We start from the raw sequence: 51,552 nt of genomic DNA, 5'->3' as shown, positions 1-51,552 counted from the left end.
CCCCGAGCCCGAGCTGGGCACAAAAGCGGATTCCCAAGGCCGCGGGGCACGACCAATGCCCACTCGGCTATGTCAACGACCTGGGTAGCTATTGCGTCTCGCCCATCTACTACCAAGTGGCACCCACCAATGGCCAACCCTGCCGCTCCGGCTGGATGAACATCGGGGCGGGCTACTGCAAGAAAAAGACCCTGGGCATCTTTTAAAACCCGTCAATGTGCCTATGGCCTTTCGCGAAGGCACAGAGCCATAAAGGGTCTGGAGGCGGTCGAGTACCAACCCGCTCTCCAAACGGGGGCCGCCCCCCCTTGAGGCCCCCAACAACAACCCTCTAGCGCTCCCGCCGAACGCTGGAGGGTTTGTTGCAAGGGCGACTGCCGGACCTTGGAGCGCCACCATCTAAGCCAATGTGCTCATGCCAACGCAGCGTCGACGTTTTTAGCCCTGGAGGAGTTCCACCCTCCAGGCCGCAATGATTCGATCGCCTGAGCATCAGGTCCACCCCGAAGGCCACCTCCGCCATGAGGTGATCGACACCTTCAAAGGTGTTCTGCCCTTACTGGTCGCCTTGACCGCCGCCTGGCTGGCCATCGACCTTGCCACCCACCTGGTGACCTAAGCGGGATCCTTAATCGTCAGATTGGCGCCGCTGATAATCCATGCAGCCCTGGTAATCACTGGCCTTGAGACAGCGTTCATGGGCCGGCAGCCTCCCGTCGCTGGGCTTACCAAACAACTGGTCGGTGTCGTCTTCTGACAAGCCAAAAAAGGCGAACAGGACCGGGACCAGGATCAAGCCGCTGAACATCTGCTGGGGGAAGAGGGCTTCACAACGCCAGTGACGCTATGGGGGTTCACCGTTCGAATCACCCCCGTATCCACGCAGGCGTTCTGAAAAAAGCTGCTGCCGTTGTCCCTGGCGCCAGCACACCCGCACTAGCGCTTTGGTGTCGTGCGGTCAGCCTCGGCCAGGTTGCAATCCACGCGGGCCAGGCGCTCCATCACCCGATGGAGATCCAGCTCCGAGAGCTCGCCGCTAGCCGTCCACTTCATGCAGGTGGAACCCAGGCAATCGCTGGGCCCTGGCTGACCAACTCCAGGCTTGTTCAGGGCTTTCATCACGCCCTCCTGTCTTCTGATGGATTCACTCTCGAACCGCCGAAGGCGGAGGGCCTACCCCCAGATGGGGGCAGTTCACTCGGCGTAGGTCTGCGCCAAGGCCGTGAGCAACTCGGAGATGAATTCACCAGGGCAACCCAGCTCCTGCTGCAGCTCGTCGCACTCATCGCGGAAGAACTCCAGCGTGCGCGCGATCACTCCATCCCGCTGCTCAGGGGTAGGCGTCCAATCAGCCATGGGCAACACTCGAGCTGGGGCAATGATGATCAAACCAGCCCAGCGATCCCCCGTGAGTCAGCCGCCCCAGATGGTTCTGGCTGGCGTTTCTCAGCATTTTTAAAGATCTGGTTGTAGCAATGAGCACACTGCCCCAGCTCGAAGCGAGGCCAAGATCACAGGGCTGGCGGAGCGCCTTGGCGCCCGCAGAGGAAGACACCCTGCGCCGTCAGCATCCATGAGAACGCGGGCCCGACAGAGCGGGCCCGCCCCTCAACCCCAGGCGTCCTCAATACGGAAGCGTGAAGCCCGACTGCATGTTTTTCACGTCGAGCATCACCCAGGTGAGCCAGACGATGAGGCCAATCACCCCAGAGACAGCCGCAACCCTGCCGGAGAGGCGCAGGAGCCATTCCCAAAGACTGATCTCTTTCACCGGCCTCGCCGCAACAGCTGCATCCTGCCTGGTCAAAACACCAACCGACGCGGCAGAAGCCAGGCAAATCTGGCAGGCTTAAGCGACTGCAAGGGAAGTCCCCATCAGCCTTCCGGCCTCCGATTTAGCGCATCTGGCGCGCTGTGCCTGGCTCCGGCAGCAGTGCGCCAGCGATAGCGAGCGCGCCAACCGCGAGTTCGCGACCTTGCTGATGTGGCACCAGGCCGCCAGCTCCTTTGTGGCTAATGCGGGGGCTGGGCCGTCGTTGTCAAAACCGTCGTAGGGGAACCCTCTACGCCCGCATAAAAGACCACGAGCTCCACCGGTTCAGTCCCCAGGGCACGCCCGGTGTGGACGGTATTGACCACCTCAACCAAGGCCTCTCCCTGACGGAAGGTATGACTAGAGCCATCGAGTAATTCCAGGGTCAAGGCACCCTTGAGAACCACCGCAGCGTTGATCACGGGATGCCAATGCAGCGGCAGACGCACCCCCGAAGGAATCGTGATTTTCAGCACCTTGATCTGGGGCTGACCGGACGGATAGCGAGGCAAGGTCTGTCCATCCCACTCCCGACTGGAGTTGGCGAGTTCCGTGACCTCGACACCAAGGGCCCCCGCGCCATGGTCATCGTGGGCCTTGACCTCAAGCGTCAGGGTGCTGCAGAGGACAGCCAGGGCTAAAGGGGTTAACCACGAGCAACGGTTCACGGGCATGCGTCCTAGAAGGGAGCCATGGAACACGTCTTATTGGCCTTTCTGGCGTTTGGAGCCGCTGTGTTGAGCCTGATGGCCTGGATGGTCGCCTCCTTCACGAGCGGCCGGGTGCGCTAACTCCATCAGCTCCGCATCAATCGCCACCAGGGGCCCGCTCAGATGGGAACGCCGCGCCAGGGCGATCGCCTGCTCACGGCTTTCCGCCTGCACTGAGCGCGTGCCACCGGCGGAGGAGTTACAGCTCCAGACCTGATAGCGCCGAAGCATGGCAAGCAAGAGGTGGACCCTCGTCCTAGCCACAGAGTCACCCAGCGACACAAGGGGCAGCAAAAGCTGAACAGAACCCTGCCTCCCCCAACCCAGATGCATTGATGTCGCTATGGAGAGGGGCCCAGCCCTGCTTCCGTGCCGCTCCTCACCGATCCCATTGAACTGATCTGGGGAATCGCAGGCCTACTCAAAGCCTCCCTCTGGGACGAACCGAGCTCAACGCTTCGGAACGACCGTCATCCCAATGGGAGCCAAGGCAATCAGCGCCAACTTGATGTGCTGCAGCCCAAAGGGAATGCCCACAACCGTCAAGAAGCAAGCCAAGGCTGACGCCAGATGACCAACCGCCAGCCACCAACCCGCTACTAGAAACCAAATCACGTTCCCCACGCTCCCCAGGGGCCCAGTCCCCCAATCGCGGCGGCCCGTTAGAGCCTGGCGTGAGATTGCCTCTTGACCAAAGGGCCAGAAGGAAAAGTTCCCGATCACAAAACAAGAGCGGGCCCAGGGCAAGCCCACGACACTGATGGCGCAGAGCAAGCCAGCGAACCACCAACCCAGGCCCATCACCAAACCACCCAGGACAAACCAGAGGAGGTTGAACAGGAAGCGGAACAAGACCGAGGCGCATCAACTGATGGGACTGTCGAGGCGATCCGGACGGCTTGCCAAGGCCGGTTACAAACGGTTACAGTCGCTTTACGTTTCGCAACACCGCCATGGAATCCGATTACGGAATGGCCATCACAGCGATGGTTGTGGTGGGTGTCCTCCTCACCGCAGGGGTGGTGTTCGTTCTCTCTCGGCCCACCGATCTGGGCCCCACCCGCAAATAACGATGGCACTGACCGCACTGCTTCTCTTTGCCAGCTGGATCGCCGCTTCTCTGCTCCAACCCACCCCTCAACAACCATGAACAACAACCAAGTCACTGATCAGTGGTGCCAGCACCGCGCTGAAGAGTCCATCCACCAGCAACAACTCCAAGACGTCGAGCGCTTCAACGGCCGGATGGCGATGCTGGGCATCGTGATCGGAGTCATCACTGAAGGCCTCACCGGTCAGGGCATTGCTCACCAGATCGGCCTTGGTCCTCTGATCGACGGCTACGCCACCTGCCACACCCAGTACCTTCCCTTCTGCTTCTGAGTCAGCCAAACCCGCTCGAGATGAACAAACAGGAGTTCCGCTACGAACCGGTTGAGTCCTTCGGCAAGAGCATGACGTCACCAAGGCCTTGGGACGTCTCGGCTCTCAGTGGCGTCGAGCGACTCAATGGCCGAGTCGCCATGCTCGGTTTCGCCGCCGCGCTGATTGGTGAATGGCTCACCGGCTATGGCCCTGCCGGCCAGGTCATGGCGCTCGTGCGCTGGTACCTGAGCTGAAAGACTGACATCGCTCCCATTGCGTAGCTAGGCCTAGGTCAGAGCCCAAGGACGCGATGAACCACATTTTTGAGGTCTTTCACTCCGGGCCGGCAGACTTCGGCCGGTTTCATGTCGTCGCTGAAAATCGGCAGCACGCCAAAGCCATGGCTGAGGCGGATTTTCCGCAGCACCAATTCGCGGTGTTTCGCAGCGAACTGATCAGGCCGGAATGGCGCTACCAGTTGCTCAGCGAGTGGCGCTCAACGCTCTAGCGGCGTCCTTGGAATCCCCTCAATCACAGCTGGTGGAGCGGGAATAAATCAACCCCAACTCTGAGGCCCAAGCCAAGAGATTGTTGGTGGCGGTCAGAACCTCGAGGGATCGACTCCAGGCCTCATGCAGATCCGAGGCCTCGAGCACATAGCGCTCTGCCCAGTCGTAAGAACGCACCAATCCACAAGCCTCCTTGAGGCGATGTGGAGTGAGATCGTGGGACTCCACGCGCTCGATCAGGCCCTTATCCCAAAAGGCCCGGCCGACGCCACGCTCACCAGCAAAACTCTGGTGAAGGGTCGAGAGCACAGTCTCGAATTCTGGTCGTTGGATCTGGTCCATGAACCAGGCCTAACACTCTCTAAATAACTCGCGCAGGCGAAAAAAACACTGGCGAGGACCAAGGCTTGCCTTAGCCAGTCGACCTGAGCCATGACAAGACCGGTGGCAGGGGCAGAACCCGAAACCCCGCCAGCGATGGCCCTCGGACCACCCGGGGGCTTTTGCATCCCAGGGCACCGACGAAACGACGAAGCGATGGAGCGTTGCGCGATCAATCAAGAACGAATCCTGGTGATCACCCCGAAGGGGTCCACCATTGAGGCACTCAGCGATGGCGACTATCGGGTCTGCTGGGCCTCAGGGGTTTGTCAAACCGTCAGCGGATTGCATCGAGCCAATGTTCTGCTCTATTGGCATGAGGAAAACAACAGGGAGCGCTGCCACCCGAGCCACCCTTGACGGCGCATTCGGGACTTGTTTGATGGGCTCGACTGCGGATCCTTGATGAAGATCAAGACAACGTCCCTCCAGGTCGCAACCCGGGAATCCCTGAGCCTGCTAGACGACCTGCGCTCTGAACTCGCACCCAGCACGATGGGGACCGCGCAGTGGAGGCGGATTAACCAGTTAGAAGACAAATTGCTGGCACTCTTGGCCCTTGCTCAAGTCAGCTGAGGCACAAAAAGGCCCCCGGGATAGAACCCCGGGGGCCTTGGCTTTGAGGCCGGAGTAGACCTCAGGAATCAGCGCTGGTGCAGCGCTTGAGGTTTTGCCAATCCTCAATCACTTGTCCACAGCCATTGACCACGCAGTGCAGCGGGTCATCGGCAACGATGGTGAAGATACCCGTGGATTCCGTAATCAAATCGCTAATGCCCGGGATCAAGGCACCACCACCGGCGAGCACGATACCGCGGGCGTGAACATCAGCGGCGAGCTCAGGGGGAGTGCTTTCCAAGACACGCTTGATCGTGTCAACGATGGCACCGAGGGGCTGTTGGATTGCTTCGCGAATTTCACCAGCGGTCACGGTGATGCTCTCGGGCAGTCCGGTGCGGTTGTTGAAACCGCTGACCTCCATGTGGCGATCATCATTGCGAGCATTCGCATGGGCAGAGCCAATGCTGATCTTGACCTTCTCGGCGGTGGCTTCACCGATCACCAAGCCATAGGTCTTCTTCAAGTAATCGGCGATGCTCTCGGTGATTTCATCACCAGCAATTCGGATCGACTCACTCTCCACCGGAGAGCCCAGGCTCAAAACCGCGACATCGGTGGTACCACCGCCGATATCAACAATCATGCTGCCGACGGGCTCGGTGATCGGCAGCCCAGCACCAATGGCAGCGGCCACCGTTTCATCGATCAGATAGACCTCTTTCGACCCGGTGATTCCGGCTTCACGGACCGCCCGGCGCTCTACATCGGTGATGCTGCTGGGGATTCCAACGACCATCCGAGGCGCGGTCGACTTACCGGCATTGCCTCGGCGCATGAAGGTTTGAATCATGAGCTCAGCGGCGGCGTAATCAGCAATCACGCCATCGCGCAGGGGGCGAATCGCCTGAATCGCTTTGGGGGTTTTACCGATCATGCGTTTCGCGCCTTCTCCCACCTCCAGTGGGACGCCTCTCTCTAAATCAAGAGCGACAACAGAGGGTTCGTCGAGGACAATCCCCTTGCCTGATACGTACATCAGGGTGTTCGCCGTCCCCAGATCGACACCGATGGAAGAGGTAGTCCGGAAAGGCCAGAACATGGTTTTTTTGCTGATCAACCCAAAACTGATCAAATGCGAATATCCGTTGTTCGGACTTAATCAAGTCTTCCACTTCTCGATGCAAGTCGTCGAAAAGCGGCTCAGCGCCACTGATCCCAAAGCGCCAGCAGGTCATCCTGATCAGCGCTGGAGGTGCAGCTGCAGAGATAGGCGTCCGGTCGGATCAGGTAGGTCCTGCCTGCGGCATACCCGGGCCGGGGCTCAGCGCTAGCCGGGACCACCCAATCCCTGGCCAAAGAGAGCTCCAGGGACGGCAGAGGAGCGCCAACGGACAGCAGTACAAAGCAACCTCTGCGAAGGAGCTCATAAAGCCGGGTCTCCCCGCTGGGGGCCTGGCAAGGCAGGTCAGGCGTGCGATCCCCGGGTTGCAATCCCGGTCCTGAGCGAGCCAAGACCGGAGACAAGGCGCTGCCGCGGTAGTGCAGATCGGTTTCACAGAGCTGCTGCACGAACCGGCCTTGGAGACGGCGGCTGCGGCCCAGGTTCGAGAACAGCAGATTGCGCAAGCGACGCAGCAGGGGCTGCCGCAGCAGGGCCACCCGAGTCAAAACAGAGGCATTGCGCAGCACCTGATCGCCAATTCGGCTGCGTTCAGGGGAATAGGTCTCCAGCAGATGCATCCCCGCTTTGTTCTGAATCACCAAGGCCAACTTCCAAGCCAGATTGAAGGCGTCCTGCATCCCGGTGTTCATGCCCTGCCCCCCCGCTGGACTGTGGATATGGGCCGCATCCCCGGCCAAAAAGACCCGTCCGACGCTGTAGCGATCGACCTTGCGCTCGTTGATTCGGAAATGGCTCAACCAGATCGGATCGTGGGCGCGGAAGCCTGATCCCAAGCGCTGCTGCACCAGGCTTTGAACCTGCTCCAGGCTGGGATCAGCCGCCTCCGCTCCTGAGACATCGCCAATGATGCGGAAGCGATCCCCAACGATCGGGAAGAGCGCCAAGATCCCATCGGGGTTCCAGACCACCGCCACCTGATCGGCAGCCGCAGGTCCATCAAGCTTGACGTCCGCCAGGACCCAGTTCGATTCGAGGGTTTCACCGCTGTAGGCCAGACCCAGTCGGTGGCGCACAACACTGTGGGCACCATCGCAGCCCAACAGGTAACTGCACTGCATCGTTTCCTTGCTGCCGTCAGCGCGGGTGAGTTCGGCGCATACACCGCTCTCAGATGCAGCGAAGTCGGTGAGTTCCAGTTGACGTTCAACCTGCACCCCCCGCTCCGCCAGCAGCTGGGCCAGAACCGCCTCTGTGCGGTTCTGGGGAATCATCAAGGCATAGGGAAAACGACTCTGCACCTTGGAAAAGGAGAGTGCAACGAGCAAGCGCTGTCCCACCTGAATCCGAGCGCCATGGCCCTGAATGCCAGCCTTCAAGAAAGGCTCGACGCAGCCGTGGAGATCCAACAGCTCCAGGGTCCTCGGCCAGATCACCAAGGCCTTGGAGCGATCGCTGGGTTGAGGGGCAAGGTCCACCAGCCGAACGGCGATGTCCTGCTGTCTCAGGGCGAGCGCCAGGGTGAGCCCCACGGGGCCCGCGCCTACAACCAACACAGGGCCTGACATCACAACTGCAGCAGATCTCTGCCAAAGCTGCACAACAACTCGGGTTGCTCTTCGGCAGTTCCATTTGTTTTTTGGCAGTTGCTTTTGCTGAAAGAGCAACCGGCACAGTGCGTTAAGGTCAGTTCCTCAAGCTGAATACAGCAGCAGATATGACTCTCGGCCGATTCCTGGTCTTCTTTGTGATCGGCCTGGTGCTAGCGACGGTGCTGAACCTGACCTGGCTCTACTGGATCCTGGCTGCTGCTGCCGCAACGGTCGCGATCAAGCTCTGGCTGAACCGATAGCCCCATGAAGGAGACCACCACCCACAACGGGGTCAATTACAAACTGACACGGCTGCCCTCGGCCTTGGATGCCAGCAAGGCGGCCAATCGGATCCGTCCTTGGATGAGCCGCAGTGAAGAACAGCAGCGCGCTCTCGAGCGGATTGCGCGGGTTCGCCGCGAGAGCGGAATCCCTTCCCCCGACGAGTGGATGTGGTGAGCATGGAACGCACGCTCAAAGGGATCGCCTATGTCTCGGTCTGGGTGATCCTGTGGGGAACGGTGGCCTCCTTGATGGACTACGTCCTGCTGGAGCGAGAGCTCTACGCCACCGGAAGCTTCGGTCAAGCGACGACCTTTGTTGGCTACGGCCTTGCCACGCTCGTGCTCGCCTGGCGATTCGCTCCTCGCTTTCTGCAGTCCGACGACTGATCCTTAGGTCTGCGGTTCAGGAGCTTGCTCTTTGACCTTGGGCTTGCTCTTCTGCGGAACGCTGACCTGGCCACACTGGTCATCCAGCACGGGCTTGTAAGAGGCTCGCACCTCCATCCAGTCGGTGCTGGGATCCCGCTGTTCAAACACCGCGAAGTGTTCAATCAACAGCCCATCCATCGCCTGCATGGAGCGGCAAAGGCTGTAGAGATCACCGGATTCCTGAGCTCCTAAGACCTGCGCGTAATGGCCCATGAACCGGGCATAGGGATCGGTCTCCGCCGCGGTGACGGACCCGGCGAGCAAGGCGACGAAAGCAGCACAGCCACCCAAGAGCGTGGCCGGACGAAAAGCAACGTTCATGGCCACGACCCTACCGATCAGGGCCAGGGAGAGATCCCCGATGGCAAGAGAAAGCAACCAGACCAGATGATTTTTCTCTGAACAGAGATAACAAAGATGCCTGATTAGGAACGCAAAGAGAAGCTGAACTCTTGAGGATCGTCAGCAGACAATCGCTAGCGGTAGGACGATCTTTCCATGGAATTAGCCATGTCAAGACACCAACTTGAACTGTTCATGCGTAAAGCCAAGGGCAACACCACCATGCAGCGCGAGCTCGACAAGTGCGGCTCAAACAACAGCTGCGTGGCCGCTGTTGCCCGCAAGCATGGACACAAGTTCTCCCCAGCCACCCTGACCCGCTGGCAAAACGACCACACCGAGGAGGCCCCGCCGGTTCACTAGGGAATGGGTATTAAGCCTCATTGCGCCTTCTCAAGAGCAGATCGATGCTGATGACATCGATCTCGGAGGCGTTGATGGACGACACTCCACCCCGCCAGAACCCAGGAGCGAGCTGACTGAAGGCCCCTGCTCCAACAGTCTTTCGAAACCGTGGGTGGGTCCTCTGCCCCGCAGCTGGACACTCCAACCTGCACCGTCTCAGGTGCCCTCCTGGAGTACACCGCCCCACACCTGGACACCTGGCCCCAGGTGACCTCCCTCAGCAGCTCCGACCACAATTCAAGACTGAGAAAGCCGGTTCCAACAGGGACCGGCTTCTTTATGGTCAGTTCACCAGCTCATCCCCCGTTGAACTGCCGCTGGCCCCTGCCGCTGGGCATCCTCAGCCTTGCGCTTATGGCGACCCAAGCCGCCCAAGCCCAGTCTCTGATGGGCTTACAACAGGCGGCAATCCGCTGCTTGAACGGAACCTCTCGGGCCGACTGCAGCGCAGCACTGGGAACCTCCCATCAACTGAAGAACCGCGCGGATGCCGCCAACGAACTGCGCTGTTACACAGCCCTACTGGGACTGGAATCGCGCCTGAGCATGGCCATGCAGGGGAGCGGATCGGTGGCTCGTGACCACAGCAGCCTCAAGGAAACGATTTTCGAATGTCGGGCTTTGAATCCTGGCTAGCCAAGCCATCCGCTGCCAGCCTTGGGAAGACAGGGGAAGGCCAAGTCCATGCACTCTGCACAAGCGCTTCGAGAGCGTTATGCCAACGGCAGCAGCAGCCCTGGTGAGGTCAACGCGATCGCGCTGGTCTACGCCTCGATCAAGACACTGAGCTTTCCCCAGGCTCTCGAGGAGGTTCACGACGGACTGGGCTACGGGATGGCCGAAGACATCGACTGCAGCCAAGGGGGGTTCCCCTGGGTCGAGGTGGAACGGTCCTTGGTCCCCTCTGGTCGACGCTGGATTAACGGACTGGAGTCATCCGTGGCTATCTCTAGGGAGAGCCGCTGAACCCCGATGATCGGTTGGCGCCAGTGCAGCACGGCGTTCGCCGCCGCCGCACTGCTTGGTTTGGGAGCACAGGGACTGGCCGCAGAAGGATCGGTCTCAGCGCAGTCTCCCCTGAGCCGTCAGCAGGCCTGGCAGGAGGCCATGTCAAAACTCCCTACCGGAGCAGTGGTCACGAGCAGTCGCTGCAATGACGTGGAGATCGGCTACAGCAATACGCGCTATTACTGCGTCCTGACCTTTACTCAGCCCGTTCAAGAACGACCCCAAGACGACGTCACTGGAGAAGGAGCCGCAACGCAACGCTGAACGTTGCGGCTTGGTTTGATCGCTCAGCTCTTCGCCGAAGCCTGAGACAGGAAGAAGACCAGAAGCGCAATCAAGCCAGCACCACCAATGGCCGGCAAGATCACGGGAACGCCTCGGGGAGCAACGGCAGAGGCAAGCACGAGGTAATCCATTCCAGAGCATTCAGAACTGGAAATTTTTAGCACCGGCGGAGGGGAGAGCGAGAGAATCCGAGACCTGTCGAAAAGCAGAGTCCGAACAGGCTCTGATCCGTCCTGGCGACGCCCCTATCGGCCTAGAACCACTCGGTCTGAGCCTCTTCGGCGGTGTTCACCCGAGCGTGGGGAGTGCGACGCTCAAACTCCATCGAAATCGAGCGCTCCTGCTCGCCATCCGCAGCGATCGCGCGCACTGGATAGAGCTGCTCGCCATCTCGGAAGGGGACATGAATGCGGAAGCTGCCGTCTTGCTCAAGCTGAACCTGCTGGTCGCCAATGAACAGGCTTGCGGCGGGATCCGTCGCGCCGTAGACAATCAGCTCAGCGTCAGCCACCAACCAGAAGGACCGCTCACGCACGGCACCCGTGCCTGATTCGCTGCGACCGCTTGCCCAGACACCGGTACCGGAATCATTCAGAGGACCCGGGGAATCCAGGTCGTATTCATGCAGCACCTCTGAGCCGACGCGGCGGCTGCGGGTGGGAAGCGTCGCGCGCTGGTAGTGCTGTTCGTGCTGCACCCCTGCACCCATGACGGGAGCGACCACTGCTTCAGCCACAGCGGTCGGGCCAGCCTCAAGGGAGAAGGGCACAAAGGCATCAGCGATGCGCTCGGAGGGTTCCACACCAGGAACCTGGGCCACCGCAGAGAAGGCCAGGGAGTACCAACCGCCAGAGCGCAGGCGGTAGCCCAACTCAACGCGATAGTCACGGCCATCGAGGGGAACAGGCACGAACCATTCGCTGGCGTTCGCGTCCACCACCAACTCCTGAAGGGTGTGGGGGTGGGACTGCTCAGCGGCCAGGCCCGTGACATCCGCCAAGCGGATGCAGAGCTGGGTCGCCCCTGCCCGCTGGGCCTTCTTGCGATCCGCGGCAGCGATGGACCAGAAGCAATAAGCCCACTGGGGATCCCGAGGCAAAAAGACCACGTGAGTGGTGACCTCAGGCAGCCCCTCAGAGACCTCGACTTGACCAATCGCTGGTGGTGCGATCCCGGGGACCGACTGCTTGATTTTCAGCTTGATCCCTGAGGGGATCAGATCACGAAGCCAGCCGAGGGGACGTTGGTTGCTGCTCTTATCGGTGAAGTTGCGTTGCGTCACGGGTCTCCCCCTGCTGGCCATGGGGTCCATCGTCACCGACTCCCCTTGCCCAGCAGCCGCTCTGTCAGCAGATCGCTACCACATGCGCAGCACCTATTCCGACAACAGTTGCTCGCGAGCCCTGGCCAAGGCCTGTTTTGCCTCAGGGCTGACCTCGGGATAGCGCAGGTCCAAGGCATCCAGGCGCTCAATCACGGCAGCAGCAACCACCAAACGGGTAAACCACTTGTGATCGGCGGGCACGACATACCACGGAGCCTGGGCTGTCGCCGTCTCGCGAATCATCTCCTGATAGGCCTGCATGTAGTCCTCCCAAAACCCCCTCTCGCGAATATCAGCCGCTGAAAACTTCCAGTTCTTCTCGGGCCGTTCCAATCGCTGCAGGAAGCGGCGCTTTTGCTCCTTCTTGGAGAGATGCAAGAAGAACTTCAGAACGACCACCCCGTTCCGGTTCAGATACTGCTCGTAGTGGCGGATGTCCTCGAAACGCTGTTTCCAGAGTTTTGGCCCCAGCAATGCAGGCGGCAGAGACTGCTTGGCCAACAGTTCCGGATGGACCCGGACAACCAAGGTCTCCTCGTAGTAGCTGCGGTTAAAGATGCCAATGCGCCCTCGCTCTGGCAGGGATTGGTTCGCGCGCCAGAGGTAGTCGTGGTCCAGATCCAGAGCGGAGGGAGCCTTAAAGGAACACACCTGGCAGCCCTGGGGATTCACGCCACTCATCACGTGTTTGATCGTTCCGTCTTTGCCGGCGGCATCCATCGCTTGAAAGACCAGCAGCACCGCCCATTTGTTTTGGGCATAGAGCCGCTGCTGAAGCTCCGAGAGCATCTCAACGCCCTGCTCTAAGGCCTCACGGGCACCCTTCTTATCGGTGGGCAGATCCAGGGTGTCGCCAGGGTCGATTTGCTCCAGTCGAAATCCATCCCCGTTTTGGATCCGATAGGGATTGACGAGGTGTTGGCACTGCTTGAGGACCTGGCTCAATTCCATCTCCATGGGCACCACAGAACACGAACCGCCTGAATTCACCCTGCCCACCGCAGACGGCACTGTCAGCCCTCAGGCTTGAGCCGACTGGACAAGTGGTTTTTCTCTGGTGAGAGAAAAAAAAGCCCCCCTAGGACACCTCGATCTCACAGGTGAGTCCCATGGGTCGCGGTCTCGGTCAATTGCTGGGCGGATGCGCGCTCCTGGCCTCCCTTCTTCAGCCCGCCACGGCCCAAGACCTGGCCCTCAGCACAAGCCCAAGGTTGACCTTTGAGCGCACCAACCGCCGCCTGCCTCGCACCGGCGATCCGATCTGGGACCTGAGGGTCGAGATCCCTGGACAACCCGTGCGGCATTTCGAGGCAGTCAGTGGACGCGCGGAATTCCAAGGGGCCAACCGACACCAGATGGGCAGCGAGGCACCCTTACCCCCGGGCCAGTACGTCATCGGCGCAGTGGAACCCCTCGGCCTGGAGTACCCACGAGAGCTCGGTCCGGTCTGGATCGGCCTCGAGCCTCTCTTCACGACGGGCCGGCGCGTCCTGGGCATCCACCTCGATCCCAGCGCCGGCCGCAACTGGAACAGTGGAACCGGAGGCTGCATCGGTCTGATCCATCGAGCCGACATGCTGACGCTCGCTGAGCTGGTGCGCCGCAGCTCAGCCCAGAACTTGGTCGTCAGCAACTAGGGAGACGCACTGCTGCCAACTGCAACGATCGTGGCTAGATCAGGATTACCGCCGAGGTGGAACAGCGGCCACCAGCGCTCCACTGATTCATGCCGGCGGCATGGTCTTCCTGCACAGGTTGCACCATTCCTCACACCACCCGACCCCGCCTCTGGCGGGGTTTTTTGTGCGCGAGCAAACCACAGGCTGTGCGGTTGAACAAGTGGTTAAAGAGAACTGGCACAGTGCCAGTCCGCTAGCGACGGTTGGTGCGTGTGAGGAGTGGATTCGCCCCAAGGCGTGGAAACAAGGTCACACCCTTGGTACGAATCCCGACCAGCCCTGCCTTTGGCGGGGCCTTTTTTTGGCTCAATCAGCGATCAATTCGCGCTTAAGCAGAACAGCCCCGTGGGAGAGCAGCAGGCGATGGCGCTTCACCTCCTCATCAAGGGGAACCACAACGCTCTGGGCCCCGCCATTGGTCCAATAATGGAGCTTGACCTGAGGCGTGATGGATGAAGGCGACATCTCAATCGAACCCATCATGCGGCAACGAATGACTCTGCTAATTGAGCCGTATTCGGCTAAGGGTTGACGTAGTCAGCGTTACGCCCCAAAACAGTCGCTGAACGGCACAGCTCAGCACCCGTAATTGTCGGCCGAAGCAACTGAGCAAAATCCTTGACAGCGAGCTCTTCACCATGGCGGTCATGGGGGAGACCATTAATGGCTGGATCCAGGCCAAATTGCCGAACCCGGTCCTGGCCCGCCCGGCAACAGGTCTGGTCCAGGACTCATCGCCTAAGCAACCGAAGAGTCCTCCCTAAACAGTGGAGCGACGGTTCGGTTTAAGGCCTTGCTGGCGGGATTGGGAAGTTCAGCAAAGGAATCACGCCATTGCTGCACCCAGAGTTGCTGACTGCGCTCATACAGCGCAGTCAAAGAATCAACAGCGCGCTCCTCGAAATCCACCCGCAGATCCAACAGAGGGAAAGCGGCTTCACCACTGACCTGTAGGGCAGCAGAGGTCGCATGAGTGGAGCGCAGATCTCCACCGGCCTCCTCACCCGCCCGCAGGGCTGTGAGCAGGCGTCGCCCCAACTTCCAAGAGGGGTCACTCAAGAGAAAGGCCTCCTCCATCGCCAGCAGAATCGCTTCACCGGTGAGCAAGTTCCCCGCGACGGCCAGATCGGAATGGCAGCGATGACTGGCGTAGGGTCCGCAGGCCCTACCGGTCCAACCCGCCGTGCGGCCGCAGGCATCAATCAGGTGCAGTTGGCGGTGCTCGATTTGGGGATCGTCCCGCAGCAGGCTCGCCAGGACCGCCTCCGCATCGCGGTTCTGCTCCATCCGCTCCAGACCGCAGATGCCGAGGTGGGGGTTCGTATGGGCCTGGGTGGCCACGGCGCCGACACCGGAGCGGATATGGGGCACGGTCGATCCAACGGCGAGATGACAGGTGGCCACGGCCACGCCAAAGCGGCCGTTGGAGGGATCACGCGCCAGGATCGAAAAGGTCATCCCTGAAGCTGCGCGTCGAGTCGCAGGAACGCCGAAAGCAGCACCGATGTCCCGGCCACGCACTGCTCAAGGCTGGTGTATTCCGCCGAGGAATGGCTGAGTCCCCGATGGCTGGGGACAAAGACCATGCCCATTGGCCAACGCCGGCCGAGTTCTTGGGCGTCATGGCTGGCACGACTGGGCAGCGGGCTGTGGGAGAGGCCCAGTTCTCGGGCCGCGTCGGCAATCGCGTCCATCAGCACCGGGGCAGCCGGAGTGGGGTCGACGGAAAACTGAGGGTCCATCGTCACACTGCAAGCGGTCGCCTCAGCGATGAAGGCAAGGCGCCGCTGGAGCTCTGCCGTCAAAGAGGACAACACCTCGGGATCCAGATCACGCAGATCGACGCTGCACTGCACCTCGCCGGGAACGACATTGGCGGCATTCGGCCAGACCTCAAACTTGCCAACCGTGGCCACGGGATCACCGGGATGCTCCAGGGCCAGGGCCTGAACAGCCAAGACCACCTGGGAAGCAGCCACTAGGGCGTCCTGACGCTGATCCATCGGCGTGGTGCCCGCATGGTTGGCCTGGCCGCTCACCCGAATCGTGAAACGCCGTTGTCCAACAACGCCCTGGACAACACCAATGCTGTCCCCACGCCGCTCGAGCACGGCCCCCTGCTCCACATGCAGTTCGACAAAAGCTGCAATCGCGTCATCACTGCGGGCGGCGCTGGCAAGCCGTTCCCAATCCCCCCCCAGACGGGCCAGGTTCCGCTGGATCGGCTCACCGTTGCTGGTGGCGTAATCGCTGGGATCACCGCTAGCGGTGCCGGCCATCCCCTTGCAGCCCACCATCGTGGACTCCTCGTCGGCAAAGACGATCAACTCAAAGGGATGCCGGAGGCGAAGCGAAGCATCCTGAAGAGAGCGAACCAACTCCAAGCCCGCCAAGACGCCGAGGGTGCCGTCGTAGCGGCCCCCCGTTGGAACGGTGTCGAGGTGTGAGCCGGTGACCAGAGCCGGGAGGCTTGGATCCAGGCCCTCAAGCCGGCCAATCAGATTTCCAGCGGCATCGATCCGCAGGCTCAAGCCTGCATCGATCATCCACTCGCTCAGCCGTTCGCGGCCCTGGCGATCTTCTGCACTGAAGCCGCGACGGCAAATCGAACCATCAGGCTGCAGTCCCACCTCCGCCATGGCCTCCAAGGACGCCAGCAGTCGCATGGCATTTGGAGTAGGCCGCCGCTGTTGGGTGGTGACGAGGGTGTCTAAGCCCGGGGCAGAGAGAACCAACCGGAGACCTTTCCGTTCAAAAGAGCATCCCCACCATCCAGGAGAGGTCCCAGAGGCCCCGTAACGGTTGTGACCGTTACGGGATGAACGTCAGCAAACGACCGCAGCCTCCCGAGCTGGGTGCCAGCCGAGGGCATCGGCCTTGGCCCGGGCCTGGGCCGGTACATCCGCGGCAATGAACATCCGGTGCAGCATCTGCACCCCGAGAAGGTGGTTGATCATTGCGTCCATCTGTACCCGGTCGGCATCGGTCGTCGACGGGTCGTCATGGCGGGCGAAGAGGGCCCGAACACCCTCGACGCTGAGTAGTCCCGCGGCCTCGATCGCCTCATCGCTGAGGTAGTCATTGGCCAACTGCTTCATCTGCTCCCACTTCTCGGGCTCGGTGTGGGCCGGCGGAGCCATGAAGGCGAATTTTTCGCGTTTGTAGAGCACCTCCGGCAGCAAGCCGGCCATGGCTTCGCGCAGGACGTACTTCTCCGTCTTGCCCTTGATCCGTAACTCCGGCGGCACCTGAACCGCCGCTGCGGCGAGGTGGTGATCCAAGAAAGCCGGACGGGCCTCCATGGAGTTGGCCATGTCCACCCGGTCACCGCCCCAGGTCAGGATTTGGCCCTCCAACATCGTCTTGATCCAGACGTACTGGGCCTTGTCGAGGGCGTGGCGTCCCTCCAGTTGTTCGGGATCCAGGGTCTTGGCGATGGCCTTGCCCGGGGAATAGCCGCTGAGGGCCTGGCGATGGGCGTCCGCCAGCAGGGCCGGCACCAGCGGCGCACAGGCCAACCACGGTTGGAGACAACTGGGGGTGAAACCCACAACCGCATCGAGGTCCGGATCATCCACTTGATCCGCCGCCAACATCGCCCCCTGCACCAGAGCATTGGACTGCTGCAACAGGCCTTCCCAGACTTTGCGCTCCTGCTTAGGCAGGTCCTGCAGACCATGCAGAAACATGTCGCGGCGGAACGCCGGGTAGCCACCAAAGAGCTCATCGGAGCCCTCCCCGGTCATCACCACCTTGTAGTTGACCTGGTTGACGTGGCGGCTCATCAGGAATTTCGCCACCGCCAAGGTGTTGTAGATCGTGCGCTCGGTGTGCCAGAGGGTGCGCTCCATCCAGCCGTAGAGCTCCTTGCCCGACAGACGCATGACGTCCTGCTCGGCCGCAGTGGCCTCGGCCATCTCCTTAGCAATCGGCGACTCGTCGTAGCGGGCGTCGTCGAAACCAATGGTGAAGGCCTTCACCGGGCTCTGGCTCACGGCGGCGGCCAGCCCGAGGATGGAGCAACTGTCGATGCCCCCGGAGAGGTAACAACCCACCGGCACATCGGCGACCATCCGCAGCTCCACTGCTTCCAGCAGCGCCGCGCGAATCGCCTCAATGTGATCGGCCTCGCTCCTGGTGCTGTCCCGCTCGCCCTGGCGCGGGAAGTCCATATCCCAGTACTTCCACGTCTCGACCTGGAGACTGCCGTTCCGGCGGCGCACGCTGATGCCGTGGCCAGGCGGCACCTGGTGAATCCCTTCAAAGGCCGTGGTCCCGGGGACCATCGTTTGCATCAACTGGTGGAAGAGCCCTTCCGAGGTGAAGCGGCGCTCCACCGCCGGATGGGCAAACAGCACCTTCAACTCGGAGCCGAAGACCAAGCCCTGGGGTGTCATCGTCCAGTACTGGGGCTTGATGCCGAAGCGATCCCGGACCAGATGCAAAACATCACCGGCTTCGTCGTAGATCGCGAAGGCGAACTCACCCCGGAGTTGAGGCAGGGTCGCCTTTAAACCCTGCTGTTGATAGAGGCGCAGCAGGATCTCGGAATCGCTCTTGCTGCTGAAGCGAACGCCGCGGGCCGTCAGATCGGCGCGAATCCGCTGAAAGTCATAGAACTCGCCGTTGTGGGCCATCAAGACCCGCGCTCCCGACCCCGGCTCTCCGCTCAGGAACGGTTGGCGCGCCCTGGTCTCGTTGAGATCAATGATCGAGAGGCGGGCGTGGCAAAAGCCCACCCCAGACGCATCGAGCGTGCGATAGCCAAAGCCGTCAGGACCGCGATGCTCCTGGATCGCCGCCATGTTGACCAGCAGCTGCGGATCAACGGGTTGATCCGCCCTAGTGCTGAAGACACCACCAATTCCACACATGCGCGTACCTCCTCAGATCACATCCATGACCCGGTTGGTGCGGCCCACCATGCAGGTGAGCAGCGCCATCCGCAAAAAGACCGCTCCCCGGGCCTGACTGAAGTACCAGTTGTGGGGGGTGTCATCGAGGCAGGTGCTGAGCTCCGGCCCTCGAGCCAGGGGATGCAGAACGATGGCGTCTGGCTTGTAGGGCAGATCCCGAGTCAGCCGGAAGGCATTGCCGTGCACCTCGTAGCTATCCCCCACCCAGGCGATGGCATTGATGTAGATGACATCCAGCCCTGGGATCTCGGCCTGCAGGTCCCCGGACCAGCGCACCTTCAGCCCCGCCTGCTGCAGCTCCTCCAGTTGCCCGGGATCAAACAACTCATCGGTGGCATTCTTGGCCGGGTCGTGGATGAGGACCAACTCCTCCACCATCTGCGGGAATTTGGAGAGGATCCGCAGGAGCGATCGCACCGTGCGCATTCGGCTGGGGATGCCAACCACGCCAATACGCGCCCGCTGATCAGCGGGGACCTCAGGGGCCGCCAAGGCCGGACGCCACTTGAGAATCGTGTAAAGGTCGGCCATGGCCTGGGTGGGATGTTCATCAATCCCATTGCCGGCGTTGATGATCGGGATCCGCAGGGTGTCGGTCATCGAATAGATGGCCTGGGAGTCGTTGTCCCGCAGAACGATGCAATCGCCGTAGTTGTTGAACATGTGGGCGACGTCTTCTAAGGACTCCCCCTTCGCCAACCCGGTGGTAGCCCTGTCGGTGATGTTGATCGAGTCACCGCCGAGCCGGTGCCAGGCGCTGTCAAAGGACAAGCGCGTGCGGGTGCTGGGCTCGTAGAAGGCGTTAATCAGGATCTTTCCCTTCAGCGGCGTGTTGTGGGCCGTGTAACGGTCGGGATTGCTCTCGAACTTGGCCGCCAAACGAAACAGTTGCAGCAGGGTCTCGGGCTGGAAGGGCTGGATCGAGATCACGTGCTGACCCACCAGGTCCTGGAGTGCCTCGCCGTCCTCTTGAATCGCCCCCAACAGCGCCTGGGGTGAGGCCGCGCCGAACACATCCGGACCCATGGGCTCAAAACGCATGGATGCGTCGACGCCGGCGCTCGTCGTGAGGGAAGAGAGTGTCGTCATAGCGATTAGGGGACCCAGGCCCACTGCCGCAAAGCAGCACAGCGGAGTTGGTCGCACTGAGTCTCAATCCAAAATCCACCCTGCCACATCACTTTCTTCAAATTCAAGAGGCTTAAAACGGAGGCCTTTTGTGTAGCGATTACTACGCAATTAAGGGTTGAGTTGCAGCCGGAGGTCAAAAGGAAGGTGCTACCAAACATCACCGCGCCTCCACTCTTTCCACCAAATGATCAACAGGATCAGCACCGAGAGGGCCAGGCCCACAACACTTCCGTAGACGAGCAACTGCAGCAAGGGCAGATCCGCAAGCCAGCGCGGTGGCACGCTCGATTCGCCGGCCCTGGCAACGGGCAACAGGAAGGCCAACACGGCAAGGGAGAGGGCCCAGCTGGTTGTCATCCGGAACCGTTCCATGGCCTATCCCTCCTTCAGCGTGAGCCAGTTGAAGCGCTCGGGCTGCAGCTGGGTCCCCACAGCCATCACCACTGCTGAAACCGCTGCAGAGAGCAAAGCCGCGCAGTAGGGAGCGATCAGGAAATAGGCACCCAAACCCACGGCGCTGCCAGACACCATCGCGGCAATGGCGGCCCAACGGTTCGCGCTGGACCAATACAGGCCGTAGGCCACTGGCCAAATCGTGGAGGCCACGAGGGCACCCGTGAAGAAGAGCACCGACGCCAAAGAATCAAGCCGCGGCCAGGACAGGAGCAAGGTCAACAGCCCCAGGCCCAAGACCACCATGCGCGTGGCCTGCCGTAACTGGGCATCACTCAAGTTGGGATTCAGCAGCTTGAAGACCACGTCTTCGGCCACCAAATCCGCCGTCGAAGCCAGCAGGGAATCCAAGGTGGAGGTCAACGAGGCAAAGACCACCACAAAGACCAAGGCCGCACCCCCTGCCCCCAAGAGCTGAGAGGCCACCACCGGAAAGAGCATGTTCACCTGGGGCAGTTCCACCGACTGGGCCAAGGCCACCAGGCCAATGGAGCCGGTCACCAGCGGCACCGTCATCCAGGCCAATCCGCCCAGCACAAATGACGTGAAGACGACGGAGGCGCGACTGGAGAAAACCCGCGACCACCAGATGTTGTTGTGAAAGACCTCGCCCATGGAGAAAAGGGCGGAGTTCCAAGCGATCAATAAACCCGCCGGCAAGAGCAAATTCAGTCGCTCCGGGTGTTCCGCCGCCAAGGCGCGATGGAGCTCAGAAACCGGGAACTGCTGCAGCGCCAGCAGGGCGACCAAGACCAGCAGCCCCATGATCAATAGGGATTGAATGAAGTCGGTTCCCACCACAGCGCGCATGCCGCCATAGAGGGTGTAGATCGTGGAAACACCAATCACCAGAACCATCCCCAGGCGGTAGTCGAAACCCGAGAGGGCCTCCAGCAGAATCCCGGCCCCCATCGCCTGGGTCATCAGGAAGCCCAGGGTGTAGATCGCGGTGATCACCATGAAGACCCACCAGGCCGCGCGGCCGTAGCGCAGGCGAATGAAATCGCCGCTGGTGCGCCCCTTGGGCATCAGGGTTTTGATCCGCAGGGCCAACGGCGCGAACAAGACCAAGCCCAGACCGGCCAGGGCGTAACTGAACATCCCCCAGAGGCCGTTCCGGTAACCAAACTCCGGCGCCAACAAGGTGGTGTTACCAGTCACCCAGGAGGCCATCAAGGTGGCCGTGCTCAGGGCCAAACCGATGTTGCGGCCGGCCAGCATGTAGTCATCGGCATCACCTGAACCACGCCGTCCCCAGGAGACCCCGAGGGCAATCCAGAGCACCGAAAAGATGACCACAAGGGCCCAGGCAATACCTGGGGCCAAGAAGGGCTGCACCGCAAAAGTGAGGCCGGAAGTCATCACTTATCCCTGCCCCCAGGGATCACGGCCGCGCCAATGCAGATGGCCCTGAATCACCATCACGGTGGTGGCCAAGGTGACGACACCGCCCACCACAAAAATCACCACCGCGCCGGCGAAGGACTCCATGAGCGATCTCTAAAACGCGCCAAACAACAGCGACATGGATGAATCCAAGCTGGAGGGTTCCTCAAGAAAACAGCTCGACCGTTTGGGCTGTGTCTTGGCCGCAACCTATCGATGGCCTCTGGCCCTGTCAGTGCACATCACGTGACAGAGCGAAGGCACGAGATTCGCGGGTCTCCAACATCGAAGGCCAGGAAGGACTTCAGAGCAAATCTTGGAACTTGCTAAAGAAAGCGAGTTCAACGCCTCAGTGATGGCAAGGACCCAAGCGATGGCAACCTGGCCTCGCAGACTGAACAAGACCGTGGCCAAAAGCAAAGCCAAAGCCAAAGCACCAGCCCCCAAGCCCGCTAAAGCTGAGCCCTCGGCCATGCGCATCAAGCTTCAGATCGCTGGGGCCGTCTTCGTGCCGATGCTGGCCTTGGGACTGTGGCTCAACAGCAAGGGCTTCTTCGGTTAAACACCAAGGTCTGCCCTAAGGCCGACCGCCACTCCCCTGGCGCAAACGAGTGGGCATGGCCGTGGCCTGGAAGGAGCCAGGCCACATCCAGCTCCTGCAAGCGTTCCACCGAGCGGAGCTGCTCCTGGAAATCCCACCAGCAGTAACGCTCCGAAGCGACAACGACCGCTTGCGCCGGACGCCACCAGAGGTGATCACCGCTGAAGAGCACCTGCCGGCTCTCACCCAGCAGGACGGCCATGGATCCCGCCGTGTGCCCGGGGCAGGGGATCAACTGCATCGGCCCATCGAGGGCCACGGCCGTGAGACCGCTGACCTGATGCTCAGCCCCTGGAGCGGCATCGGCATCGGCCTGGTGAATCCAACGACTGCAGCCAAAGGCCTTGGCCCAGCGCTGGTGATCGGCCACGTCGTCGCGGTGGGTCAACACCATGGTTTGAAGGCCGCCCAACGCGGAGATGCGCCGAGCCAAGGGGGCACTCCAGCGGGGCGAGTCGATCAGGACATTGCCTTCGGGCCGGACCACCAGCCAACTGCTGGCACCAAAACTGCGGCGCGACGCCCAGCCGCAGTAGTACACGTCACCAGCCGCGTGGCGGGTGACCAGGGCAGGGAAGCCATCGATGGGGGTTTGCTGGCGCAGCTCCGCGGTCGTGCCGATGGCCGCCACCGGACAGGCCTGCAGCGCCAGCAGGGCCTGGCGCGATTCCACCGCTCCCTCGGGCTGGCGAATGACCTGGGAGCGACTGCCTGTGGGGGCGAAGTGCTGCGGATCGAATTGCCAACAGGTGCCGCAATCGATGCAGCGGTGGTTGACGGTAAAGGGACCCGGCGCGTTGGCCATCAGCAGCAGCTGGCGGCCGCCCCGGTCACAGCACGGTCCTGATCAAAGGGAATGGCTGAACCGCAGCCTTCAAACAGGCCGTAGTGACGCTCGAAATCGCCCATGAACTGGAAGTGGGGGGCGAAGCGGGTCTGCTGCAGCATCCGATAGGTATTGCCGCAGACCGGGAACACCTTCCCGACTTCGATGCTGTGGTGCTTATCGAACTCCAGCCGCGTGGGCGCTTGGTCGATGGAGCCCAGGTAGATGACGGCCTGACCGTGGTCTTCGCAGGCATCCTCCAGTTCAGGGATGTTGAAGAGCCGGTAGGTCGCGGAATAGAAGCGGGCCTCACCCACCAGGGCCGCCAGTTGGGGCTCGGTGATCTCAAGTGGACGGTCGCTGACCAGGCGCGGGTCCGTGAAAGCCGCCCCGCGGGCCATCCGCAGGAAATCATTCCAATAGAGCGCCCCACCCAGACATTCGCCGTAGAGCACCGGATGGCGCTGAACGGACTCAGGCAAACGTCGATCGACGTAGACGTCTGAAAAGTAGAACTCGCCGCCGGGCTTGAGCAGTCGCTGAATACCCCGAAGGACCGCCGGCTTGTCGGTGGAGAGGTTCAGGACGCAGTTGCTGACGATGACGTCAAAGCTTCCGGGCTCCAGATCCAGCTCCTCCAGTCGCTCGATCTGGCCCTCGAGGAAGCGGACATTGGCATAGCCAAATTGATCGGCGTGGAACGGGAGATACTCCCGAGCCACCGCCAACTGTTCAGGGGTCATATCCACCCCGACCACCTCACCGGAGGTCCCCACCAACTGCGAGAGCAGATAGACATCGCGGCCACTGCCGCTGCCGAGGTCCAGAACGCGGCAGCCCTCCAGCAGCGGCGGGCAGACCAAACCGCAGCCGTAGTAGCGGCTACTCACCTCAGGATGGACCCGGCTTAGCAGGGGCTTGAGCCAGTCCGGGACCGCATCGGCATCGCAGCAGGCACTGGTCTTGAGATCAGCGGTGCTCTGCAGTTCCTTGCCGTAATAGGCCTGAACGACGTCTTGCATGCCTGGGCAGTGGGCGCTCACTGAACGTAGGGCCGGCGACGATCCTCATCTGGGGATTGATCGGGATCCTCAGGCAGACCTTTCCATTGCAGGGCCTGCCGCCGAGCCCAGAGCAAAAGGGGATAGAGACGCCGGGCCTGGGGCGGTGCAGCGAAGAGCTGACGCAGCAGGGCCAACAGGGGATCGCTCGGACGTAGACGGCTGCAGAGTTGAGCGATTGCCTCGGCCCCATGCCAGGCCTGATTGCCCTCGAGCAGCACGGCCCCCCAGGCCAGATCCAATCCCCGCTGCTTCAGCTCGGTCCGCAGGGCGTGATCGCCTCGCCCATCGCGAATGACCAGATCCGGAAGCCCACCCACCAGCTCGCTACGCAACGCGAAGTGCCGGCAAAACGGACAACCGCCGTCGTACACCAGGGTCAGGCTCATTGCGCCATCCTGATCACCGCTCTGCCCCTGCCGTGACCACGTTGCTCAACCTGGGATTGGCGCTGCTGCTCTTGCTTCTCCCGTACCCCGCGATCGCCGCGCAGTACGTCTGCGAGGGGGATCCACTCACCGCAGAGGTCCACCAAGGGGCCGTCGATGCAACCGAGATCCCCAACACAGTTGGCGGAACCGTCCCCGGGGCCTTTGTGGTGATCGCCTGGCGCGGCGTCAGTCTGCAACTCCCTCGCACCAACAACGCCGGAGCTCCGAGCTACACCGATGGGCACTGGTGGTGGCAGGCCGCCGATCCAGAACGCCCGGACTTTGCTGAACGGAAGCGCGGTGGCGGTGAGATCGCCCGATACCGCTGTGAAGCCGCCGCATGATTGAAGCGCTGCCCCCCTGGAGGGCACTTCTGCGGGGAGCCCGCCAGCGGGAAGGACGGTCGCCCCAGGCCCGCTGGCTGCAGCTGGCCACCCTTGGGAGCGATGGAGCACCACGGGTGCGCACCTTGGTCTTCCGCGGCTGGGGCGGCCCATCCCAGCTGGACCTCCTAACGGATCGCCGCAGCGAGAAAAGCGCTGAACTCGCCCACGAACCCAGGGTCGAGCTCTGCTGGCTTCTGCCGAAAGCGAAATCACAATTTCGGCTCAGAGGCCATCGCCTGGCCCTGGGCGCCGAGACCGATCAACGCGCCCGGGATCAGCACTGGCAGCAACTCCAACCCGGCGCCCGCAGCCTCTGGGGCTGGCCCCAACCTGGGGCACCCTTTGATCCGCTGGGACCGTTTCCTGAGGCCCTCAGCGACGAGGTCCCGCAGCCAGAGAGTTTTGAACTCGTGCGGATCCAGGTGGAGCAGGTGGAGCTCTTGGAGCTCAAGGGCCATCCCCACCAGCGACGCCGCTGGCGTCTGGAGCAGGACTGGCGCGAGGAGCGACTTAATCCCTGAGCTGATCCGCCAGAGCCTGCAGACGGCCGGCATTCACCCCCAGGTCGGAATCCCCCAAGCGCGACACCGAGCGAGCCTGAAGCACCCCACGACTGGAGTCGGCATAGAGCTCAAGATCGTCGACGAAACCGAACAGAGCGCTGCTGGCCGTCGCATGCAAGTAGCCATTGCCCTGCTCAACGATCTCGGTCCGAGGTGTGGCTGCAACAACAGGCACCAAGGACTTCAGTGCAGCCTCTGGATCAGCCACCGTCCAATCCACCCGGGCGCAATGGGCCGGACTGGCACAGGGGGAAAGCGAGCCGTTCTGCACCCCTAGATCCGCAGGAACTGGTCCGACCACGTGAAACAGACCCAGGGTGAGCACCAGCAGGACCTGGGAGAACAGAGCGGTCATGGATTCGAGGGGGAAGCGACTGGGGGCTGGGCAGGGAGGGACTCTTCAATCCCCACATCAATCTCAGCAAACCAGAGCAGCAGGCTCCCGATGCAGGCCAGCGCTGCGATCAACAGCAGCCAACGTTGACGACGCATGTCCAGGTCTCCCTTGCTGGCCATTGTGGTGGATCCGTCAGCCGGCCTTCTTCTCAGCGAGGGATTCATCCCGATACCAAGCGGTGAATCGCTGGCTCTCGTCCTCCAGGCGATCCTTCAGTTTTCGTCCCTGGCGGAGTTTCTCTTCGGCCTCGATCACCGCCAACTCCAACTGGACAGCCGCCCAACTCGCAACCGATCGACGATCCTCCTCAGCCAAGGCCGCGAGGCGCCCATACAAGTCGGGGGGAAGACTGACCGAGACACGCTTGGCCCGTTCGGGTTGTGGAGACATCTGGGGCTTTGCGGCCATGCCGAACCCAGTCTGCAGCGGGAACAAATACCTATGGCGCTGGGGCAGGTCGCGTTCGTAGGAAAGAACTGCGCTTCTGACGAAGAGACGCACCTCCGCCGGTCAGCCGACCAGCGGAGTTTTTTATGACTCCGCCTGGTTCGTCACGGCACAAAAAAATTCCTGGTCAATCGCCAGGGTTGATGGCATCAATGGATTGAGGCTGCTCTCTTCGTCAGACGCGCCTCAACCGGGGCGAGGTGCATCTCGCCCCACCCATCAGCGAGGCTGAGGGGACGTTCAGGCGATCGCCTCCGACCCATGCACGCGCCCGACGTCCTCCTGGACTCCCTCCGCTCGATCCCTGGGATGGAGTCCGGTTCCAAGCGGCTGGTGATCCTGATGACCCAGCTGGGGGATTTCGATTCGCTGGGAAACTCCCAGTCAGCCCACGACTAAAACCCCTTGCGACTACAAGGACGTGCTCGGACCTGCTCTGACCTCTGTTGACATAGGTGACACCTGTTGACAACAATCGTTGACAACAGATCAAGGAATACTCCCAATGCCCCGCACCCTCGCCGGCGCCCCTTGGGAACAAGCCATCCGCAGCTCCGTCCGCAATAAGCCCGGCTTCACCGTCTCCCAAACTCGTGGCCGCGCCTTGCTGCGTTACCGCCCCCCTGAGGGCAAGCCCGACAGCTGCGTCTTGCCGCTCGACTGGGCCAAGGCCAACACCGAGAAGATCCTGCTGCTGAGCAACCGCATCGCTCAGATGATCCTCAGCAGTGACCAGGCCACCCTCAAGGGAGCACTGGCCGCGGCCCAGGACAGCTCCACCACCATGCGCCGTCAGGTGAATTGGGAGACCGTCACCGAAAGCCTGCGCCATTCCCTGCAATCCGGCGGCAACGAGATCAACGACAAGACCTGGCGATACAACTACGGGATCTACATCGACCACGCCATTTCCCTGGTGAACGCTGGCAAGGTCACCGATGGATACAGCCTGCTGCGTGAGACGTTGAAGCAGTGGGAGGGCAAGGCTGATTCACGGATTGCCTGCTGCGGAGCTCTCAAGGCCCTGACCAAGCACGGCGTCGCTCGTCATGGCATGGCCAGAAGCTGGGAGATCACCAGCACCGACGTCAAGGAGCTAAAGGGAAAGCGCCCGGCCAAGCGCATCAAAGCCACGCTCACCGATGCCCAGATCCTCTCGATGATCGAGAGCCTGGAGCAGCGCAATCAGCAATGGGCCAACGTGCTGCGCCTGATGGCGCTCTACGGCCTGCGCCCCATCGAGCTCCAACACCTGCAGCCCAAGCAACGTGAAGACGGCTCGCTCGGGATGTGGTGCAGCTATCGCAAGACCTGCGGCGCCACGAAGACAGCACCGCGCTGGATTGAACCGTGCTTCCTCCGTGATGGCTTTGGCGAGCCGCTTCGCTGGAACCTGGCCGCGGCCATGCAGGCGGGCCTCCTCGATCTACCGAAAGGTCGAGACGGTGAGCTCCGCAAGCTGGAGGGGAAGTCCGTCCTCCGCTACCTGGAGTCGATGCCGGAATGGAAGGCTCTGGATGAGCAATGCGCCGCCCGTGGCGAATGGCTGAGGCCTTACGTCTACCGCGACAGCTACAGCCTGCGAGCTCACCAGCAGGGGATTGAAGTTGGCAGCGTGGCGCTGAGCATGGGGCACAGCGTTGCCGTTCACTCCAGCAATTACCGCTGGGCCAGCGAGGAGAACACTGCGGCGGCATTTGCAGCGGCCTTTGCGGATGCAGGCTGACACCACCTGTAGAGGTGCCGTACCGCCCGGCACAACACAATTAGTGTGCAGATGCTTGCGGACCTCCGCTGACCCTGTTATAAATCGACAACCGATGGGCGGACCGCTGATCCCTCAGCCCTCCGCCCCAGCGACCTACACAGTCGCGGTCTGAGCCAATCCGCATGGCAGCGGGTTGGAATCGAGTCGGGGTTTGCCGCTACCGCAGTTTCTTCGCGCTGGCCTTGCCCCGCTCACGTTCTCGTTCTGAAGTTCGCTTGCCCAAGTCCGCCGGCTATTCCGCCGGTGAAGTGGAGCAGTTCCTGCAGGACGAGGAAGACAACGGTTTCAAGTCACAACCTCTCCCTGAGGGTTGCAACTTTGTGATCGTGTCCATGCCCAAGGCGGTAATGCGGGCCTACCGGCAACGACACCTCGCATGGATTAAGTCCTTGCAGGCGCAGCGATAGCGACAGGCAGCCAGACCATCTGATCTGGCTATCAATGAAAACTAGCGTCCGCGAGACGCTCAGCACCGAGGCGATGGCCAAGGCGCTCGGCATCTCGCAAAAACTACTGCTGCGGCTGCGCAAGCAACCCGGCAGCCCATTTCAACTCGGCATTCACTACCGCTTCCAGGGCATCAGCACCGCTGCGCCGGTGCGCTGGTTTCCAGCCCCGACCGATGAAGCCTTCAGCAGCTTTAAGCGGTTTGATCCTGCCGTCATCGAAACGATGCAGGGAGGTGAGACATGACAGCTGGCATCACCCCCTCCGCACGGCGAGCACAGCAAGAGCAGGCTGAGCGCAATGCCCATATTACTGCGGTTCTCGCCAACAAGCTCCAAGCCTTCTCCGCAACAACAGAACAGCAGGCTGCAATCAATGGCCTAATCGCCTGGTGTCGCCAGGACGGTGGTGGCACCTTTTCCTCCTTCAACGGCCCAGCCGGAAGCGGCAAATCCACCACCTCTCGCTTAATCCGTGAAGCCCTAATGGCTGCCGGTTACAGCGTTGGGCTCTGCGCTCCAACCCACAAGGCCTGCGATGTTCTCGCCAAGGCCTGCGGCGTCGCCAAATCAGAGACGGCCACCTTCGCGTCCCTGCTCGGACTCCGCGAACAGAAGAAGAAGGACGAAGTCGATTTCGTCCCTCAATACGGCTCCAAACCCCGCCTCGATGAGAACGACATCTGGCTGGCAGATGAAGCCTCGATGATGCACCCCAAGCTCCTCGGTTACATCGAGGACGCTGCGGACTTCTGGACCAAGATCGTCTTCATCGGTGATCAGGCCCAGCTCGCCCCCGTGAAGTTCGGGCGGGTTTCACCGGCGCTGCGCTGCACCCCACGCTTCGACCTCACCAAGGTGATGCGCCATGACGGGGCCGTGCTCGATGCCGCCACCGCCATCCGTCAGACCACCGGCAACACCTGGCGGCCCAAGTTCACCAAGTCCGTCATCGGCGACGACTCCTCGATCTTTGTCTACGCCGACAAAAAGGAATGGCAGCACGCCTTCCTGGAGATGGCTGCCGAGCATCACGAGAAGGATGACCCTGATGCCTTCCGCGTGATCGCCTTCACCAATGAAGAGGTCGCTCGCCTCAATGCCGGCATCCGCCGCCATGTCTACGGTCGCCAGGCTGCACCTTTCCTGGCAGGTGAACGGGTCGTCACCCAGGACGGCGTCAAAGCCCCCGATGACCACAGCGAACTGCTCTATGGCTCCAGTCGTGAGCTCGTAATTGAGCAGGCACAGCAGGCCGACTTCCTCCATCCCGCCTGCAGCGACGGCAAGCCCTTCCTCTCTTGGTATCTCCTCGTTCAATCCGATGACGGCGACCCGCCGCGCTGGATACGAACCATTGACCCCAGTCACCAGGGCCGCCTTCTGATCGCCATTGAAGCCCTCAGGGAAGAGGCCAAGGAAAAGATGGGCCGCGGCCAAGGCCAAGGCGCCTGGGATGAGTTCTGGAACCTCCGGGATTCCTTCGCTGAGCTCCAGCCCTACTGGTGCATGACCTGCCACAAGGCTCAGGGCTCCCAGTTCCACAACGTCTTCATTCAGGGCCGCGAAATGGACCGCGCTGCCGGTGGCGCAGCAGAACGCCGCCGCCTTTGGTACACCGCCTTCACCCGAGCTCAACGCGCCGTTCACCTGATCGCTGATGCGGAGGTGCAGGGCTGATGACCCTCTCTGATCAACACCGCCAGCAGATCCACAAGCGTGGTTTCAACGATGAGCAGATCAACTGGATGGTGGCCCAGGGCTTCCTCCGTTCTCTGACCTGGGAGGAGGTCGAAGCCGATTGGCTCGACATCTTCGGCCGGGCCCGTGAAACCGAAACCGGCGGCATCCTCATCTGCTTCAACCCCAAGGCCAAAGCACCCACCTACTCCCTGCGCTGCGATTCCCCACCATGGGACGCCGAACGGGAACGCCATGCGAAATACCTCTACCCCAAGGGTTCTGAAGATCCCGTCACCGGCGATCGCCTCAACCCTGACGCCGAAGTCGCAACCAAGACCGGCGCCTGCCAACCCTTTGATCCCTCCAACCTTGAGGGCCCGGATGGCAATCCGATCGGCCTTGCCAAGATCGCTACTGAAGGCTTCTTTGATGCCATGGCCTGCACCCTGCTGGCTGGCATCCCCTGCATCGGACTGACTGCCCCCGGTCACCTCTATGGCTCAGGGCTGCCCCGTTGGTGCAAGGGCTACATCGGCGATTGCGATACCGGCATTGCCCCCAACCTGCTCGGCACCGTGATCGGCCAGGCACGCCGCCGTGGCCTCAAGCTCCAAATCCTTCCCTTCCGCCAAGGGCACAACTACGCCGTCACCAGACACCGCGATCTCCACGCTGATGCCAAGGCCGGCATGGAGGAGCTCATCACAGACCTCGGTCCCGTTGCCGCGGCCAAGGTCATCGCTGACCTCTCCGAAAACCTCCTCGATCCCGTTGAGTTCCTTGAGGAGGAGTTCAGCCGCTGGCATCAAGAGCTCCACCTGGCCTGGCCCGACCATCGGGTCATCCTCAACAACGGCGCCTCCGCCATTGCTGATGCCTCACCAAGCAACAAGCTCAACCGCGGCGCTCTCCGTGATGTCCTTGGAGCCAAGCCCAATGGCCTGGGAGTCCCCAAGCGTGAAATCAACGCTCGGATCGAGCAGCGGCTCTCAAAGGTCGAAGCTCAAATCCGCGCTGATCTGCTCGTCACCACCAGCAATGACATCGATGGCCACTTGGTCGTTGAGCCCGAAATCGACAAATCAGCCCCGACCCTGCTGATGCTCCAGCAGTTCCTCAACTTCAAACACCAGATCCGCTTCAACGAACTGGATCGCGTCATTGAAGTCGACGGGAACATGGTCGAAAAGCCCCACCTCGCTCACCAGCTGCTGGCTCACGTTCATCAGATGGAGACCACCCGGTCCGATGCCATGAGCGCCATCGAATACCTGGCCAACGGCAACCCCTTCAACCCAATCCGTGAATACCTGCTCGGACTGGTTGATCGTCCTGACCTTGAGCTGGTCACCAGTGATGAGCTCGCCGATGCCTTTGGCTTCGATCGCGACGATGACCTCTCTATTGAGCTGATGTGGCGACAGCTCGGCGGTGCCGTTAATCGCGGCATCACCCCCGGAGCTCAGCACGACACCCTGCTTGTGCTCTCTGGCGCGCAGGGCTTCCTCAAGTCCTCCTCCATCGCGGCCTTGGTGCCCACCAGGCGCTGGGTCGATGCCGCCTGCAACGTCGGTGATCTTGAGGCCAAGGACTTCCTCTCTCGCATCAACTCCGCCTGGCTCTTCGAAATCGCCGAGCTGGAAAAGATGACCATCTCCCGCTCCGCTTCCGAGTTCAAAGCCTGGCTCACCTTCCATGAGGACAAATACGTCGAGAAGCACGAGAAGGTCGCCATCCGTCACCCCCGCCGGTCCGTCATGTTCGGCACCACCAACGAAGACGAGGTCCTGACCGATCCAACCGGAGCTCGACGCTTCTGGGTCTGCCTCGTGGAGAGAGAGGCCAAGCCTCAGTGGATCGCTGCCAATCGAGACGGCATCTGGCGCACCGTCATGACCCTGCTCGCTAATGGCATGCGCACCTATTTCCCGGAATCACATCCGCGCTCTGGTGCCATTCGCACCAGAGCCCTCGGCGCCACCATCGCAGAACCCTGGGAAGTCAAGGTCGCTGACACCCTCGAAGCAGCACGCAGCCTTGGTGAAACATTCGTCTCCTCCGATCTACTTCTGGAGCGGATCGGTGTGCCCCTCGATCGCCAAGAACGCGCCGACACGATGAAGCTCTCCCGCGCCATTAAGGCCGCCGTCGGCAAAGCCTGGAAGCCCAGAAGACGGACGGATCCCACCACGAAGATCCTCAAACGCGGTTACGAGTGGGTTGGCAACGCTGGCAACCAACCTCAGACGGATTCACCAACCTCTGACCAGGGTTGGCAAGAAGGTTGGCAAGACCTAAGCCCCCTGGCGGCAAGGGTTCTCAAGCCTGATGCCATCCTTACCAACCTTTTTCTTTAAAGGTAGAAAGAAAATAAAGAAGAGCCCTCCCAAATCGCAATTAATACTGGGGAACTTTCAGACCGCGAAAATGGTTGGCAAAAACAGCAAGGTTGGCAAGAGGACTGTGCGGATGACACTGCTGGTACCTCCTTCTGAAGCCCGGCAAACTGGGTCATGGCTACTCGCTCCACAAGAATTGAAATCGATCGCCGCGTAGATGCCCTAGCTCGGCTATTGATGAACGCTGCAACGACAAGCCAGGCCTTGCGCTATGCAGCGGTGGAGTGGGGTGTCAGCAAACGAACGGCCGAGACCTACCTAGCTCGTGCCCGGCAAATCATTCGAGACGACTACTCACAGGAGCGTGCTGACTACCTGGCCAGTCGCCTTGCCGTGCTGGACTGTGTCGCGCAAAAGGCAATCAAGTGCGGCCAGCTGAGTGCTGCCGTAGGTGCTGTCCGCCTAGGCGCTGAACTCGCTCAGCTGGTTTGAAGGAGAGATGCTGACTCGACATCGCGCTCATAGCGAGAACCCAGAGCTCATTGCTCCCTCTACCTTTCAAGGTCGCTGACCACAGCCAACTATCGGAGGTTTTCGCAAGCCTCTCCGTCGTCATCTCGGTCTAGGTAGGTGTGTCCGTGCTTTAGAAGTTCCTGGGCCCTGTGCCAATTGCCAATGGCAGAACATCGATACCTCTTGGAATTAGTACGATGCAAGCTGGAAGTCTCCTTAGAGCGAGACATTCTTCCCTTGCGCCAGTCCCATGGGCGCGTCACTCCACCTGGTAAAGACCACACCCCGGCACGAGACGCTTCGGCGTGGCGCTCTGCAGTCAGATATGCCTCACGATCACAACCTTGCAAATATTGGCGGTAGACAAATGCCTGGCCACGACGCACTAGCTCAAGATTGACGTTGGTATCTCCTCGAAAGATTTCTGAAACCGTACGACCGTATCGATCCTTTTTAATCCCAGGGAGTAGAACCTCAACACCAACTGGTGCTAATTGTTGAAGATAATTCTTCGCCTGTCTCCCGTAGGGGGCCTGGGCCGCTTCTGGGGCATCAATACAAGCAAGTCTGACTGTGATGCGCTTTGTGTTCAATGAGACTGCAAGCGTGTCACCGTCACCGATCGATAGGACTTTTACCGAACCCGCACCAGCACCAGCCGTGCAGGCAAGTGAAAACATGGGCACCGCTGCCAACAATGCACAACCCCGCAGTAGCAGTGATGCGGGCATTAGTAATCGGATTGAATGGATGAAATGAATCGTCGTATCGTCCAGAAGAGGCATACAGCGTGCAAAGAGTTGCCGGCTTGGATTAATGTTTTCGTCGACCCCTTTGACTCTGATTTAAATTACCAGCCAGGTCACTCCTACGGGACGAGTGGCTAGCATCACCTGTGCGAACCACAACCAGAGGGACGTCACCGGGCTCTCTTTTAGCCATAATTTGCGCTTCTATTCCTTGTTGACGCAGATTGTCCAGGGTTTGAGCATGCGCACTGCACCATTGCTTCTCAACTTCAGTGTCCCGCTGACGTTGTTGATCATTTGCGGGAAGACTGGGATCCCCATACCGGATCACCTGACTACGCAATCGCCCGTTTAGATCTTGCAGTTCAACCGCGTAGCCGCTATTACCTTCTTTCTGAATGACAATGGAGTCACCCTCTACCCATCCAGTCGCCATGCCTTCGCGGAGCTCATAGCCGAGGTCCCGAAGAGAACCGAGCACCACGCTGCGCATACGCTCGCCATCAACACGCCGAGCCTCCTCTTCACACCAACTCTCGACTTCTTGACGGAGCTCCTTGAGGGTTGAAACACCTTTCTTGCTTCTGCGTTGGTCAGCTATGGCATCCAACAGTCTCGCAGGGACAGTGTCAAATACACCCAACTGGGCTTCTAGATCATTGAGGGTGGCGAGACGCTCAGCAGCTTCTTTGCCTTGTTGCAGTGCTTCCGATATTTGGAGTGCAAGTGAATCCAGACGAACCCGGCGTTGATGTGGATCTAATTCCCCATCCAAAGCGTTAATAGCAGCATGCAGATTGGTAGCAACAGAACCAGTATCGAGTAGTTCCAGTTGCACAAGAAGCTGCTCGATTCTTTCCTGAGTTGGATCGCGAAAGTCGGCGTTTAAGTGGCGGGATATCGCGCTGATTCCCAGATCCATAAGCGCCTCATGCATCTCCTGATTGCTTTGTTCCTTCTGGAGATCTTGTTCGTAGGAAATAAGTATTTGAGCCGCACGCTCTATGGCACCAACGGATCGCTCCGCCAATAGCAGCTTGCGCTCATGCTGCATACCTGCTGCCTGGAGTCGATTGGCTAGGTCATTTACAGCTGCCTGCAGAGACCGAGCTCGCTGACGCGCCTCGAGAACCGAGTCTTTGATCTGTTGGTTAATCCGCTCAAGCTGTGCCTCCATGAAGGCCAACCGTGCAGCCCCACGGGCTTCAAGTTCCTGCAGAGATTGGTCTCCATTGAGCTGCGCAAAGCTCCGATCCATGTCGAAAATCGACCGCTCGATGGCTCTGATTACATCAGCCTCATTAAGCGATCGGATCTCTACCAGGGCAGCTTCAATACGCTGACGCTGCTGCTGCCACTGATTTTGCATCTGTTTGAAGCGTTCACGCATCAGGCGCCGCTGTCTCTCCTGAATGGCTTCAACTACGCGAATGTCTACGATTTTGGGTCCACTCATGCTGTTGCTCCTAGGGATGGAAGAGCCCGACGAACCGCCTCATTCAGTCGCCTTTGCTCTTTCGATGGTTCAGCGAGCCAGAGCCTTGACCAGACACGATGAACTTGTGGCAACGAAGACTGGAGCACTCGAGGTCGCCAAATTTCCCGATCCCTGGCATGCACTAAATCCTGGTGGCGCGGGGGGTCGCATTCAATCCCTATGGCAAATAGCCCCGTTTCGGGATTTCGTATTGCAAGATCAAAAGCGAAAGCATCGACAGCGGAAGGTACTTCCACAGTCAGCCCTTTGCTGCGCAAGTACTCAGACACAGACTGGACAAAGAAGCGCTGGGAACGATCACTTTGGGCGGCTGAACTTGAGGGACTGCTGCGGTGCAGCCGATTAAGCAGAAGCTCAGCTTCATCGAGATGTCCATCTGAGATGCTTTTGGCATACAGAAGATAAGATTGAAGAAAGTCGCGGGGGCTTTGTGGGGTCTTGCGCTGTCGGTGAGCGTCACTAATTTCCTCAATCGGCATTGAGGAAAAGATCACCACCTTGTCGCGTGCCCTTGATGTCGCCACATTCAGGCGCCGCTCGCCGCCCTTTTGACCGAGAGCACCGAAACGACGCAGGAATCTCTCGGATTCATCACGTCCAAAGGTAGTAGAGAAGAGAATCAGATCTCGTTCATCACCCTGCACATTTTCGAGGTTCTTGACGAAGAATCCACAGTCTTCGCTGTGGAATCGCCGCTGCCGCTCCCGCTCCAAGGCTTGGTGAAACAGAGGGGTTTCCTGGGAAAAGCGGTCAAGCAAATCTTCAATCAGATCCGCTTGGTTTTTGTTGAAAGTGACGACCCCTGTTGTGGGCAGGCAACTTGGATCAGCAGTGTTAGGGCCGCACCAAAGGTTTTCCAGGAATGCGACCACAGCCATTGCCTCATCACGATTGCTCTGGTTGATGTAAGTCCCATTGACGAGCTCCAGCTGCAAAGGTCTTGTGCGACGAATCTCATCGGCAGGGTGCAGCACAGGGATGCTCAGCTTGTTTTGGTAGAAGGCTGCATTGGAATGGGCGATCAGAGCCCGGAAACGAGAGCGATAGTGAATATCAAGGGAGACATGGGTCAATCCCGCCGCACTACCAAGTTCCAGCAGGTCGCTACAGTCTTTTACCTGCCTGCGTGTTTCGGCAGCTATATGGTTGTCGGCAATCGTGTCGGGATCTGCTACCTCCTCCTCAGCAATGATTTCCTCATCGCTTTCGTCAATGAAGCCACTGCTGAAGAACCTCGTCGGAGGCAGCTGTTTCTCATCGCCACTGATGACGATGCGATTAGCACGGTACATTGCCGGAATGGCACTTTCAACCGGTAACTGGGAAGCCTCATCAAAGATCACCAGATCAAAGAGACCCTGCCGCAACGGAAATATCTGAGATACCGTTTCAGGATTGGCTAGCCAAACAGGGCAGAGTTCGAAAAGGCCCCGGTCTTCACCTAGTTCTACTACCTCTCGCAGCTTGCGAGCACGTGGCCCTGTGAGCATGACAACGTCATCCCAACGAGGCCGAAGATGCACCCTCTCTGGTGCGGCAGGAGTAGCTGTGAGATGTTTATTAAGTTCGAGCAAACGGGCGTCCTGAGTTGCCAGTTGCTTGGTACGACGATCGACGTCCTGCCGTGTAAGAAGGAGAGCCGGCTCCTGAGCTTCCGATACTGCCTGCCACCCCAACAGCGCTTCCCGCTCAATGGTGAACCGAATGGCCTCTGACAGTTGTTCCGGCTTAAGAGACAGCCAATGGTTCCGTTTAGCCGCAAGCACAGCCATCACGGCATGCTCATTGGTACTCAAGGTGGCTGATCTACTCCTGTAACGCTGGAAATCGACCAGTGAGTCCCAGCTCTCGTGAATGCTGTCAAGTTCAGCAGTTATTGGCTCTCCACTGGTAATTCGTTGCTCTAAAGCCTTTAGCCATTTCGGATCGGTCCAGGGCGCAAGCTCAACCAAAGATTGACGGCATTGTCCTCGAAGCACCTGTCGACGCACGCCAGACTGCAGGCTGGCCACAAAATCTCTGATTTGTTCAGCCCGTCCACTGCAAAGAGCCTGATCGGCCTGCTGCCGCAGAGGGCAGTTGCGCATGGCCTCAACAACATCAGATGCCTGATCGAACTGATCCAACAGCCTGTCAACTGCTGTCAAAAGCTCCTGCTGACGGAGATTTGCAGAACTTTGAGGCAGTCCAAGGTCACGTCTCAGCGACTCGTAGCGACGGCAGTCACCCCGAAGTTGGATTTCATAGACCAGCGAGTTCTGTAGTGAGATGCTCAGATTGAAGTCGTCGCACATCACTTGGGGTACCTGTTGCTGCAACAAGCTTCTGGCGCGGTGGAAGGCAGGGTTGAGCAAACTGAGGAAAGAGCTACGCCCCCGACACCAGATCTCTAGAGCCTTAGCAACAGCCTCGAGGTCGGCGTCAGCAAGAGGCTGCAAAACTTTTTGCCAGCGCAGGGCAGCCCCGGGTTCCTGAACTACCCTTCGCTCACGGGCAAGGGTGTCTAACTGAACACGGACCTGATTGCCGCTGTCATCTGAAAACAGTGGTAACCAAATGGTGAGTAGACTTGCCAACTTGCCGTCCACATCCTGAAGAATTGCGCTGAAGGTGTTGATCCAGGCCTGAACAACATCAGGTTGAGGGCTTTCAATTGCGTTGGGAAAGGCGTTCAGGTCTGCAGCGAGGGCCCGATCATGCTGCCGAAGCTGTTGAAATGCTTGCGTGAGTGCCGAAAGAGTGCTCTCGTCAACTGAGAACCAAAGGAGTACCTGCAAAGGACTGTTCTCTGGACGAGCCCTTAACCAGAGTCCTGCAATGTCGGCGCACTGACGGGCGATGGTCCGAACCTCTTCCACGTGGCAGTTGTGTAGAACAGGTCGTAAAGCAGTGAGGGCTGGCGCATTTGGGTTCTTGCCCAGCTGCATCAATGAATCGATCACTTTCTGATCATTAAGGCCGCTACTGAGCAATGGAGTAGCCATAGCCCGATAGATGCCGTCAAGCTCGTTTTCAAGGCGGGTGAGATCTGTGGCAATTGCAATGCGCTCACGACTCAGCTCGTCGCGGCGTCGTGTTGGGTCCCAACTATCCAATTGATGGCGCAACTTTCTGAGCAGCGGCTTCCGGTCGCGTGATGGATCGGTGATCAGACAGAGGCGGTCTCCCAACTGAGCTGCCTCCAACCGGTTACATACAACTTCAAGGGCTGCCTGCTTTTGACAGACCACCAGCACACGCTCATGCCGGCCCAATGCATCAGCCACAATGTTGACAATGGTCTGACTCTTACCTGTACCAGGTGGCCCCTGGATGAGCACGCCAGGTTGTTGACGGGAAGCCCAAACGGCTCGCTTCTGAGAGGGATCTGCTGGAGTAACCAGGAAGCGATCACTTTCTAGTGGTGAACTGTGCTGCTCTGCCGTTAGGTCAGCGTTGTTGGAAAGTCGAAGCAAAGCAGCCATAGGTCCCTCCAGGCAAGGCCGCTGCTCAAGCTGCGCTAATTCATGCGCAAGTGTTTGTGCGGAAAAACTGCATAGGAACAGCACACCTGAGGGAACCAAGCTTTCATCACTACCGTCTGGTAGCGATGGGTTCGGGGGGCAGGGCTCCAGGACCCCTTCGCCATTAGGGAAGATTGTGCCAAGAGCATCTATTACCTGAGTACCAGTAAGAGCACTGCGCTGCTGCAGCTCCTCCAGTGCTTCCTTCAACTCTCGAAACTGGCGAACCGAAAGGACACCTTCAAGGGCGGGGTTGAGCTGAATACCATCACCACTCCCACGATCGCGGTCGTATCCCAACTGGGGAAGGTTCCCCTGAGCGGTGACACCAAGTCGTACTGGCCACAGCAGCAAAGGAATCAGCTTTGGCTTTCGCGCCTCGCGGTTCCGAGTGGGGCCGTCCCTTTTGAGCAAGAGAGGGTATCCCAGATGTAGAGCCTGGATCCCTGTCTCTCGTTGATATGCATCAGCCTCCTGCCGTAGACGTCGCAGCCTTTGGTTAAGGGCCGGATTGGTCTCCAGCAATTCAGGATCAAGGCTGCGGGGCTTGGACTGCCTACCAACCAAATGGTTGAGCAACGTGGTGGCGGGCAATGCCTCGGTGTTGAGTTCAGCAAGATCCACCCTCTTGCCGCCAGGCCTTACCGAGAGCGCCAGCAAGGGCCCCCGCTGGATACCTGACAAGACACGACGCCGAAAGAAATGCAGCAATCTCTGCCAATGCTCCCCACCCTCTGGCTTGATCCAAATATCTGCTGGTATCGACAGCAAAAGCAGTGCCTGCTCCAGAGGAAGCCGCTGATCACTGCGGAACTGATCCGCCCAATCATCCGGTTGCTTCAGGCCGCAGCGGACGAAATCAGCCAGGTGTTCCTGAAGTGCTTCAAAAATCTCACGCTGGCTGTGAGATAACCAGCGGCGCGCAGCAGCCTCGTCCCAGTGGTCAGAGACCTTGGCGCGACCAGCAAGCAACTCAGCTTCTTTCAGGACATCGGCCGCTGACCGGAATTGCTCTAGTTGGGCACTAAGAAGCACAAGCAAGTGTTCCTCGCTGTGGCGCCCCCTTGAAATGAGATTGCTGAGTCCGTTATGAAGCGCGGCGGGCCACTCCTGGCGCCGCTCGCCCCAGGCCTGTTCAAGACGCCGCCGATCGGAAACAAGAGCCGCGGCCTCAAGGCGAGGTTCATCGAGGTTTATCCCCAGTGCCCTGGCCTGGCTCAGTGCTCCCTCGCGACGCACGGCCAGATCTGTGAGCCAGGTTTGCCGCCCAATCCGCCTCAGCCGGCTTGGAAGAACTCCCTTCAACCAAGCCTGGGCTCGCTGTGGATTAGCTGGGAGAGTGCCCCTACCGATGAGTTCTCCGCGCAAACAAAGTGGCAGGTTGGGATTAAGCAGGATCAACACGAGCATCAAACGTTCGTCTGGCTCAAGGCATTCGTCTGCCGCCAGTCGCCGCACCTCCGCGAGGCTGGTGCTTTCCAGATTGTTTTCCTCAAGCCAGGTGAGCAACTCGCCCTGTTGCAATTGGTCGAGGGACTCTTCCCACGCGTCCGATTGGGCAGCTGCCAGTGCATATCTGGTAGGGCTGCGATGACGCTGACCGGCAAGCCGGATAAGCGTCCCTTCGCTCTCGCCTTGCGGTGTGTCCTCTAACAGAGGAATGTCGCAGTCACCATCGAGCCAGCGAATGATCTCGCTATGACCCCAGCGGCTCTGGGGATCACGCGTGAGCAGCCCTCGCAACAGCGTGCGCCAAGGGTCTGTGATCGATTCTGGAATTGTCACCCCATTTGTGATGACCTGAAGCTGCCATGCCTGAGGGTGGATGTCCTGCCAGAGGGCGGGGCCAACCAGCAGCTCCAGAATCGTGAGGCCAAGGCTCCACCAATCAGAGCTGGGCGCCTGAATGCCCACCAGACGTTCCGGAGCGGAATGACGTCCCGTTGCTCCGCTTTGGCTGGCGCTTAGATCTCCACCCGACGAAAAGTCGTCTCGCTCCGAACCTGGCGACAAGGAAAGCCTGAAGGGGGCACGGGAGACGAGCAGAACCTGTTCTGGGGAAAGATCAGGAGCGCATCGTCCCTGCCGCTGCAGGTTGAAAAGCAGGGTATCCACCTGGCTCACGACGGCACGCAAGAGCTCTGTGCTTTGACGTTCGTCGGGGGACAAATCGCTCAAGCGAGTGCCTGATAGCTGAAAGGCGGGTGAGGGGTCTGCATGTCCTTCAGAACAAAGTTCTTGAGCCGGCTCAGCACCACACAACAGGCACAGCAAATCGGTGGGTGCCAGAGGGTGCCCATTAAGACAGTTCCGATGATCTGTTCCATTAAGAAGTGGGAGTTCTTCCTGATCGCATGCCTGCGGGGCCAGATCGTTTGCACGAGCAGGGTCTGGTACTAGTGCCGGCTCCAGCCCAGTCGGATCCACATCAAGGAGGTTGTATTGACAACTTGTGCCGGTCGCTTTCATCCCCTGGCAGTAGATCTCGGCGGGATCGTTGGCATGACCGCAGGCTGGGCAGCGCTTGATCAGACGGTGGTTCATGGCAACACCTCAACGAAGGGCTGATCAGAGCTTTGGAATGAAAGCCCTTGTGCCTGAAGTCGTCGGTGCAGCTCCTTCAGATCGGCGGGGTTGGGAATTCCAGCCATCCAGACCCGGTCACCATCCCAGCAGATGTCTAAGGCCCTTTCGCTGGGCAGTACGCGGTAGCGCTGGGCTGCAAGCGGAGTCAACAAATGCATCCGCTGGTTGTCTGAGCCCCGCAAGGCCAGGGTGTGCTCTGCCTCTTCTTGGTATGGATCGCTGATCAGAACATCGATTAGTGCCAATATTCGGGAATGCTGCATCTCGATTTGCTCTCTGCTTAATCCAGAGAACACGAGAATGTCGCCTTTGTGGTGCTCGCGCCACCAACTCAGTAGTATTTCCAAGGCAATAGGCTGTTCAAAAGGTTCGCCACCGGACACTGTTAGTCCGTCGGACTGCGGAAGCCAGTGCTCAAGATTGTTTGTTAAGGCTTTGAATGCAACATTTCCCTGGCCATGCACCCAAGTGTCACGGCTGATGCATCCAGGGCATTGCAGAGAGCAGCCCTGCACCCAGATAGCCACCCTCTGGCCAAATCCCAAAGTGCTTACAGGAAAGTGCAGCCTATTGATGTTGATTGTTTGCTTAGTCTCAGAATGACTTACTTGCATATCAGCCCTCTACTGCGGCAGCGGGGTGCAGCACGGTGAGGCCACATTCCACAGTGATTGTGTTGATTAGCAGAGGCCCAACGCCGGGATCATCAAAAAGCAAACGTGCTAGTGGATTTAGTAGATGGGCCTCAAGCTGGTTGCGTATTCCACGCCCGCCATCAGAAAGATCATTAAGGCAGATTTCATGCAGCCTCAAGCGAACAGAATCACTGAGTCGAACCTCTCGACCGGAAGCCCGCACAACCCGCTCGATGATGGCCTCTAACATCATCGAGAAGATCTGATCAGCAACATCGGGGCGAACAAAGTCGAATATGATTACGTTCTCTCCAATCCGGTTAAGGATCTCCGGCCGCCCAAGTTCTAGCTTGAAATAGCGATCGATCTCTGAGGAAACCTTCCGCTCCACTATCTCGAAATCATCATCCTGGCTAGTGTTGGCGACTCGTTCGCCAGAAGCGTCTCGGCGATAGATCCCAAGGTTGGATGTGAAGATTAGAAATGATTCCGAGAAGTAGACCCGTTCCCCTTGCCCTGATGTGAGCACACCGTCATCGAGTATCTGCAGGAACTTGTCAAGAATGCGTGGATGAGCTTTCTCAATCTCATCAAACAACACCACCGAGAAAGGCTTTTCACGAATGGCATTGGTAAGTTCACCTCCGGTGTCATAACCGACATAACCTGGAGGAGCACCAATGAGACGCTGATCTGAGTGCTCTGCTGAGAACTCGCTCATGTCAAAGCGGATATAGGCGCTCTCATCTCCAAACAGAAGTTCGGTGATGGTCTTGGCGAGTTCCGTCTTGCCCGTGCCGGTAGGGCCTGCCAGGAAAGCCACCCCGCGGGGGCGGCCGAGGCGGCCCCGCTCATCAGTTAGACCGATGACTGCACGCTTGACGATGTCAAGCATCTTGGTAACAGCGTGGGTTTGGCCCTTGATTCGTCGGGCGATCACCGCGTCGGCGCTGCGGATTCGCTCGCGATCGAGAGAAGCCCACGGGTTTTCTGTGACGCCAAGCTTGTACCGGCGGATGCCATCGCCAATTTCAGTGAGTGGAACCGACTCCCTCCGGCAGAGTTCAGCAATGGCAACCAGGTCGACCAGAAGAAGTCCATCGCATTGCTCGATCAGGGTGGCTTCCGCAGTCTTGATTTCAGCAGCACTGGCCTGGGCCACTCCCGGTAGCCCAGCCACCAGAGTGCTGGCCAGCAGACGTCTGCTAGCGCGATCCGGCGGCGGCAGGGTGATGGACCGCAGGCGAGGGTTATTGACCACCAACCAGGGGGGCAGATCTCCCTCTTTATCGGCAATCCACAGCAGCGGATTGAAGAGTGGCGTTTGATCAGGTCCGACTGGCTGGGACCGCACTTCATGGGACAACACCAAAGCGGTGGTGAACCAGTAGTGCTCATCGGCGGTGGGCAGGTCCACCCGGCAGAGATAACGAGACGAGAAATCCGCCAGGAGACCAATGCGGTCGCCAGCATTGTTAAGGATCGATGGCAGTAGCTCGAAGAACCGGGGTGGCGTGGCCGCTGCTCGCCCAGTTGCGCTCCAACTCAAATCCAGGAAGCGAAGTGCTTCTATTTCTGCTGCCAGATCCACCCCCTCTCCCAGGGGGATGGAAAAACCGTTGACCGGATCGAAAGCGAGCACATGGCTCACCCCCACGGTGCGTAGCAAGGTTGCGAGGTAACCCTGCAGGGGCAATGGTCGTGCTCGCTCCTTGCCGGCGTCCTTCCATGGATAGCGGTCTCGGACGTTGCCGGTGAGTAAGAACTGACTTTTAAGTGGAAGGAAGCGTAAAAGGTCGCGGCTCCAGCGCGGCAACTCAAGCGCCTTGATTACAGCGGCGTCTGCAGACATGAGTACCCCTCAAACAAGCCGCCAAGGCGCCAAACCTGCCTGAGAGATAAAGGAAGAGCAAGGTGGCTGGCCTCCGTTGACAGTCTGAATCAAAAGGAGTCGTCCCGGCCAGACCTTTACAGAGTTGCTTACTTCGGGACGGCACGGTTATGCAGATACTGCATTATTGGCTTTACGGGCACCTAAATCCAGATGTCCAGGGGTGCCGTGATGGAGACCCTGCCCCTGGTCTCTGATCACTGGATCAGCTTTGCAACCCCGGGCCGAGATTCCCAAGTCGCAGAGCTATCTGTGGTAACTCCAGCTCCTGCCGCGGGGCCCGTCCTCTACCCCTGACGCCAAAAGCGACATGAAGGTTGATGGCTAGCTGCCCTTCCTCAGAAGGTCAAAGGAATTCTCTGCACGGACATAGGGACATGGGCTCCTTGGTCCCTCCATAGCCAGAGGAGGAAGTCTCTATGGGCATGAGCCAGCCCGTCACCAAGGAGTGGGTAGGCATTTGGATCACGTCTAGCGTGGTGACGGTGCGTTCTGCCAGCTCCATGGCTTCTCCGATGGAGTCGGCAGCAGTAACGAGTTGAGATGAGATTGCGACTACAGCTCTTACTTGCACCTGGCGCGCGCTAGTCCGTATCGACACAATGGATTCGTATATCGATCAATGCTGTGCGTCTTTTTCGTGAAAAGCTATTCCTTTGGCTGGGAGAGGAGAAGGAGAAGACGACTAACCTTGGGAAAGCCATTGGTGTATTAATTGCCTTTTCGGTTGGACTGGCGGTTATTTCTACTGAGCCAATAGCACGAGGCGTCTATGGAAGCTTACTGACAAAGCTTGATATAGCAGTTGCCGTACTGTTCTTCACCGAATACATTCTTAGGCTCTGGGTAGCCCCGCTAAGAAGGAACACAAGAGGGGGAGGAAGGGGCGCGCTGAATTATGCGTTAACCCCTCTTGCCATCCTTGACCTGCTTGCAATTGCCCCAACCATTTTGGGCTTCGTAACTCCAGAGCTATATCTCTTGCGCATCATTCGCCTTGCGCGAATAAGTCGCATTGGGCGATCTAAGCGATTCAGAAAGAGTATCAAGCATTTCAATCATGCAATTACATCAAAGAAGGAAGAACTACAGATCTCTGCTGTCTACACCGGGATCGTCATCTTTGTTAGTAGCATTCTGATGTATATCGCGGAAGGACCCGTCCAGCAAGAACAGTTTGGATCAATCCCAAGGTGCCTGTGGTGGTCAATCGTGACTGTGACAACCGTTGGCTACGGGGATGTTTATCCAGTCACCTTTTTCGGGCGACTTATTGCTGCCTTAACTGCAATCTGTGGTGTTGCAGTGATCGCAATCCCAATCGGAATTATTTCCGCTGGATTTACCGAGTCTCTTGGCTCCGAAAGGTCCTAAAGAAGACTCTTGAATCCCTGAAGAGCATCAAAGAAGCTCCCTGCTTGTCTGGCATCACTGAACATGTATTTCTCGTAAATACCTGACCTTGACCTGAAGGTGATCTCGCCGTACTCCATGACGGGTAGCTGCCGATTCTCGGCGTAACGCTTGTCTCTGCTTCCATCCTTGTTCGATTTTTCCCAGACCTCCCCGACCCTGCTGCTATCTGGAGGAACCGCCTCGGTCTCTATAAACCGTGTTGACTCGTAAGAGACCTCAAGCTCTGCCATATCAAGGATTCCCATCCGAGATGGTGACTCGTACATGACAAAGAACCCTGGGTACACGTAGATGTCTGCACCATTCCGATTCAGGAAGACCAACGGCAACTCTGGCGAGGAGATACCAGGAACACCCTGACGAAGGCACTTGGTGGTCGATCGCTCAATGCTCATAGCGGCAGCAGAGCGAGATCTCACACGATCCACATCACTGCCTGAGGTGACGTCCCAGATAGACGCGCAGCGGGTCAGCGCATCGAAAGAGTGCTGGCACTGCAGGTATGAAGCACGGCATTCGGCATCCATCTCCACAGCAAGAGAGACCACAGACAGCTCAATGGATGAGCTGACTTCCCTGAGAGCGTCCTGCCGCGCTTTGATCCCTGCCTGGATCGCCCTTTTAAGGGAAGGCAAAAGGAAATAGACCAAGCAGAGCTTCGAAAGAATTGCTCCAAAGCGAATGAGAGAAAGCGAGTCCCGTATGGATGCGGCATCTCTCTTCAGTTCATCTCGTTGACGGTTGGCATCGATGACTGCCTGCTGGAGTCCTTGAAGTCCCTCGCTGGTGACCTCAAGCGGATCCGCGCTGATGAAGGAGTAGTCAGGTGCCGTCTCATCAAACCCCTCGTCAGGCAAAAAACCTTGGTCGGGCTCGTCTGCAGGAGTTCCGCCTCCATAGTTCCCTACCTTTTGCCTGCTGTAGAGCCCAGTCCCAGGAAGACCGAGATTCCGATAGATCCCATCTGACCTGAAGGTCAAAGACGCGCCCCTAACTCCTGCGCTAGCACTGATCCCGCTCTTGCTGAGGTTGATGGAGACACCCGGGATGACTTTGATCCTTCTACGGAATGCCCACGCCATTAGTGGTAGTCCAGAGCTGTCTGCCCCATTACAAGAGTGAAGTGCCTGGTTGGCTACGGACTCGTCGCGTCACGCCGCGATCCACGGGAGGCTCGGCGTTACCTGTATGAGCTGACGAACGAAGCGGAGCAGATGCTGGCGAGTCGATGAGCCTCGCCAAACTGAGCGGATGGAGTCCCGTCGAGCACCTTGAGCCAGAGCGATTCATTCACCGCCTGGACCGCCAGGGAAGAGGCGGAGCACGCGGCCCGGATGGCGACATCCTGGGCGCTGTCGATGAGCTCCAAGGACCCGGAGACGGTGGCTTCAGGCCTGACCTGGATGGGGCGGCACCTGGGGGAATGCTCTGGCGATTCCAGGTCTGTATGGAGGTAGACCGGTTGGGTACGGCGTTGACAAAGGGATCTATGTCAACCGGGATGTCAACGGACAAATGAGAGCACCTGAGGCACTGCTGAACGAGATCGCTGAAATCCCTGGGATGGAGTCCGGTTCCAAGCGGCTGGTGATCCTGATGACCCAGCTGGGAGATTTCGATTCGCTCGAATACGCCCAGGCCCTGGCGCCGGCCCTGCCCAAGCTGGAGCAGGCGGGAATCAAGACCCTGGCGATTGGCATTGGCGATGCCGCAGGAGCCGAGCGGTTCTGCCAATTCACCGGCTTTCCCCGGAGCAACCTCAAGGTGGAGGCTGAACCCAGGTTGCACCGCGGCCTTGGGCTCTACGCCGGCCTACAGACCCCAGGCGGGCCCTGGCCTGGATTGCTCTTGATGTGTGCCGGCATTGGTTCCCCGGGAACCTTGAGCGAGGTCTTTCGTGGTTACACGGGCGACCGCACAGCGCCGCAACGGTTCGACAGTCCCCTGTTCCGACTGGCGGGTGGCGACGGATTCCAGCGGCCCTTTGAGCTGGCCACCGTCCGCCTGCGGAACATGACCGAGGTGCTGGGGAAGTGGCGGACCTATGTCCCCCAGGACGACTTCATCACCCAACGCGGCGCTACTTACCTGCTGGACGCTGACGACGCTCTGCTGTATCAGCACCTGGATCGGGGAATGCTGGGTTTCTCCGCAACCATGAATCGACCGCTGTCTTTCCTGGACCCTTATCTGGACTGAAGACGAGATGGTCTGGAAGCGAATCCAGTCAGAACGTCAACGGGGACGGGACTATCAACCGCGCTTCCAGCAGCGCCAGGTCATCGGTTCCTGGCTGGGGGCCCTGCTGGCGATCACAGCCCTGGGCTTGATCAGTCTCTGGAGCAACTACCCGCTGGTCGTAGCACCCTTCGGCGCCTCCACCGTGCTGCTCTTTGGCCACCCCTCCAGTCCCCTGGCACAACCGCGGAATGTGGTGCTGGGAAACACCCTGGCCGCCGTGGTCAGCGTCAGCTGCGTCATGGCCCTTGGTGATGGCCCTTGGGTCATGGGTCTGGCCGTGGCCCTGACCATTGCCCTGGGGCAAGTGCTGCGTTGCCTCCATCCACCGGCGGGGGCCGTGGCCTTGCTGGGGGTCCTGCTCAAGGCTCAACCCAGCTTCATCTGGATGCCCGTGCTCAGTGGCTCGCTGGTAATGATGCTGATCGCCGTGGCCTACAGCCGCCTCCAGCCGGGTGCTGAGCACTACCCCCATCACTGGCTCTGAGGCTCTGGGAGACTGGTGCGCCAGTCGGCCCGGCCCTGCCATGTCGCTCGATCAACTGAAGGCTTTCCTGGCACGCGTCCAGGCCGATGAACCCCTGAAGCAGCAGGTCCTGGCAGCCGCCACCGCCGATGACGTCGCCCAGATCGGACTGAAGCTGGGCTTTGAGTTCTCCGGCGATGAACTGCTGCGGGTCTCTGGCAAGACATTCGACCGGGTCACCGTCCTGAAGAACGACATGCCCGGCGAATACAACTGAACGCCTACCCCAACGCCTGATAGGCCAGGGGCTGGCGGTGCTCCATGGTCAGCGACCACAGTCCACTGCCTAGGTCGTTCAAGGCAGCAATCAAAGCCGCGGTGTCGCCGTCACTCAGCCACTGGGCCTTTAGGGCCGGCAGCTGATCTTGCAGTGACTCAATGGGAACGGTGACCATCAACAGACTCTGCTCACCGGCAGCGCGACGCAGGCTGCCCTGGTCGCTGCGCTGCCAGATGCGAACCAACAAATCCAAGGCCTGTTGGCACCCCACCTCGCCCGGATCAGCGCCTGCCGGCAAGGCCTCACGCAGGGACTTTCCCTGCAAAGGCATCGCCCTCTGTCCTCCTTGCTCCAGCAACGCCAGGACGATCAGATAAGGGGCATCGGCCATCGATAAGCAGTCGCGCTAACACCCCCACCCTGACCGGTCAGAGGAACCCCTGGGAAGCCGGGGTGCGTTGCTGAGGAACAGGCTGGCGGGGATTCCAGGCGGCAAACAATGCGGCCAAAGCAACCAAGGCAATCAAGCCAACACGCCAGGGTTGACAGGTCATCCCGGAGAGCCTGGGCATCGGACCCCGGCCCCGCTGGGCAACCCCATCGAGGGGAGTGCCGCAGCGGCCGCAGACCATCCGGCCTCCCAAGCTCCGATCGGATTTCACCGACCAACTCCCGCAGCGGGGGCACCCCATCGCCCATCCAGCGCTCAACTCCGCCCATCTTGGCGAGAGAGCCGCCATTGGGCGAGACCGCCCCCACGCCCCCGGGCCGCCAGCCAACCGGACGAATCACGGCAGATCAAGGCAAAAAAGGGCATCCGCTGGGGAGACGGAGCAGGCAGCGCACGCCCCCACCACTGCCGGCCGGCGACGCGTAATCCCATGCGCAGGAACTGGAACTGCAGCAGGGGGCGTCGCCCCGTCAGTGTTCCTGGACCCTCGAAAAACAGTTCGACCCCGCCCAGCCGCACGCTGTTTCGCAGTTGCAGGTCCCCGTCCTGCTCCCGGATCTCCAACTGCGCCGCCAGGCCCCGCAACAGAACACCGGAGAACTGGGCCGCCTGGCGCTTCCCCTTGGGCCAGACCTGCTCCAACTGCCAGCAGCCCAGCAGGTCCGTCGCCTGGATGCCCGTTCCCTGCGCTCGAACGCGCCCCTCCTCGTCCAGCAAAGCCGCGGCCGTGATGGATTGATCCGCCCCTTCCGCCACGACAGCCCAAGCAAAGACCCAGCATGGACAAGTTCTGCTCCATCCCGTTGCCCTCAGCCACCCCGCACGCTGATCTCGCCATCGTTGGCGCAGGGGTGTCGGGTTGTGCGCTTGCGGCATCACTGCGTAGCCGTGGCTGGCGCGGTTCCATCGAACTGCTGGAGATCGGCCGGGGGCCCGGGGGGCGTGCCGCGACCCGCTATTCCCGCCAGGACCCAGACCTGCGGATCAACCATGGGGCGCCGCTCTTCAACATTCGAGCCCAGACCCCTCCTCGCCTGCTGAACGCACTCGCGGAACGTGCTGCGATCAGCCCCTTCCGCGGACCCATTCGGAGCCTGGATGCAGAGCGGACACTGGGCTCTGCGATTGAGGATGGATTCAGCGACGGCACGCTCTGGCAGGGCCATGGAGCGATGGATCAGCTCTGTGCACAGCTGCTGGAGCTGGCCATGGAACAGGGCGGATCACTCCGCAGACGCTTTGGAACGCTGGTACGCCACCTGAGGCCCGAGCGCTTGGATGCCGGTCTGAGTTGGACCCTGCAAGACGACGCGGGCGGGGCCTTGGTGAAGGCCCGCTGGCTTGTGCTGAGCGGCACCCTCCTGGCCCATCCCCGTAGTCAGCAGGTTTTTGGCTGGGACGACATCCCGCTTGAGCAAGCAGCCCGGAGTTTGGCTGACCCCGAGCTAGACGCGGCCCAAGCCCAGCTGGCCTCGATCGACGCCCAAGCCAGCTGCAACCTGCTGGTGACCCTTCCCCAGGAGGCCGCCAGCGCCTGGCTTGCGCTTCCTTGGCGACTGCTGCAATGCACCCCAACCGCACAGGAGCGTTGGGGACTGCGCCGGATCAGCGTTCAACCGCTTGCCGATGGGCGCTGTGCGGTTGTGGCGGAATCCAGTCCCGCCTTTGCCGCAGACCATCTCGATATCTATGGCTCACGCTCATCGGCGGCCCAACTGCTGCGGGCCAAACCCGATCCCTCCGCCGAAACCCGCGTGCTGGATGCCCTTGCCCAGGCCCTCACGGATCTGACTGAACTGCCGCTCGAAGGAGCCGCAAGACAACTGATGCGTTGGGGAGCCGCCTTCCCCATCGCTCCAGGCCTGGACCCCAGCCATCGGGTCTGCCCTGCCAGCGCCATCGGTTTCTGCGGCGACAACCTGTCAGGTGACGGCTTTGGCCGGATCGAGGGGGCGCTCAGCAGCGCTGAGGCATTAGCCGAAGAACTGCTTGAGAAGCTCTAGGCCTCAAGCCGCCACGGACGAGCGGCGCTGAGCTGAGGGCACCGGCATGGTCAAGTGACGCTTGGCCCGCCAAACCGACTGGGCCGCATCAAAGAGGGTGTTCTGCACGTCCCAGACGAAGCGCTGAACCCGAACCTGGGACTCCCGGCGCTGAGGCAGGAGGTCGGAGAAGGCCGCCGCATGGCAGAGATCGACAAGCATCGCCACTTCTTCGCGGCTCATCGTGATCTGGACGCTGTCCTCAGACCGGTGCGTGACCTGCATCGCCCCCTTTACCGAAGAAGACCAACCTACGCCGATTACCGCCGATCAAACAAAAATCAAGGGGCGCTTAAGCATTGAGAACAGGACGCGCAAGCTCAATCCGCCCTTAGGCCGATTGAAGCTGATCCAGCTGGGCCTGAAGCCTTTGCCTGAGCCTGTTCTGAACCAAGGAACAGAGGTCATCCACCAAATCGCCATCCGCCTGCCAGATCGTGCGCGTCCCCTCGCGCTCGCAGCGAACCAAGCCAGCCCGCTGCAGCTGACCAAGCTGCCGGCTGATGTGGGACTGGGAAAACCCCGTGGCCTCGATCAATGAGGCGACATCGGTTGGACCCAGCTTGAGGTGACAGAGCAGCTGCAGCCGAGCCGGCTCGCTCAGAAGCCGAAAAAACTGACTGAACTCCTCCAGCAACTCCTG

70 protein-coding genes and 1 pseudogene (2 of these 71 cut by a window edge) are annotated in these 51,552 nt (G+C 60.0%); 30 read left to right on the top strand and 41 right to left on the bottom strand.

Annotation, left to right across the window (positions count from 1 at the left end):
* Both MY494_RS12905 and MY494_RS12900 read left to right on the top strand, forming a co-directional pair.
* Positions 1-206 carry the 3' portion of a hypothetical protein gene (locus tag MY494_RS12905; protein ID WP_371820725.1) on the top strand. The gene continues 37 nt to the left of window position 1, outside the view, so the window shows 206 of its 243 coding nt (coding positions 38-243); its start codon lies off the left edge, out of view; it ends in the stop codon at positions 204-206.
* Positions 207-472: 266 nt separating this feature from the next.
* Complete coding sequence (locus tag MY494_RS12900; protein WP_247910644.1) at positions 473-619, top strand: hypothetical protein; 147 nt, start codon at positions 473-475, stop codon at positions 617-619.
* Between the two features lie 9 nt (positions 620-628).
* Here MY494_RS12900 and MY494_RS12895 read toward each other — a convergent pair whose 3' ends face one another.
* The 8 genes and pseudogenes from MY494_RS12895 to MY494_RS12865 form a co-directional block, all read right to left on the bottom strand.
* Positions 629-808 (bottom strand): hypothetical protein, encoded by a 180-nt coding sequence (locus MY494_RS12895; RefSeq protein ID WP_247910643.1) that lies wholly within the window; start codon positions 806-808, stop codon positions 629-631.
* Positions 793-915, bottom strand: a pseudogene (locus MY494_RS13325) (DUF3104 domain-containing protein); the annotation flags it as partial. The gene MY494_RS12895 and the pseudogene MY494_RS13325, both read right to left, overlap by 16 nt.
* Positions 916-936: 21 nt before the next feature.
* On the bottom strand, positions 937-1,119 hold the full coding sequence (locus MY494_RS12890; protein ID WP_247910642.1) for a hypothetical protein: 183 nt from the start codon (positions 1,117-1,119) through the stop codon (positions 937-939).
* A gap of 75 nt (positions 1,120-1,194) precedes the next feature.
* Positions 1,195-1,356: a hypothetical protein gene (locus MY494_RS12885; protein WP_247910641.1), complete on the bottom strand. Its 162-nt coding sequence runs from the start codon at positions 1,354-1,356 to the stop codon at positions 1,195-1,197.
* Positions 1,357-1,624: 268 nt separating this feature from the next.
* On the bottom strand, positions 1,625-1,771 hold the full coding sequence (locus tag MY494_RS12880; protein ID WP_247910640.1) for a hypothetical protein: 147 nt from the start codon (positions 1,769-1,771) through the stop codon (positions 1,625-1,627).
* A 242-nt stretch (positions 1,772-2,013) separates the two neighbouring features.
* Positions 2,014-2,487, bottom strand: coding sequence for a cupin domain-containing protein (locus MY494_RS12875; RefSeq protein WP_247910639.1), 474 nt, complete (start codon positions 2,485-2,487; stop codon positions 2,014-2,016).
* A gap of 30 nt (positions 2,488-2,517) precedes the next feature.
* The gene (locus MY494_RS12870) at positions 2,518-2,754 is read right to left on the bottom strand and encodes a hypothetical protein (protein WP_247910638.1); all 237 of its coding nucleotides are present in this window, start codon (positions 2,752-2,754) and stop codon (positions 2,518-2,520) included.
* A gap of 219 nt (positions 2,755-2,973) precedes the next feature.
* Entirely contained in the window at positions 2,974-3,375 is a 402-nt protein-coding gene (locus MY494_RS12865) for a YccF domain-containing protein (RefSeq protein WP_247910637.1), read from the bottom strand.
* Between the two features lie 294 nt (positions 3,376-3,669).
* Here MY494_RS12865 and MY494_RS12860 point away from each other — a divergent pair, with 294 nt between their 5' ends.
* Genes MY494_RS12860 through MY494_RS12850 form a run of 3 tightly spaced genes read left to right on the top strand, consistent with a single transcriptional unit; the run spans position 3,670 to position 4,396 of the window.
* Complete coding sequence (locus MY494_RS12860) at positions 3,670-3,906, top strand: high light inducible protein (protein WP_247910636.1); 237 nt, start codon at positions 3,670-3,672, stop codon at positions 3,904-3,906.
* 20 nt (positions 3,907-3,926) lie between these two features.
* On the top strand, positions 3,927-4,142 hold the full coding sequence (locus MY494_RS12855; RefSeq protein ID WP_247910635.1) for a chlorophyll a/b-binding protein: 216 nt from the start codon (positions 3,927-3,929) through the stop codon (positions 4,140-4,142).
* Between the two features lie 56 nt (positions 4,143-4,198).
* The gene (locus tag MY494_RS12850) at positions 4,199-4,396 is read left to right on the top strand and encodes a hypothetical protein (protein WP_247910634.1); all 198 of its coding nucleotides are present in this window, start codon (positions 4,199-4,201) and stop codon (positions 4,394-4,396) included.
* A 19-nt stretch (positions 4,397-4,415) separates the two neighbouring features.
* Here MY494_RS12850 and MY494_RS12845 read toward each other — a convergent pair whose 3' ends face one another.
* Complete coding sequence (locus tag MY494_RS12845; protein ID WP_247910633.1) at positions 4,416-4,706, bottom strand: hypothetical protein; 291 nt, start codon at positions 4,704-4,706, stop codon at positions 4,416-4,418.
* 123 nt (positions 4,707-4,829) lie between these two features.
* Here MY494_RS12845 and MY494_RS12840 point away from each other — a divergent pair, with 123 nt between their 5' ends.
* Entirely contained in the window at positions 4,830-5,138 is a 309-nt protein-coding gene (locus tag MY494_RS12840; protein WP_247910632.1) for a hypothetical protein, read from the top strand.
* Positions 5,139-5,183: 45 nt separating this feature from the next.
* Positions 5,184-5,354, top strand: coding sequence for a hypothetical protein (locus MY494_RS12835; protein ID WP_247910631.1), 171 nt, complete (start codon positions 5,184-5,186; stop codon positions 5,352-5,354).
* 61 nt (positions 5,355-5,415) lie between these two features.
* Here MY494_RS12835 and MY494_RS12830 read toward each other — a convergent pair whose 3' ends face one another.
* Positions 5,416-6,438: a rod shape-determining protein gene (locus MY494_RS12830; RefSeq protein ID WP_247910630.1), complete on the bottom strand. Its 1,023-nt coding sequence runs from the start codon at positions 6,436-6,438 to the stop codon at positions 5,416-5,418.
* A 101-nt stretch (positions 6,439-6,539) separates the two neighbouring features.
* Positions 6,540-8,027 carry an FAD-dependent monooxygenase gene (locus MY494_RS12825; protein ID WP_247910629.1) on the bottom strand — a complete coding sequence of 496 codons (1,488 nt, stop codon included), beginning with the start codon at positions 8,025-8,027 and terminating at the stop codon, positions 6,540-6,542.
* A gap of 149 nt (positions 8,028-8,176) precedes the next feature.
* Between MY494_RS12825 and MY494_RS13225 the strand changes: the two genes are divergently transcribed.
* The 3 genes from MY494_RS13225 to MY494_RS12815 are packed head-to-tail and all read left to right on the top strand — an operon-like array spanning position 8,177 to position 8,722.
* Entirely contained in the window at positions 8,177-8,311 is a 135-nt protein-coding gene (locus MY494_RS13225) for a hypothetical protein (protein WP_010316060.1), read from the top strand.
* Between the two features lie 4 nt (positions 8,312-8,315).
* Positions 8,316-8,510, top strand: a complete 195-nt coding sequence (locus MY494_RS12820) for a hypothetical protein (RefSeq protein ID WP_247910628.1) — start codon at positions 8,316-8,318, stop codon at positions 8,508-8,510.
* Positions 8,511-8,512: 2 nt separating this feature from the next.
* The gene (locus MY494_RS12815) at positions 8,513-8,722 is read left to right on the top strand and encodes a hypothetical protein (RefSeq protein ID WP_247910627.1); all 210 of its coding nucleotides are present in this window, start codon (positions 8,513-8,515) and stop codon (positions 8,720-8,722) included.
* Between the two features lie 3 nt (positions 8,723-8,725).
* On the opposite strand, the gene MY494_RS12810 is transcribed toward MY494_RS12815, so the two are convergent.
* Positions 8,726-9,142, bottom strand: coding sequence for a hypothetical protein (locus MY494_RS12810; RefSeq protein ID WP_247910626.1), 417 nt, complete (start codon positions 9,140-9,142; stop codon positions 8,726-8,728).
* A gap of 159 nt (positions 9,143-9,301) precedes the next feature.
* On the opposite strand from MY494_RS12810, the gene MY494_RS12805 reads away from it, so the two are divergent.
* The 4 genes from MY494_RS12805 to MY494_RS12790 all read left to right on the top strand — a co-directional run bounded on the left by MY494_RS12805 (position 9,302) and on the right by MY494_RS12790 (position 10,783).
* Positions 9,302-9,469, top strand: a complete 168-nt coding sequence (locus MY494_RS12805; RefSeq protein ID WP_247910625.1) for a hypothetical protein — start codon at positions 9,302-9,304, stop codon at positions 9,467-9,469.
* Positions 9,470-9,817: 348 nt separating this feature from the next.
* Positions 9,818-10,147, top strand: coding sequence for a hypothetical protein (locus MY494_RS12800; protein WP_247910624.1), 330 nt, complete (start codon positions 9,818-9,820; stop codon positions 10,145-10,147).
* A gap of 48 nt (positions 10,148-10,195) precedes the next feature.
* Positions 10,196-10,477 (top strand): hypothetical protein, encoded by a 282-nt coding sequence (locus MY494_RS12795; protein ID WP_247910623.1) that lies wholly within the window; start codon positions 10,196-10,198, stop codon positions 10,475-10,477.
* Between the two features lie 6 nt (positions 10,478-10,483).
* Positions 10,484-10,783, top strand: a complete 300-nt coding sequence (locus MY494_RS12790; protein WP_247910622.1) for a hypothetical protein — start codon at positions 10,484-10,486, stop codon at positions 10,781-10,783.
* A 23-nt stretch (positions 10,784-10,806) separates the two neighbouring features.
* Here the strand turns inward: MY494_RS12790 and MY494_RS13220 are convergent, their stop codons facing one another.
* The 3 genes from MY494_RS13220 to MY494_RS12780 all read right to left on the bottom strand — a co-directional run bounded on the left by MY494_RS13220 (position 10,807) and on the right by MY494_RS12780 (position 13,085).
* Positions 10,807-10,935: a hypothetical protein gene (locus MY494_RS13220; RefSeq protein ID WP_255439388.1), complete on the bottom strand. Its 129-nt coding sequence runs from the start codon at positions 10,933-10,935 to the stop codon at positions 10,807-10,809.
* Positions 10,936-11,057: 122 nt separating this feature from the next.
* On the bottom strand, positions 11,058-12,086 hold the full coding sequence (locus MY494_RS12785) for a DUF4912 domain-containing protein (protein WP_247910621.1): 1,029 nt from the start codon (positions 12,084-12,086) through the stop codon (positions 11,058-11,060).
* A gap of 93 nt (positions 12,087-12,179) precedes the next feature.
* Positions 12,180-13,085: a polyphosphate kinase 2 family protein gene (locus tag MY494_RS12780; RefSeq protein WP_247910620.1), complete on the bottom strand. Its 906-nt coding sequence runs from the start codon at positions 13,083-13,085 to the stop codon at positions 12,180-12,182.
* Between the two features lie 152 nt (positions 13,086-13,237).
* Here MY494_RS12780 and MY494_RS12775 point away from each other — a divergent pair, with 152 nt between their 5' ends.
* Entirely contained in the window at positions 13,238-13,765 is a 528-nt protein-coding gene (locus tag MY494_RS12775; RefSeq protein ID WP_247910619.1) for a L,D-transpeptidase, read from the top strand.
* Positions 13,766-14,113: 348 nt separating this feature from the next.
* Here MY494_RS12775 and MY494_RS12770 read toward each other — a convergent pair whose 3' ends face one another.
* The 8 genes from MY494_RS12770 to MY494_RS13215 all read right to left on the bottom strand — a co-directional run bounded on the left by MY494_RS12770 (position 14,114) and on the right by MY494_RS13215 (position 21,798).
* Entirely contained in the window at positions 14,114-14,272 is a 159-nt protein-coding gene (locus tag MY494_RS12770; RefSeq protein WP_247910618.1) for a hypothetical protein, read from the bottom strand.
* A gap of 273 nt (positions 14,273-14,545) precedes the next feature.
* Positions 14,546-15,265, bottom strand: coding sequence for a DUF1028 domain-containing protein (locus MY494_RS12760; protein WP_247910617.1), 720 nt, complete (start codon positions 15,263-15,265; stop codon positions 14,546-14,548).
* Positions 15,262-16,542 (bottom strand): Zn-dependent hydrolase, encoded by a 1,281-nt coding sequence (locus MY494_RS12755; protein WP_247910616.1) that lies wholly within the window; start codon positions 16,540-16,542, stop codon positions 15,262-15,264. The genes MY494_RS12760 and MY494_RS12755 overlap by 4 nt, the downstream gene beginning before the upstream one ends.
* A gap of 90 nt (positions 16,543-16,632) precedes the next feature.
* Positions 16,633-18,681: an asparagine synthase (glutamine-hydrolyzing) gene (gene asnB / locus MY494_RS12750; RefSeq protein WP_247910615.1), complete on the bottom strand. Its 2,049-nt coding sequence runs from the start codon at positions 18,679-18,681 to the stop codon at positions 16,633-16,635.
* 12 nt (positions 18,682-18,693) lie between these two features.
* Complete coding sequence (locus MY494_RS12745; protein ID WP_371820616.1) at positions 18,694-19,812, bottom strand: aspartate carbamoyltransferase; 1,119 nt, start codon at positions 19,810-19,812, stop codon at positions 18,694-18,696.
* Between the two features lie 189 nt (positions 19,813-20,001).
* Positions 20,002-20,211: a hypothetical protein gene (locus MY494_RS12740; RefSeq protein ID WP_247910614.1), complete on the bottom strand. Its 210-nt coding sequence runs from the start codon at positions 20,209-20,211 to the stop codon at positions 20,002-20,004.
* 18 nt (positions 20,212-20,229) lie between these two features.
* A complete protein-coding gene (locus MY494_RS12735) occupies positions 20,230-21,669 on the bottom strand; it encodes an urea transporter (RefSeq protein WP_247910613.1) in 1,440 nt (479 codons plus the stop codon).
* A gap of 3 nt (positions 21,670-21,672) precedes the next feature.
* A complete protein-coding gene (locus MY494_RS13215) occupies positions 21,673-21,798 on the bottom strand; it encodes a hypothetical protein (RefSeq protein WP_256463414.1) in 126 nt (41 codons plus the stop codon).
* A 268-nt stretch (positions 21,799-22,066) separates the two neighbouring features.
* Between MY494_RS13215 and MY494_RS12730 the strand changes: the two genes are divergently transcribed.
* Complete coding sequence (locus MY494_RS12730) at positions 22,067-22,255, top strand: hypothetical protein (protein ID WP_247910612.1); 189 nt, start codon at positions 22,067-22,069, stop codon at positions 22,253-22,255.
* Here the strand turns inward: MY494_RS12730 and MY494_RS12725 are convergent.
* From MY494_RS12725 to MY494_RS12715, 3 genes are read right to left on the bottom strand one after another with little or no spacing between them, the layout of a single operon-like run.
* Positions 22,230-23,099 (bottom strand): MBL fold metallo-hydrolase, encoded by an 870-nt coding sequence (locus MY494_RS12725; RefSeq protein ID WP_247910611.1) that lies wholly within the window; start codon positions 23,097-23,099, stop codon positions 22,230-22,232. The genes MY494_RS12730 and MY494_RS12725 overlap by 26 nt on opposite strands.
* Positions 23,099-24,142, bottom strand: a complete 1,044-nt coding sequence (locus tag MY494_RS12720) for a methyltransferase domain-containing protein (protein WP_247910610.1) — start codon at positions 24,140-24,142, stop codon at positions 23,099-23,101. The genes MY494_RS12725 and MY494_RS12720 overlap by 1 nt, the downstream gene beginning before the upstream one ends.
* 17 nt (positions 24,143-24,159) lie before the next feature.
* Positions 24,160-24,570 (bottom strand): DCC1-like thiol-disulfide oxidoreductase family protein, encoded by a 411-nt coding sequence (locus MY494_RS12715; RefSeq protein WP_247910609.1) that lies wholly within the window; start codon positions 24,568-24,570, stop codon positions 24,160-24,162.
* A 32-nt stretch (positions 24,571-24,602) separates the two neighbouring features.
* On the opposite strand from MY494_RS12715, the gene MY494_RS12710 reads away from it, so the two are divergent.
* Positions 24,603-24,956, top strand: a complete 354-nt coding sequence (locus tag MY494_RS12710) for a hypothetical protein (RefSeq protein WP_247910608.1) — start codon at positions 24,603-24,605, stop codon at positions 24,954-24,956.
* Complete coding sequence (locus MY494_RS12705; RefSeq protein WP_247910607.1) at positions 24,953-25,519, top strand: pyridoxamine 5'-phosphate oxidase family protein; 567 nt, start codon at positions 24,953-24,955, stop codon at positions 25,517-25,519. Before MY494_RS12710 ends, MY494_RS12705 begins: the two co-directional genes overlap by 4 nt.
* Here the strand turns inward: MY494_RS12705 and MY494_RS12700 are convergent.
* Genes MY494_RS12700 through MY494_RS12690 form a run of 3 tightly spaced genes read right to left on the bottom strand, consistent with a single transcriptional unit; the run spans position 25,509 to position 26,348 of the window.
* Entirely contained in the window at positions 25,509-25,916 is a 408-nt protein-coding gene (locus tag MY494_RS12700) for a DUF1499 domain-containing protein (RefSeq protein WP_247910606.1), read from the bottom strand. The two genes, MY494_RS12705 and MY494_RS12700, sit on opposite strands and share 11 nt — an antisense overlap.
* A complete protein-coding gene (locus tag MY494_RS12695) occupies positions 25,913-26,077 on the bottom strand; it encodes a hypothetical protein (protein ID WP_247910605.1) in 165 nt (54 codons plus the stop codon). Before MY494_RS12695 ends, MY494_RS12700 begins: the two co-directional genes overlap by 4 nt.
* 13 nt (positions 26,078-26,090) lie before the next feature.
* Positions 26,091-26,348, bottom strand: a complete 258-nt coding sequence (locus tag MY494_RS12690) for a hypothetical protein (RefSeq protein ID WP_247910604.1) — start codon at positions 26,346-26,348, stop codon at positions 26,091-26,093.
* Positions 26,349-26,666: 318 nt separating this feature from the next.
* Between MY494_RS12690 and MY494_RS12685 the strand changes: the two genes are divergently transcribed.
* From MY494_RS12685 to MY494_RS12655, 7 genes are all read left to right on the top strand, one after another.
* On the top strand, positions 26,667-26,804 hold the full coding sequence (locus MY494_RS12685; RefSeq protein ID WP_247910603.1) for a hypothetical protein: 138 nt from the start codon (positions 26,667-26,669) through the stop codon (positions 26,802-26,804).
* Positions 26,805-26,910: 106 nt separating this feature from the next.
* Positions 26,911-28,131: a site-specific integrase gene (locus tag MY494_RS12680; protein WP_247910602.1), complete on the top strand. Its 1,221-nt coding sequence runs from the start codon at positions 26,911-26,913 to the stop codon at positions 28,129-28,131.
* 164 nt (positions 28,132-28,295) lie between these two features.
* On the top strand, positions 28,296-28,580 hold the full coding sequence (locus tag MY494_RS12675; RefSeq protein ID WP_247910601.1) for a hypothetical protein: 285 nt from the start codon (positions 28,296-28,298) through the stop codon (positions 28,578-28,580).
* 34 nt (positions 28,581-28,614) lie between these two features.
* Positions 28,615-28,866: a hypothetical protein gene (locus MY494_RS12670; RefSeq protein ID WP_247910600.1), complete on the top strand. Its 252-nt coding sequence runs from the start codon at positions 28,615-28,617 to the stop codon at positions 28,864-28,866.
* The gene (locus MY494_RS12665; protein WP_247910599.1) at positions 28,863-30,299 is read left to right on the top strand and encodes an ATP-dependent RecD-like DNA helicase; all 1,437 of its coding nucleotides are present in this window, start codon (positions 28,863-28,865) and stop codon (positions 30,297-30,299) included. The genes MY494_RS12670 and MY494_RS12665 overlap by 4 nt, the downstream gene beginning before the upstream one ends.
* Positions 30,299-32,659 carry a virulence-associated E family protein gene (locus MY494_RS12660; RefSeq protein ID WP_247910598.1) on the top strand — a complete coding sequence of 787 codons (2,361 nt, stop codon included), beginning with the start codon at positions 30,299-30,301 and terminating at the stop codon, positions 32,657-32,659. Before MY494_RS12665 ends, MY494_RS12660 begins: the two co-directional genes overlap by 1 nt.
* 219 nt (positions 32,660-32,878) lie before the next feature.
* A complete protein-coding gene (locus MY494_RS12655) occupies positions 32,879-33,133 on the top strand; it encodes a hypothetical protein (RefSeq protein WP_247910597.1) in 255 nt (84 codons plus the stop codon).
* Between the two features lie 89 nt (positions 33,134-33,222).
* Here the strand turns inward: MY494_RS12655 and MY494_RS12650 are convergent, their stop codons facing one another.
* The 5 genes from MY494_RS12650 to MY494_RS12630 all read right to left on the bottom strand — a co-directional run bounded on the left by MY494_RS12650 (position 33,223) and on the right by MY494_RS12630 (position 43,977).
* On the bottom strand, positions 33,223-33,834 hold the full coding sequence (locus tag MY494_RS12650; protein WP_247912065.1) for a thermonuclease family protein: 612 nt from the start codon (positions 33,832-33,834) through the stop codon (positions 33,223-33,225).
* Positions 33,835-33,967: 133 nt separating this feature from the next.
* Positions 33,968-35,293: a hypothetical protein gene (locus MY494_RS12645; protein WP_247910596.1), complete on the bottom strand. Its 1,326-nt coding sequence runs from the start codon at positions 35,291-35,293 to the stop codon at positions 33,968-33,970.
* A gap of 62 nt (positions 35,294-35,355) precedes the next feature.
* Entirely contained in the window at positions 35,356-41,448 is a 6,093-nt protein-coding gene (locus MY494_RS12640) for an AAA domain-containing protein (protein ID WP_247910595.1), read from the bottom strand.
* On the bottom strand, positions 41,445-42,017 hold the full coding sequence (locus MY494_RS12635) for a 4Fe-4S single cluster domain-containing protein (protein WP_247910594.1): 573 nt from the start codon (positions 42,015-42,017) through the stop codon (positions 41,445-41,447). The genes MY494_RS12640 and MY494_RS12635 overlap by 4 nt, the downstream gene beginning before the upstream one ends.
* Before the next feature lie 88 nt (positions 42,018-42,105).
* Positions 42,106-43,977 (bottom strand): AAA family ATPase, encoded by a 1,872-nt coding sequence (locus tag MY494_RS12630; RefSeq protein ID WP_247910593.1) that lies wholly within the window; start codon positions 43,975-43,977, stop codon positions 42,106-42,108.
* Between the two features lie 666 nt (positions 43,978-44,643).
* On the opposite strand from MY494_RS12630, the gene MY494_RS12625 reads away from it, so the two are divergent.
* A complete protein-coding gene (locus MY494_RS12625; RefSeq protein WP_247910592.1) occupies positions 44,644-45,390 on the top strand; it encodes an ion transporter in 747 nt (248 codons plus the stop codon).
* Here MY494_RS12625 and MY494_RS12620 read toward each other — a convergent pair.
* Positions 45,387-46,514, bottom strand: a complete 1,128-nt coding sequence (locus MY494_RS12620; RefSeq protein ID WP_247910591.1) for a DUF4236 domain-containing protein — start codon at positions 46,512-46,514, stop codon at positions 45,387-45,389. The two genes, MY494_RS12625 and MY494_RS12620, sit on opposite strands and share 4 nt — an antisense overlap.
* Positions 46,515-46,612: 98 nt before the next feature.
* A complete protein-coding gene (locus MY494_RS12615; protein WP_247910590.1) occupies positions 46,613-46,801 on the bottom strand; it encodes a hypothetical protein in 189 nt (62 codons plus the stop codon).
* 146 nt (positions 46,802-46,947) lie between these two features.
* Between MY494_RS12615 and MY494_RS12610 the strand changes: the two genes are divergently transcribed.
* From MY494_RS12610 to MY494_RS12600, 3 genes are read left to right on the top strand one after another with little or no spacing between them, the layout of a single operon-like run.
* On the top strand, positions 46,948-47,631 hold the full coding sequence (locus MY494_RS12610) for an AhpC/TSA family protein (protein WP_247910589.1): 684 nt from the start codon (positions 46,948-46,950) through the stop codon (positions 47,629-47,631).
* Positions 47,632-47,638: 7 nt separating this feature from the next.
* Positions 47,639-48,157, top strand: a complete 519-nt coding sequence (locus MY494_RS12605) for an HPP family protein (RefSeq protein ID WP_247910588.1) — start codon at positions 47,639-47,641, stop codon at positions 48,155-48,157.
* 40 nt (positions 48,158-48,197) lie between these two features.
* Positions 48,198-48,413: a Nif11-like leader peptide family natural product precursor gene (locus MY494_RS12600; protein ID WP_247910587.1), complete on the top strand. Its 216-nt coding sequence runs from the start codon at positions 48,198-48,200 to the stop codon at positions 48,411-48,413.
* 4 nt (positions 48,414-48,417) lie between these two features.
* Here the strand turns inward: MY494_RS12600 and MY494_RS12595 are convergent, their stop codons facing one another.
* Genes MY494_RS12595 through MY494_RS12585 form a run of 3 tightly spaced genes read right to left on the bottom strand, consistent with a single transcriptional unit; the run spans position 48,418 to position 49,623 of the window.
* On the bottom strand, positions 48,418-48,807 hold the full coding sequence (locus tag MY494_RS12595; protein ID WP_247910586.1) for a hypothetical protein: 390 nt from the start codon (positions 48,805-48,807) through the stop codon (positions 48,418-48,420).
* Between the two features lie 37 nt (positions 48,808-48,844).
* Positions 48,845-49,078: a hypothetical protein gene (locus MY494_RS12590; RefSeq protein ID WP_247910585.1), complete on the bottom strand. Its 234-nt coding sequence runs from the start codon at positions 49,076-49,078 to the stop codon at positions 48,845-48,847.
* Positions 49,079-49,122: 44 nt separating this feature from the next.
* On the bottom strand, positions 49,123-49,623 hold the full coding sequence (locus MY494_RS12585) for a hypothetical protein (RefSeq protein WP_247910584.1): 501 nt from the start codon (positions 49,621-49,623) through the stop codon (positions 49,123-49,125).
* A gap of 47 nt (positions 49,624-49,670) precedes the next feature.
* Between MY494_RS12585 and MY494_RS12580 the strand changes: the two genes are divergently transcribed.
* Positions 49,671-50,870: an NAD(P)-binding protein gene (locus tag MY494_RS12580; protein WP_247910583.1), complete on the top strand. Its 1,200-nt coding sequence runs from the start codon at positions 49,671-49,673 to the stop codon at positions 50,868-50,870.
* A 3-nt stretch (positions 50,871-50,873) separates the two neighbouring features.
* On the opposite strand, the gene MY494_RS12575 is transcribed toward MY494_RS12580, so the two are convergent.
* Together MY494_RS12575 and MY494_RS12570 are read right to left on the bottom strand one after the other, a co-directional pair.
* Positions 50,874-51,134: a hypothetical protein gene (locus MY494_RS12575; RefSeq protein WP_247910582.1), complete on the bottom strand. Its 261-nt coding sequence runs from the start codon at positions 51,132-51,134 to the stop codon at positions 50,874-50,876.
* A gap of 106 nt (positions 51,135-51,240) precedes the next feature.
* Positions 51,241-51,552, bottom strand: partial view of an ArsR/SmtB family transcription factor gene (locus MY494_RS12570; RefSeq protein ID WP_371820613.1) — the 3' portion only. 27 nt of this gene lie beyond the right edge of the window; only the last 312 of its 339 coding nucleotides appear in the window; its start codon lies beyond the right edge, outside the window; the stop codon is at positions 51,241-51,243.

Source organism: Synechococcus sp. A10-1-5-1, assembly GCF_023115425.1.
Taxonomy (GTDB): Bacteria; Cyanobacteriota; Cyanobacteriia; order PCC-6307; family Cyanobiaceae; genus Vulcanococcus.
The sequence above is the reverse complement of the archived record's forward strand: the minus strand, read 5'-3'. Positions and strand labels throughout refer to the sequence as shown.

What these genes read in the sequence shown, in the direction of transcription:
- MY494_RS12705 (WP_247910607.1), top strand. Translation starts at nt 24,953, where the DNA reads ATGATTGAAGCGCTGCCCCCCTGGAGGGCACTTCTGCGGGGAGCCCGC.
- MY494_RS12665 (WP_247910599.1), top strand. Translation starts at nt 28,863, where the DNA reads ATGACAGCTGGCATCACCCCCTCCGCACGGCGAGCACAGCAAGAGCAG.
- asnB (WP_247910615.1), bottom strand. Translation starts at nt 18,681, where the DNA reads ATGTGTGGAATTGGTGGTGTCTTCAGCACTAGGGCGGATCAACCCGTT.
- MY494_RS13220 (WP_255439388.1), bottom strand. Translation starts at nt 10,935, where the DNA reads ATGGATTACCTCGTGCTTGCCTCTGCCGTTGCTCCCCGAGGCGTTCCC.
- MY494_RS12735 (WP_247910613.1), bottom strand. Translation starts at nt 21,669, where the DNA reads ATGACTTCCGGCCTCACTTTTGCGGTGCAGCCCTTCTTGGCCCCAGGT.
- MY494_RS12715 (WP_247910609.1), bottom strand. Translation starts at nt 24,570, where the DNA reads ATGAGCCTGACCCTGGTGTACGACGGCGGTTGTCCGTTTTGCCGGCAC.
- MY494_RS12870 (WP_247910638.1), bottom strand. Translation starts at nt 2,754, where the DNA reads ATGCTTCGGCGCTATCAGGTCTGGAGCTGTAACTCCTCCGCCGGTGGC.
- MY494_RS12610 (WP_247910589.1), top strand. Translation starts at nt 46,948, where the DNA reads ATGAGAGCACCTGAGGCACTGCTGAACGAGATCGCTGAAATCCCTGGG.
- MY494_RS12595 (WP_247910586.1), bottom strand. Translation starts at nt 48,807, where the DNA reads ATGGCCGATGCCCCTTATCTGATCGTCCTGGCGTTGCTGGAGCAAGGA.
- MY494_RS12695 (WP_247910605.1), bottom strand. Translation starts at nt 26,077, where the DNA reads ATGGCCAGCAAGGGAGACCTGGACATGCGTCGTCAACGTTGGCTGCTG.
- MY494_RS12770 (WP_247910618.1), bottom strand. Translation starts at nt 14,272, where the DNA reads ATGTCGCCTTCATCCATCACGCCTCAGGTCAAGCTCCATTATTGGACC.
- MY494_RS12900 (WP_247910644.1), top strand. Translation starts at nt 473, where the DNA reads ATGATTCGATCGCCTGAGCATCAGGTCCACCCCGAAGGCCACCTCCGC.
- MY494_RS12875 (WP_247910639.1), bottom strand. Translation starts at nt 2,487, where the DNA reads ATGCCCGTGAACCGTTGCTCGTGGTTAACCCCTTTAGCCCTGGCTGTC.
- MY494_RS12645 (WP_247910596.1), bottom strand. Translation starts at nt 35,293, where the DNA reads ATGCGTGAACGCTTCAAACAGATGCAAAATCAGTGGCAGCAGCAGCGT.
- MY494_RS12830 (WP_247910630.1), bottom strand. Translation starts at nt 6,438, where the DNA reads ATGTTCTGGCCTTTCCGGACTACCTCTTCCATCGGTGTCGATCTGGGG.
- MY494_RS12685 (WP_247910603.1), top strand. Translation starts at nt 26,667, where the DNA reads ATGCACGCGCCCGACGTCCTCCTGGACTCCCTCCGCTCGATCCCTGGG.
- MY494_RS12700 (WP_247910606.1), bottom strand. Translation starts at nt 25,916, where the DNA reads ATGACCGCTCTGTTCTCCCAGGTCCTGCTGGTGCTCACCCTGGGTCTG.
- MY494_RS12820 (WP_247910628.1), top strand. Translation starts at nt 8,316, where the DNA reads ATGAAGGAGACCACCACCCACAACGGGGTCAATTACAAACTGACACGG.
- MY494_RS13225 (WP_010316060.1), top strand. Translation starts at nt 8,177, where the DNA reads ATGACTCTCGGCCGATTCCTGGTCTTCTTTGTGATCGGCCTGGTGCTA.
- MY494_RS12855 (WP_247910635.1), top strand. Translation starts at nt 3,927, where the DNA reads ATGAACAAACAGGAGTTCCGCTACGAACCGGTTGAGTCCTTCGGCAAG.
- MY494_RS12670 (WP_247910600.1), top strand. Translation starts at nt 28,615, where the DNA reads ATGAAAACTAGCGTCCGCGAGACGCTCAGCACCGAGGCGATGGCCAAG.
- MY494_RS12605 (WP_247910588.1), top strand. Translation starts at nt 47,639, where the DNA reads ATGGTCTGGAAGCGAATCCAGTCAGAACGTCAACGGGGACGGGACTAT.
- MY494_RS12620 (WP_247910591.1), bottom strand. Translation starts at nt 46,514, where the DNA reads ATGGCGTGGGCATTCCGTAGAAGGATCAAAGTCATCCCGGGTGTCTCC.
- MY494_RS12725 (WP_247910611.1), bottom strand. Translation starts at nt 23,099, where the DNA reads ATGGCCAACGCGCCGGGTCCCTTTACCGTCAACCACCGCTGCATCGAT.
- MY494_RS12660 (WP_247910598.1), top strand. Translation starts at nt 30,299, where the DNA reads ATGACCCTCTCTGATCAACACCGCCAGCAGATCCACAAGCGTGGTTTC.
- MY494_RS12680 (WP_247910602.1), top strand. Translation starts at nt 26,911, where the DNA reads ATGCCCCGCACCCTCGCCGGCGCCCCTTGGGAACAAGCCATCCGCAGC.
- MY494_RS12835 (WP_247910631.1), top strand. Translation starts at nt 5,184, where the DNA reads ATGAAGATCAAGACAACGTCCCTCCAGGTCGCAACCCGGGAATCCCTG.
- MY494_RS12795 (WP_247910623.1), top strand. Translation starts at nt 10,196, where the DNA reads ATGCACTCTGCACAAGCGCTTCGAGAGCGTTATGCCAACGGCAGCAGC.
- MY494_RS12840 (WP_247910632.1), top strand. Translation starts at nt 4,830, where the DNA reads ATGACAAGACCGGTGGCAGGGGCAGAACCCGAAACCCCGCCAGCGATG.
- MY494_RS12600 (WP_247910587.1), top strand. Translation starts at nt 48,198, where the DNA reads ATGTCGCTCGATCAACTGAAGGCTTTCCTGGCACGCGTCCAGGCCGAT.
- MY494_RS12575 (WP_247910582.1), bottom strand. Translation starts at nt 51,134, where the DNA reads ATGCAGGTCACGCACCGGTCTGAGGACAGCGTCCAGATCACGATGAGC.
- MY494_RS12850 (WP_247910634.1), top strand. Translation starts at nt 4,199, where the DNA reads ATGAACCACATTTTTGAGGTCTTTCACTCCGGGCCGGCAGACTTCGGC.
- MY494_RS12690 (WP_247910604.1), bottom strand. Translation starts at nt 26,348, where the DNA reads ATGTCTCCACAACCCGAACGGGCCAAGCGTGTCTCGGTCAGTCTTCCC.
- MY494_RS12885 (WP_247910641.1), bottom strand. Translation starts at nt 1,356, where the DNA reads ATGGCTGATTGGACGCCTACCCCTGAGCAGCGGGATGGAGTGATCGCG.
- MY494_RS12745 (WP_371820616.1), bottom strand. Translation starts at nt 19,812, where the DNA reads ATGACGACACTCTCTTCCCTCACGACGAGCGCCGGCGTCGACGCATCC.
- MY494_RS12805 (WP_247910625.1), top strand. Translation starts at nt 9,302, where the DNA reads ATGCGTAAAGCCAAGGGCAACACCACCATGCAGCGCGAGCTCGACAAG.
- MY494_RS12740 (WP_247910614.1), bottom strand. Translation starts at nt 20,211, where the DNA reads ATGACAACCAGCTGGGCCCTCTCCCTTGCCGTGTTGGCCTTCCTGTTG.
- MY494_RS12760 (WP_247910617.1), bottom strand. Translation starts at nt 15,265, where the DNA reads ATGACCTTTTCGATCCTGGCGCGTGATCCCTCCAACGGCCGCTTTGGC.
- MY494_RS12640 (WP_247910595.1), bottom strand. Translation starts at nt 41,448, where the DNA reads ATGAACCACCGTCTGATCAAGCGCTGCCCAGCCTGCGGTCATGCCAAC.
- MY494_RS12775 (WP_247910619.1), top strand. Translation starts at nt 13,238, where the DNA reads ATGGGTCGCGGTCTCGGTCAATTGCTGGGCGGATGCGCGCTCCTGGCC.
- MY494_RS13215 (WP_256463414.1), bottom strand. Translation starts at nt 21,798, where the DNA reads ATGGAGTCCTTCGCCGGCGCGGTGGTGATTTTTGTGGTGGGCGGTGTC.
- MY494_RS12650 (WP_247912065.1), bottom strand. Translation starts at nt 33,834, where the DNA reads ATGTTTTCACTTGCCTGCACGGCTGGTGCTGGTGCGGGTTCGGTAAAA.
- MY494_RS12655 (WP_247910597.1), top strand. Translation starts at nt 32,879, where the DNA reads ATGAACGCTGCAACGACAAGCCAGGCCTTGCGCTATGCAGCGGTGGAG.
- MY494_RS12675 (WP_247910601.1), top strand. Translation starts at nt 28,296, where the DNA reads ATGGCAGCGGGTTGGAATCGAGTCGGGGTTTGCCGCTACCGCAGTTTC.
- MY494_RS12815 (WP_247910627.1), top strand. Translation starts at nt 8,513, where the DNA reads ATGGAACGCACGCTCAAAGGGATCGCCTATGTCTCGGTCTGGGTGATC.
- MY494_RS12720 (WP_247910610.1), bottom strand. Translation starts at nt 24,142, where the DNA reads ATGCAAGACGTCGTTCAGGCCTATTACGGCAAGGAACTGCAGAGCACC.
- MY494_RS12860 (WP_247910636.1), top strand. Translation starts at nt 3,670, where the DNA reads ATGAACAACAACCAAGTCACTGATCAGTGGTGCCAGCACCGCGCTGAA.
- MY494_RS12730 (WP_247910612.1), top strand. Translation starts at nt 22,067, where the DNA reads ATGGCAACCTGGCCTCGCAGACTGAACAAGACCGTGGCCAAAAGCAAA.
- MY494_RS12890 (WP_247910642.1), bottom strand. Translation starts at nt 1,119, where the DNA reads ATGAAAGCCCTGAACAAGCCTGGAGTTGGTCAGCCAGGGCCCAGCGAT.
- MY494_RS12825 (WP_247910629.1), bottom strand. Translation starts at nt 8,027, where the DNA reads ATGTCAGGCCCTGTGTTGGTTGTAGGCGCGGGCCCCGTGGGGCTCACC.
- MY494_RS12780 (WP_247910620.1), bottom strand. Translation starts at nt 13,085, where the DNA reads ATGGAGATGGAATTGAGCCAGGTCCTCAAGCAGTGCCAACACCTCGTC.
- MY494_RS12790 (WP_247910622.1), top strand. Translation starts at nt 10,484, where the DNA reads ATGATCGGTTGGCGCCAGTGCAGCACGGCGTTCGCCGCCGCCGCACTG.
- MY494_RS12630 (WP_247910593.1), bottom strand. Translation starts at nt 43,977, where the DNA reads ATGTCTGCAGACGCCGCTGTAATCAAGGCGCTTGAGTTGCCGCGCTGG.
- MY494_RS12895 (WP_247910643.1), bottom strand. Translation starts at nt 808, where the DNA reads ATGTTCAGCGGCTTGATCCTGGTCCCGGTCCTGTTCGCCTTTTTTGGC.